Annotated in this window: 36 protein-coding genes and 1 pseudogene (2 of these 37 running past the window's edge); 13 read left to right on the top strand and 24 right to left on the bottom strand. The window is 66.0% G+C overall.

Annotated features, from left to right (window positions below; genetic code table 11):
- On the bottom strand, positions 1 to 407 hold the beginning of the coding sequence (aroG, locus tag NX784_RS12205; protein ID WP_258816930.1) for a 3-deoxy-7-phosphoheptulonate synthase AroG. It extends 655 nt beyond the left edge of the window; the window shows 407 of its 1062 coding nt (coding positions 1-407); the start codon lies at positions 405 to 407; the stop codon falls past the left edge of the window.
- A 436-nt stretch (positions 408 to 843) separates the two neighbouring features.
- Between aroG and NX784_RS12200 the strand changes: the two genes are divergently transcribed.
- Positions 844 to 3705, top strand: coding sequence for a TonB-dependent receptor (locus tag NX784_RS12200; protein WP_258816929.1), 2862 nt, complete (start codon positions 844 to 846; stop codon positions 3703 to 3705).
- A 272-nt stretch (positions 3706 to 3977) separates the two neighbouring features.
- A complete protein-coding gene (locus NX784_RS12195) occupies positions 3978 to 4502 on the top strand; it encodes a hypothetical protein (protein ID WP_258816928.1) in 525 nt (174 codons plus the stop codon).
- A 14-nt stretch (positions 4503 to 4516) separates the two neighbouring features.
- On the opposite strand, the gene NX784_RS12190 is transcribed toward NX784_RS12195, so the two are convergent.
- The 5 genes from NX784_RS12190 to NX784_RS12170 are packed head-to-tail and all read right to left on the bottom strand — an operon-like array spanning position 4517 to position 12113.
- On the bottom strand, positions 4517 to 4711 hold the full coding sequence (locus tag NX784_RS12190; protein WP_258816927.1) for a hypothetical protein: 195 nt from the start codon (positions 4709 to 4711) through the stop codon (positions 4517 to 4519).
- Between the two features lie 41 nt (positions 4712 to 4752).
- The gene (locus tag NX784_RS12185) at positions 4753 to 5553 is read right to left on the bottom strand and encodes a hypothetical protein (protein WP_258816926.1); all 801 of its coding nucleotides are present in this window, start codon (positions 5551 to 5553) and stop codon (positions 4753 to 4755) included.
- Positions 5554 to 5570: 17 nt separating this feature from the next.
- Complete coding sequence (gene tldD / locus NX784_RS12180; protein WP_166863590.1) at positions 5571 to 7031, bottom strand: metalloprotease TldD; 1461 nt, start codon at positions 7029 to 7031, stop codon at positions 5571 to 5573.
- Between the two features lie 43 nt (positions 7032 to 7074).
- Positions 7075 to 7884 carry a carbon-nitrogen hydrolase family protein gene (locus NX784_RS12175; protein ID WP_258816925.1) on the bottom strand — a complete coding sequence of 270 codons (810 nt, stop codon included), beginning with the start codon at positions 7882 to 7884 and terminating at the stop codon, positions 7075 to 7077.
- The gene (locus NX784_RS12170) at positions 7881 to 12113 is read right to left on the bottom strand and encodes a YhdP family protein (RefSeq protein WP_258816923.1); all 4233 of its coding nucleotides are present in this window, start codon (positions 12111 to 12113) and stop codon (positions 7881 to 7883) included. The genes NX784_RS12175 and NX784_RS12170 overlap by 4 nt, the downstream gene beginning before the upstream one ends.
- Before the next feature lie 214 nt (positions 12114 to 12327).
- On the opposite strand from NX784_RS12170, the gene glnE reads away from it, so the two are divergent.
- From glnE to map, 3 genes are all read left to right on the top strand, one after another.
- A complete protein-coding gene (glnE, locus tag NX784_RS12165) occupies positions 12328 to 15072 on the top strand; it encodes a bifunctional [glutamate--ammonia ligase]-adenylyl-L-tyrosine phosphorylase/[glutamate--ammonia-ligase] adenylyltransferase (RefSeq protein ID WP_258816922.1) in 2745 nt (914 codons plus the stop codon).
- Positions 15073 to 15613: 541 nt separating this feature from the next.
- Positions 15614 to 18526 (top strand): TonB-dependent receptor domain-containing protein, encoded by a 2913-nt coding sequence (locus NX784_RS12160; protein WP_258816921.1) that lies wholly within the window; start codon positions 15614 to 15616, stop codon positions 18524 to 18526.
- A gap of 166 nt (positions 18527 to 18692) precedes the next feature.
- A complete protein-coding gene (map, locus tag NX784_RS12155) occupies positions 18693 to 19460 on the top strand; it encodes a type I methionyl aminopeptidase (protein ID WP_258816920.1) in 768 nt (255 codons plus the stop codon).
- A 13-nt stretch (positions 19461 to 19473) separates the two neighbouring features.
- On the opposite strand, the gene NX784_RS12150 is transcribed toward map, so the two are convergent.
- From NX784_RS12150 to tkt, 3 genes and pseudogenes are all read right to left on the bottom strand, one after another.
- The gene (locus NX784_RS12150) at positions 19474 to 20961 is read right to left on the bottom strand and encodes a tryptophan halogenase family protein (protein WP_258816919.1); all 1488 of its coding nucleotides are present in this window, start codon (positions 20959 to 20961) and stop codon (positions 19474 to 19476) included.
- 141 nt (positions 20962 to 21102) lie between these two features.
- Positions 21103 to 22113 (bottom strand): type I glyceraldehyde-3-phosphate dehydrogenase, encoded by a 1011-nt coding sequence (gene gap, locus NX784_RS12145; protein WP_258816918.1) that lies wholly within the window; start codon positions 22111 to 22113, stop codon positions 21103 to 21105.
- A 94-nt stretch (positions 22114 to 22207) separates the two neighbouring features.
- A pseudogene (tkt, locus tag NX784_RS12140) lies at positions 22208 to 24238 on the bottom strand (transketolase); the annotation flags it as partial.
- A gap of 89 nt (positions 24239 to 24327) precedes the next feature.
- On the opposite strand from tkt, the gene NX784_RS12135 reads away from it, so the two are divergent.
- Positions 24328 to 25056 (top strand): 16S rRNA (uracil(1498)-N(3))-methyltransferase, encoded by a 729-nt coding sequence (locus NX784_RS12135; protein ID WP_258816917.1) that lies wholly within the window; start codon positions 24328 to 24330, stop codon positions 25054 to 25056.
- A gap of 566 nt (positions 25057 to 25622) precedes the next feature.
- A complete protein-coding gene (locus NX784_RS12130) occupies positions 25623 to 28712 on the top strand; it encodes a TonB-dependent receptor (protein ID WP_258816916.1) in 3090 nt (1029 codons plus the stop codon).
- A 335-nt stretch (positions 28713 to 29047) separates the two neighbouring features.
- On the opposite strand, the gene NX784_RS12125 is transcribed toward NX784_RS12130, so the two are convergent.
- The gene (locus NX784_RS12125) at positions 29048 to 31825 is read right to left on the bottom strand and encodes a TonB-dependent receptor (protein WP_258816915.1); all 2778 of its coding nucleotides are present in this window, start codon (positions 31823 to 31825) and stop codon (positions 29048 to 29050) included.
- Positions 31826 to 32627: 802 nt separating this feature from the next.
- Here NX784_RS12125 and NX784_RS12120 point away from each other — a divergent pair.
- Positions 32628 to 34244: an NAD(P)/FAD-dependent oxidoreductase gene (locus NX784_RS12120; protein ID WP_258816914.1), complete on the top strand. Its 1617-nt coding sequence runs from the start codon at positions 32628 to 32630 to the stop codon at positions 34242 to 34244.
- A gap of 120 nt (positions 34245 to 34364) precedes the next feature.
- Here the strand turns inward: NX784_RS12120 and NX784_RS12115 are convergent, their stop codons facing one another.
- The 6 genes from NX784_RS12115 to glnA all read right to left on the bottom strand — a co-directional run bounded on the left by NX784_RS12115 (position 34365) and on the right by glnA (position 43220).
- A complete protein-coding gene (locus NX784_RS12115; protein ID WP_258816913.1) occupies positions 34365 to 37142 on the bottom strand; it encodes a TonB-dependent receptor in 2778 nt (925 codons plus the stop codon).
- A gap of 227 nt (positions 37143 to 37369) precedes the next feature.
- The gene (gene corA, locus NX784_RS12110; RefSeq protein WP_258816912.1) at positions 37370 to 38338 is read right to left on the bottom strand and encodes a magnesium/cobalt transporter CorA; all 969 of its coding nucleotides are present in this window, start codon (positions 38336 to 38338) and stop codon (positions 37370 to 37372) included.
- A gap of 103 nt (positions 38339 to 38441) precedes the next feature.
- Positions 38442 to 39977, bottom strand: a complete 1536-nt coding sequence (ntrC, locus tag NX784_RS12105; protein ID WP_258816911.1) for a nitrogen regulation protein NR(I) — start codon at positions 39975 to 39977, stop codon at positions 38442 to 38444.
- 62 nt (positions 39978 to 40039) lie between these two features.
- On the bottom strand, positions 40040 to 41125 hold the full coding sequence (gene glnL / locus NX784_RS12100) for a nitrogen regulation protein NR(II) (RefSeq protein ID WP_258816910.1): 1086 nt from the start codon (positions 41123 to 41125) through the stop codon (positions 40040 to 40042).
- A gap of 15 nt (positions 41126 to 41140) precedes the next feature.
- On the bottom strand, positions 41141 to 41644 hold the full coding sequence (locus NX784_RS12095; protein ID WP_258816909.1) for a DUF4124 domain-containing protein: 504 nt from the start codon (positions 41642 to 41644) through the stop codon (positions 41141 to 41143).
- Positions 41645 to 41804: 160 nt separating this feature from the next.
- A complete protein-coding gene (glnA, locus tag NX784_RS12090; RefSeq protein ID WP_258816908.1) occupies positions 41805 to 43220 on the bottom strand; it encodes a type I glutamate--ammonia ligase in 1416 nt (471 codons plus the stop codon).
- Between the two features lie 318 nt (positions 43221 to 43538).
- Here glnA and NX784_RS12085 point away from each other — a divergent pair, with 318 nt between their 5' ends.
- Together NX784_RS12085 and NX784_RS12080 are read left to right on the top strand one after the other, a co-directional pair.
- Positions 43539 to 43997, top strand: a complete 459-nt coding sequence (locus NX784_RS12085; RefSeq protein WP_258816907.1) for a rhodanese-like domain-containing protein — start codon at positions 43539 to 43541, stop codon at positions 43995 to 43997.
- A gap of 105 nt (positions 43998 to 44102) precedes the next feature.
- On the top strand, positions 44103 to 45194 hold the full coding sequence (locus tag NX784_RS12080; RefSeq protein ID WP_258816906.1) for an NHL domain-containing protein: 1092 nt from the start codon (positions 44103 to 44105) through the stop codon (positions 45192 to 45194).
- A 12-nt stretch (positions 45195 to 45206) separates the two neighbouring features.
- Here the strand turns inward: NX784_RS12080 and NX784_RS12075 are convergent, their stop codons facing one another.
- From NX784_RS12075 to NX784_RS12045, 7 genes are all read right to left on the bottom strand, one after another.
- Positions 45207 to 46568 (bottom strand): TAXI family TRAP transporter solute-binding subunit, encoded by a 1362-nt coding sequence (locus tag NX784_RS12075; protein ID WP_258816905.1) that lies wholly within the window; start codon positions 46566 to 46568, stop codon positions 45207 to 45209.
- A 31-nt stretch (positions 46569 to 46599) separates the two neighbouring features.
- Entirely contained in the window at positions 46600 to 50313 is a 3714-nt protein-coding gene (locus NX784_RS12070) for a transglycosylase domain-containing protein (protein WP_370662929.1), read from the bottom strand.
- 306 nt (positions 50314 to 50619) lie between these two features.
- Positions 50620 to 51420, bottom strand: coding sequence for a competence/damage-inducible protein A (locus tag NX784_RS12065; RefSeq protein WP_258816904.1), 801 nt, complete (start codon positions 51418 to 51420; stop codon positions 50620 to 50622).
- Between the two features lie 64 nt (positions 51421 to 51484).
- Positions 51485 to 52288, bottom strand: a complete 804-nt coding sequence (locus NX784_RS12060) for an EI24 domain-containing protein (protein ID WP_258816903.1) — start codon at positions 52286 to 52288, stop codon at positions 51485 to 51487.
- Positions 52285 to 53280, bottom strand: a complete 996-nt coding sequence (locus NX784_RS12055) for a sterol desaturase family protein (protein WP_258816902.1) — start codon at positions 53278 to 53280, stop codon at positions 52285 to 52287. Before NX784_RS12055 ends, NX784_RS12060 begins: the two co-directional genes overlap by 4 nt.
- Positions 53281 to 53299: 19 nt before the next feature.
- Complete coding sequence (locus tag NX784_RS12050) at positions 53300 to 54085, bottom strand: polysaccharide deacetylase family protein (RefSeq protein WP_258816901.1); 786 nt, start codon at positions 54083 to 54085, stop codon at positions 53300 to 53302.
- Positions 54085 to 55056 carry a YVTN family beta-propeller repeat protein gene (locus NX784_RS12045; protein ID WP_258816900.1) on the bottom strand — a complete coding sequence of 324 codons (972 nt, stop codon included), beginning with the start codon at positions 55054 to 55056 and terminating at the stop codon, positions 54085 to 54087. Before NX784_RS12045 ends, NX784_RS12050 begins: the two co-directional genes overlap by 1 nt.
- Before the next feature lie 185 nt (positions 55057 to 55241).
- On the opposite strand from NX784_RS12045, the gene NX784_RS12040 reads away from it, so the two are divergent.
- Both NX784_RS12040 and NX784_RS12035 read left to right on the top strand, forming a co-directional pair.
- Positions 55242 to 55598, top strand: a complete 357-nt coding sequence (locus NX784_RS12040; RefSeq protein ID WP_258816899.1) for an FKBP-type peptidyl-prolyl cis-trans isomerase — start codon at positions 55242 to 55244, stop codon at positions 55596 to 55598.
- 169 nt (positions 55599 to 55767) lie between these two features.
- Positions 55768 to 56025, top strand: a complete 258-nt coding sequence (locus NX784_RS12035; RefSeq protein ID WP_258816898.1) for an acyl-CoA-binding protein — start codon at positions 55768 to 55770, stop codon at positions 56023 to 56025.
- On the opposite strand, the gene NX784_RS12030 is transcribed toward NX784_RS12035, so the two are convergent.
- Complete coding sequence (locus tag NX784_RS12030; protein ID WP_258816897.1) at positions 56026 to 56307, bottom strand: polyhydroxyalkanoic acid system family protein; 282 nt, start codon at positions 56305 to 56307, stop codon at positions 56026 to 56028.
- 138 nt (positions 56308 to 56445) lie between these two features.
- On the opposite strand from NX784_RS12030, the gene NX784_RS12025 reads away from it, so the two are divergent.
- Positions 56446 to 57671 carry the 5' portion of a gluzincin family metallopeptidase gene (locus NX784_RS12025; RefSeq protein ID WP_258816896.1) on the top strand. It continues 355 nt past the right edge of the window, so the window shows 1226 of its 1581 coding nt (coding positions 1-1226); its start codon is at positions 56446 to 56448; its stop codon lies off the right edge, out of view.

The following is a 57671-nucleotide window of genomic DNA, read 5'->3' as shown; positions in this document are numbered from 1 at the left end:
CCCAGTTCGTTGATGTCGCGCAGCAGCTCGCGCGCCATGCGCAGGCCGTCGTTGATGCGGAAGCTGTTGTCCATGTACGGGTCGTTGATCAGACCCTTCCAGCCGACCGTCGTGCGCGGCTTCTCGAAGTAGACGCGCATGACGATTTCCAGCTCGCCGACGAAGCGGTGGCGCTGCTCGACGAGGCGGCGGGCATATTCCATCGCGGCTTTGGGATCGTGGATCGAGCACGGGCCGATCACGACCATCACGCGGTCGTCCTGGCCGTGCAGGATGCGATGCAGCGCCACGCGCGCCTGCGACGCAGTCTGTTCCGCCTCCGGGGTCACGGGGAATTCGCGGATCAGGTGCGAGGGCGGCGTCAGTTCCTTCATTTCGCGGATGCGTAAGTCGTCGGTGCGAGGCATTGCTGTTCTCCGTTCTTGATCTGGTTAAATTCTGGGGCGTAAAAAAAAAGACCGCCTGCTCGGCGGTCTTCTGGATTCTTGTGTCGGACTCTGTTCTGTTACTGCGTGAACCTGCCGCTACTCCACCGCCGTTGGGCTGGAATGGCTAAACCAAAAATGAAAGGTAAAGAAAACGGCGTTGCGCATGTGAAGTTCCGATAGGGTCGATTGACTATAACAACATTGCATCGACGTTGGCAAGACTTTATTTGTGCTGTGATCTGTCGGTTACGGTTGCCTATACAGGCGATCGGTTGCGTCAAGCCGACACGTTATGCCCTCGTCCCGCACACACTTGAGAGATATCAGTCGTCTATGCGATTGGGATGCAAAAGTCGCAGCGAGTCCCGGCCATGCACACCGGGTCGACCATCCCTCAACGCAATGGAGTCTGGACATGACTGAAACCTCGATATCCCGATCGATCCGACGCCTGTTCGCGGGCGGGGGCGCCGTCGGCATGGCGATCCTGGCGGCGCCGGTATTGGCCCAGGAAGCGGCGCCGAAGCCCATACCGCGCGTCGAGATCACCGGCTCGAACATCCGCCGCTCCGAGGCCGAAACGGCCTCCTCCGTCATCACCGTCAACCGGGCCGACATCGAACGCTCCGGCAAGGCCACCGTGGCCGAGCTGCTGCAGACGCTGGCCGTCGACAACCAGGGCTCCGTGCCGACGACGTTCGGCAACGGCTTCGCCGCCGGCGCGTCCGGCATTTCGCTGCGCGGGCTGGGCGCGGCGTCCACCCTGGTGCTGATGAACGGGCGGCGCATGGCGCCGTACGGCCTCGCCGACGACGGCCAGAAGCAGTTCACCGACCTGAACGTGATCCCGACGGATGCCGTCGAGCGCGTCGAGATCCTGAAGGATGGCGCCTCCGCCATCTACGGCTCCGATGCCATCGCGGGTGTCGTCAACATCATCCTGCGCCGCGACTTCCAGGGCAACACGGTGCGCGTACAGCGCAGCGCCGGCCGCAACTGGATCGGCAACCGCACCAACGTCGCGTTCACCAAGGGCATCGGCAGCCTCGACGCCGACCGCTACAACGTCCTGTTCAGCCTCGAGTACAAGAAATTCGACGAGATCTGGTACCGCGACCGCACCGACCGCGACTGGATCGGCCGCAACGACCTGCGCCCGTGGGGCTATTCGGCCGACCAGGCGCTGGGCGGCACGGGCGCGATCCTGCCCGGCACCGGCACGGCCGGCAGCGCCATCAACGGCAACGTGCGCAACCCGGCCGACCCGACCAATTACTACAACCGCGGGAACCTCGCCGCGCCCGGCTTCACCCGCCTGTTCCCCGGCGCGGCGTGCTCGAACTTCACGAACCACCCGCAGGGCGACCCCGGCGGCGGCTGCCTGATCGACGCGGCCCAGCTCTACAACCAGATCGAGCCGAAGCAGGAAAACGTGAGCGTCTTCCTGCGCGGCACGTGGCAGCTGAGCCCGGTAGTCCAGCTGTACAGCGAGCTCAACTGGTACACGAGCCAGACGGATTCCTCGACGACGCCATCGACCGTCAGTGCGTCCGTCGGCTATCCCGGCGGGCCCGTCAACAATGCCGTCGTCCAGCTGGGCCCGACACACCCCGACAACCCGTATTTCGGCACCGCCGCGCGCGTGCGCTACCTGGCGGCCGACGTGGGCCCGCGCGTGTCGAACATCGATTCCAACTTCATCCGCTGGCTCGGCGGCGCCAAGGGCACGCAGTACGGCTGGGACTGGGACTCGGCCCTGCTCTTCTCGCAGAACCACGTGAGCAACCACGCGACCGGCTACCTGCGGCGCGACGTGGCGTTCGCCCTGCTCAATCCGTCGGCGGACAACGTGGCGGCGGCGATGGTCAACCCGGCCTATGCGGCGCTGCCGCCGGGCACCGTCTGGCGCATCGCCGAGAACGCCAGCCTGAATTCGCCGGCCTTGTACGCCGCCCTGTCGCCGCCCATCACCAACGCCGCCAGGACGAAGGTGGCCCAGATCGACTTCAAGGCCACGCGTGAATTCGGCGGCATGCCCTACCTGGCCGGCAACCTGGGCCTGGCCGTGGGCACGGAATTCCGCCACGAAATGACGCAACTGCAGCCGACGACGGGCACGGAGCGCGGCAACATCATCGGCCTGGGCTATTCCGCGTACAGCGGCGCACGCAACGTGTTCGCCCTCTACGGCGAGGCGCTGGCGCCGTTCGCCTACAACGTCGAAGCGTCGGCCGCCCTGCGCTACGACCACTTCACGGACGTGGGCAAGTCGTGGACACCGAAGTTCGGCCTGAAGTGGACGCCGACCCGCGCATTCGCGCTGCGCGGCACGTTCGCGCGCGGCTTCCGCGCACCGAGTCCGGCCGAGAACGGCGTGGGCGGGCTCGCCGCCTTCTCGACCGCGTCCGACCCCGTCCGGTGCGCGCTGGGCGTCGTCAGCAGCTGCAACCCGGCCTCCATCGCGCTGATCACGTCGCCGAATCCGGCCTTGTCGCCGGAACGGTCGAAGAGCTACACGCTGGGCGCCATCTGGGACCCGCTGCCGCGCACGAGCATCTCCGTCGACTACTGGAAGATCAAGCGCAAGAACGAGATCAACCAGGAACAGGTCGATGCCGCCATCGCCGCCGGCCACGTCGTGCGCGACCCCACGAGCGTGAGCGCGATCCCGGGCGACCCGGGTGCCATCACGGCCGTGCTCACGCGCTACGTCAACTCGGCGCAAAGCACCGTGCGCGGTGTCGACGTCGACGCACGCTACAACCACCGCCTGCCCGACGCGTGGGGCAACGCCACGTTCGACGTCAAGTACACGCACATCTACGAATGGCTGCGCACGGAGCAGGACGGCACGTCGCGCGACTTCGCGGGCACGCACGGCAACTGCGACGTCACCAACTGCACGGGCACGCCGTCCAACCGCGTCAACCTGCGGCTCGGCTGGGACCGCGAGAACTGGCGCGTGTCGGCCAACGTGAACTATCGGGGCAAGCTCGAGGATCGTTTCTTCAAGGGCGATCCGAGCGGCTGCGCCGTGACGTTCGCCAACGGTGCCGACGCGCCGAGCGGCTGCGAACTGGCGTCGTTCACGACGGTCGACCTGGTGGTCCGCTGGAAACCGCAAGAGCGCTGGGAGTTGTTCGGCTCCGTGCAGAACCTGCTCGACAAGATCGCGCCGCTCGATCCGCTGACCTACGGTGCCCAGTCCTACAACCCGCTCGACTACGAGGGTGCGCGCGGTCGCTATTACTCGCTGGGGGCACGCTATTCCTTCTGACATCGCGCACACATGCCTTCGGAACGGCGCACGTTTTTTCGCCACGCGTGCCCAGCCTTCCCGGGAACGGACTTACATTGAGCCCTTCGTCAACCAACCTCGGAATCGCTATGGGCGGCTGTATCTCTAAAACTGGCGGGACGCACGCTCCGGCCACCTATGAGTCCGATGGATACGAAGCGGACGTTGAAAAGCGGAACAATCGGGCCTCGTCGTCACGGACATCCCGTCCTGACGGGGCTCTCGGCGGCCTGGTCCCGCTTGCGAGGCGCGTGTACGAAGGCAGCACGCTCTACCACGGAACAAAGCGCGAGCACGTGCCGTCGATACGCAAAAGCGGCTTCCGGATGGATCGCAAAAGCGACGGCGCGACGGAGGGCGGCGGCGGCAATTTCATGATGCGATTCAGTCGTGGTGGGGTCACCGCATCGAGCGAACACCACTACTTGTCGAGCAGCCGCCAGATGGCGAAAGACTTTGCAATGTACGCCGACCCTGATCAGCCGGCGCTCGTGCGCACGATTGGCGTTGCAAACAACGTTCATCTGGAGCAGGACCCCTATTCCGAGGGGCCTGCGCTGCGCACCCGGGACTCGATTCCCCCCGCGCACGTACTGGGTTCAAAACACAGCCCGGCAGGCGCCAATGCCAAGGTCTTTCGCGCCGAATTGCAGAGGGCCGGACACGATGTATCGACAAAGCAGGCCGGGCAACTGCTGAGAGAGGTGCAATCCGATTCCGAGGACGACACTTACCCTTCGCACGACGAATTCATCATGCGCCATCTGCGTGGCTGAAGGACAGATCCGGACTAGTCTCCAGGCCCTTCGCCCGGCATGGTGTCGGCCATCCACCGCAGCTCTTCCGGCGTCAGCTCTTCCGGTTTCTTGCCCTCGAGGCCGTCGAAGTCGGTAGGCTGCTGCGTGTCTTGCTGACCCTTTTGCTGCGCCGGTGGTTGCCCCTGCGGTGCAGGGGTCTGCGGCGATTGTGCTTGATCGTTGGCCATGTTGCGCTCCTTGCGATGGTAGATCGGTCGGAGCCAGTGTGTCACAAGGGCGTATCCGATGGCGTCCGCGTCGGCGCGAGCCGGTCGAGTTTGATCCAGCCGCTGGCTTCGCGCCCCGTGCGCGGATTGCGGTACGCGACGTCCGCGAAATCGCCATACGTGTGCAGGACGGTCAGCACATCACCCGGAACGATGAACAGCTGCGGCAGCTTGCACTCGTCCAGCGGCGCCGTGTGGAACCAGGCGCGGCCGGTGCCGGTGACGACGCGGCCGGCCTGCCCGGCGGCCACGGGCAGCCAGCGCGACGCGGCCGTGAGCTGGGCCGCGTCGCAGCGCGTGAGCACGTTCGTGAGTTCCTTCATGCGATCCTGCATCCACACGAACTCGTGCACCTCGCCCGTGCCCTCCTGCGCCAGTTGGACGATCAGTTTGTCGCCGGCGCGGCGGGCGCCGAAGCCGGTCAGGCAATCGCCGAACGGCTGCGACATCGTCGCTTCATCGCCGGGCCCGATCTGCAACAGCGTGAAACGGTGCCGGCACTGTGGATCGGGCAACGCCGTATCGACGAGCACGTAGTCCGCATCGTCCTGCACGGACAACTTGACGAGGCTCGCGTTGCCGTCGACCTGCCCCAGCGACGCGCCACGGAAGCGGATGTCGGTTCGGTCGGGGCCGGGCTGCGTCTCGACCGGGCCGAAGCGGGTGACCACGTTCGCGTGCTCGTCGGCCGCGGCGCACGGAGGCAGCATCGACACGGCGCACGCCGCGATGGCGGCCCGCAAGAACAAACGCCCGCGCGGGGCGGGCGTCATGGAGCAGGGCGCGGCGAAGGCGGATGCCATCGCGCGGGCGGCCGTGGTCAGGCCGTGCCGCCGACGGTCACGCCGTCGATGCGCAAGGTGGGCTGGCCCACGCCTACCGGCACGCTCTGGCCTTCCTTGCCGCACACGCCCACGCCCGAGTCCAGGCGCATGTCGTTGCCGATCATCGAGATGCGGTTCATCGTGTCCGGACCGTTGCCGATCAAGGTGGCGCCCTTCACCGGATACGTGACCTTGCCGTTCTCGATCATATAGGCCTCGCTGGCCGAGAACACGAACTTGCCGTTCGTGATGTCGACCTGGCCGCCGCCGAAGTTCACCGCGTACAGGCCGTTCTTGACCGACGCGAGGATCTCGGCCGGGTCCTTGTCGCCCGCGAGCATGTACGTGTTCGTCATGCGCGGCATCGGCAGGTGGGCGAACGATTCGCGGCGGGCATTGCCCGTCACGGGCATCTTCATCAGGCGCGCGTTCATGGTGTCCTGGATATAGCCCTTCAGGATGCCGTCTTCGATCAGCGTCGTGCACTGGGTGGCGTTGCCCTCGTCGTCCATGTTGAGGGAACCGCGGCGGTCCTTCAAGGTGCCGTCGTCGACGACCGTCACACCCTTGGCGGCGACGCGCTGGCCGATCATGCCGGCATAGGCGGACGAACCCTTGCGGTTGAAGTCGCCTTCGAGGCCGTGGCCGACCGCTTCGTGCAGCAGCACGCCGGGCCAGCCCGGGCCGAGCACGATGGTCATCGGACCGGCGGGGGCCGGACGCGCTTCCAGGTTCACGAGCGCCGCCTGCACGGCTTCGTTCGCGTATTGTTCCAGCAGCGCGTCGCTGAAATAGCCGTAGTCGTAGCGGCCGCCGCCGCCCGACGAGCCGATCTCGCGCCGGCCGTTCTGCTCGGCGATGACGGTGACGGACACGCGCACGAGCGGACGGATGTCGGCCGCCAGCACGCCGTCGCTGCGCACGACGAGCACGACGTCATACTCGCCGGCCAGGCCGGCCATCACCTGCACGACGCGCGGGTCCTTGGCGCGCGCGATCTTTTCCACGCGCTCCAGCAAGGCGACTTTCGCCGTCGCGTCGAGCGAGGCCAGCGGATCGTTCGGCAGGTACAGCGCGCGGCCGCCGCTGGGCTGGATGCTCGACGCGACTTTCACGCGTCCCGCGCCCGCACGCGCGATCGTGCGCGTGGCGGCGGCGGCGTCCAGCAGCGCGGCCTGCGAAATCTCGTCGGAATACGAGAACGCGGTCTTGTCGCCCGACACGGCGCGCACGCCGACGCCCTGGTCGATCGAGAAGCTGCCGCTCTTGACGATGCCTTCTTCCAGGCTCCAGCCTTCGCTCTTGGTGAACTGGAAATACAGGTCGGCGTAGTCGACCTTGTGCGTGAACATGGTCCCCAGCGTCGTGATCAGCTTGCCTTCGTCGAGCCCGAATGGCGTCAACAGGACGTCGCGCGCGACGGCGAGGGAAGAGAGATTCGGTTCGAATGGAGTCATTGCGTCGGGTCTTTCAAATGAGGATAGGGCATTGTGCCATACGTCAGAGTTTGCGGTGTTTCAGTGCCGGCAAACTCTCGCGTACGCTCGCGAGGTACGCGGGATCGATCTCGCCGCTGACGACGCCCTCGCCTTCCGGCAACACGTCCTTCACGACGCCCCACGGATCGATGAGCATGCTGTGGCCGAACGTGCGGCGGCCGTTCTCGTGCGTGCCGCCCTGGGCCGAAGCCAGCACGTAGCACTGGTTCTCGATGGCGCGGGCGCGCAGCAGGACTTCCCAGTGCGCCAGGCCCGTCGTGTGCGTGAACGCGGCCGGCACGACGATCAGCGCGCACTCGCCCATCGCGCGGAACAGTTCCGGGAAACGGAGGTCGTAGCAGATCGCCAGCCCGACCTTGCCGAACGGCGCCTCGAAGCTGCCGATCGTTTCGCCCGGCACGATGGTGCGGGCTTCGTCATACGATTCGTCGCCCTTGCTGAAGCCGAACAGGTGGATCTTGTCGTAGCGGCCCACGTGCCGTCCTTGCGGGTCGTAGACGAGCGTCGTGTTCAGCACGCGGCCGGCATCGCCGGACACGAGAGGCAAGGTGCCGCCGATGAGCCAGATGCCGTGTTCGCGGGCCAGCGCCGCGAGCGCATCCTGGATGGGCCCGTCGCCCGGCTGTTCCGCGTGGCCGACCTTGTCCCTGTCCGTCATGCCCATGATGGGCCAGTATTCGGGCAAGGTGACCAGGGTGGCGCCGCGCGCGGCGGCATCGCCGACCAGGCGGCGTGCGGTGGCGATGTTCTCGTCGACATTTGGCGTCGACACCATCTGTACGGCGGCAACCGTGCACTTCGTCGTCTTCATTTGGCTCCCTTCTTGTTGCGGTCCTGGGCCGCCGCCGCCGCCGCGGCGGCCGTCACGGCGGCCGAATTGTCCAGCTTCACGATGTGCGGCGCCTTCCACGGCCCCGTCACCTGCATGTGGTAAGTGAGCGCCTTCATCACGGGCGCGCGCAGGAACAGCTGGGCGAGGAAGCTGCCCAGGCCGATCACGGGGTTCACGGCGAGGCCATACACGAGCGAGCTGGTGCCGAGGTTGAATTCCGGGATCACGACGACGTGCAGGTTCGTGGATTCGTTGGCGATGTCGGCCGTGCCGTCCATCAGCACCGTCGCCGCGACGCCGTGCATCTTGAGGTTGTCGGTGCGTACCACGCCGCGCGTGATCATCGCGTTCGCCGTAATGCCGTCGAATGCGAGGCCTTCCGAGAACACGTCGTGGAAGTCGAGCTTGAGCATGCGCGGCAGCATCTGCAGGCTCAGCACGCCCAGCAGTTTTGCGGCGCCCGGGTCCTGCTTGAGGAATTGGCCATCCTCGACGTTCATCTGGATCTGGCCCGACAAACTCGGGATGTCGAGCGAGTACGGCAGGCCGGCCCAGGAAATGTCGCCGGACAGCGAGCCCTTGCCGTGACGCAGCGTTTCCGGGAAGCCCAGGCGGTCCAGCAAGCGACCGGCATCGCTGATGTCGAGCGTGAAATTCAGCGCCGTGTTGCTCTTGCCGTCGCGTGTGAGCCAGCGGCCGTTCGCCTTCAGCTGGCCGTCCGGGTTCGTCAGCGCCAGGCGTTCGATGCGCCACTCGCGCCCGGCCAGCGCCTGCGCATTGCTGGCCACCAGTTCCAGGCGGCCGAACTGCTTGCCCGACAACTCGAACCGGTCGGCCACGATGTCGAGGCCGGGGATGCTGGCCGTGGCGCTCTTGTTCGATTCCAGCAAATCCTTCACTTCGTTCGCGGACGATTCGGGAATCACGAGCGACGCGAGGCGCGCCGTCACCTTGCCCAGGCCCTGGCCCGTCGGCGACTCGTTCCACGTGACGTAGCCGATCACCTGGCGCGAATCGATGCTGGCCTGCCACGTATTGTTCTGGTGCGTGGCGCCGACGACGACGTCGCGCAGCGCCCGCTCGCCGATGACCAGCTCGCCGGCGCGCGCCCCGATCGTGTCCGGCATGACGTACTGGGCCATGCCGCCGCCGTTCTCCGCCGCCGCGGCCGCCGGGGCCTCGGCCGGCCCGGCGATGTCGCCGGCCACCGCCAGCCAACGGTCGACGTTCAGCGCCTTCATGTTCACGTTGATCATCATGCCGCTGTCGGGTTCCGGCGCCGGCACGTTGACGCCGATGCCGCCCCGCTTGACGATCCACGGGCCGTGCGGCTGGCGCTCGCGCACATATTTCGCAGCGGCGATATTGCCCAGTGTAATGCGGATGTCGTCGCGGCCGACGCCGTCCGCGCCGGTCGGCTGGCCGCTCAGCACGAAGTGCAGCGGCAGCGCGTCGGCCGCCGGCTTGTTCAGCGGCGCCGGCAGCTCGACGCCGAGGCCGGCCAGGTTCGAATCGAGCACGACCTGGCTCTGGCGGTCCTTGACGGTGACGGTGCCGGCGAAACGCGCACCGCCGGACAGCTTCGTGCCCAGCCGCTGCAGCGCCGGCAGCGAACCCGTGCGGCGCATGCCGTCGGCCGTCGCGCTGCCGGCCATGCGGATCTGGATCGAACCGTCGCGCTGCGTGCCGCCGGACAATTGCAGCGGACCGCCCAGGAAGCTCGCGCCCACGCCGTTCAGGTTCACGCCGTGTTCGGAAAATTCGATACGGCCCAGCGCGGCTTCGATCGGCGGCAGTTCCGGGAACAGCACGACGTCGTTGTTCTGCAGTTGCAGCGCGCCCTGCACCTTGGCGTCGTGCAGGCTCGCGAGCGGCAGGTGCAGCTTCAGGCCCAGCTTGGCGGGGCCCGTCGCGCGCGTGTCTTCCGTGAAGCGGCCGATCCAGTCGAGCACGGGGCTCGCGGCCACGTAGTGCAGGAAGTCGGGCAGCGGCGCGGCGGCCGTGCCATCGATGTCGAGCATCATCTCGTGCACGCCCAGCTCGGGGATCACGGCGTGCACGTTGGCCAGCGCGATGCCCTGCGTACGCGCGGTGTCGGCGTGGATGTCCATGCGCGCGCGGTCGAACACGATGGCGCCGTCGATCTCTTCCAGCAGCGGCCACAGCGGGGCCTTGCCGTCGGCCGCCTTGCGGCCGGGCGCGTACTCGAGCTTGCCGTCCTCGATGCGGCCGCTGACGCGGAACTCGCCCCGCGCGCGCTGGGCGGCGTTCTCGGCGCGGAACGGGAAGTGCGCAAGGTCGCCGCGCAGGCGCAGATGGGCGTCGTGCAGAGTGCCGCCCTGCAGCGCGCCCGTCAGCCATTCGCGCAAGCCTTCGGGCGTCGCCAGCGGCAGCCAGCGGCCGACGCTCCCGATCTCGACGTTGTCCACCGTGCCCGTGAAGTCGGCCGTGCCCGGTCCTTTTCCGGGCGTCAAAGGCAGCACGTGGCGGCCCGTCAGCGTGGCCTTCAGCGCGCCCTGCGTGAGGTTCAGGTTGTCGACGTCGATGGCCATCTGGTCGCCGGCGAGGCGCGTCCAGCGCGCGTGCAGCGCCAGCTGGTCGAACGGCATCTCGGGTTCCGCGAACCATGCGGGCAGCGCCAGCACGAGCTTGTCGGAATCGATGTCGACGCTGCCGCCGTGGTCGCTCGCGTCGATGCGTCCGGACAGGCTCTGGAAGCCCGGCAGCGCGGGACGCGCCGGCTGGGCCGGCTGGCCGTCCGCCTCGGGCTGCGCCGCGCGCGCGGCCAGCGGATTCATGCCGAGGTTCGCGACTTCGCCGCGCACGCGGTAGGCGGCGACGTTCGGGAAGCGGCCCTGCCATTCGATGACGGCGTCGTCGATGCGGCCGTGCGGCGCCAGTTCCGTCAGCAGCTGGCGCTGCAGGGGCGCGATGGGCAGTTGCACGGCCAGCGCGGCCAGCGCGCCCACGTCCAGCTGGCGGGCGCGCACTTCGAAGCGCTCGGGCTGCGTGCGGCTGGCCGGATGCCACGATTCCGTCAACGTGGCCGGCGGCAGCACCGTGCCGCCTTCCATGACGACGGCGAAATTTTCCAGGCCGATGGCGTGGCCCAGCGCGCCGAACGTCGGCTTGCCGTCGTCCACGTTGGGTGCGATGGTTTCCGACGCCGACAGGCGGCCCGACACGCGCGCGAGCGCGAGCGGCGGCACGTCGGGTCCGAGGCGGGCGCTGACGCCGGCCAGCGCCAGGTCGGCCGTGAAGCCGGCCAGGCGCGCATGGTCGACGTCGAGCCAGGCCCGCACGGAGCCGCGGCCCTGCTGCAGCGCGAACGGATAATCGACATACGGTTTCCAGGCGGCGAGGTCGGTGTTGCGCAGGTCGGCATAGACCTGCCCCTTCCAGCGCCGCGCGTCGGACGGCTTGGCGCCGAACGCCGGATGCGTGAAGCGGGCGCGCAGGTCGAGGGGCTCGCCGGTACCCCGCGGCGGCGCGGCCTTCAAGGCGAAGCGGTGCGTCGTCCAGCGGTTCTGCAGGACGAGGGTCACGTCCGACAGCGCCAGCGTGGGTGCGCCGCGCAGCTCGTCGGTCCAGGTCAGGCGGCCTTCGCGGATGACGATCTCGTGCTGGCGCAGCAGCCAGTCGGCTCCGCCGCCCTCTTCCTTCTTGTTCGGGTCGATGCGCACGCCGGCCACCGCGATGACGCCGTCGGCGCCGCGCCGCACGTCCAGCTCGGGCCGGTTGATTTCCAGCGCCTCGAAGCGGGGCTCGGCCGCCACGACCGACCACCACGACAACGTGGCCGACACGGACGGCAGCGCCAGCAGCTGGCGCCCGGCGCGGTCGTGCAGGCGCAGGTCGCCGAGGTACAGGTTCGGGTGCAGGCCGCGCCACGACGCGTACACGCGGGCGATGGTCACCTGGTTGCCCAGCGCGCGGCTGGCGGCCCGTTCGATGTCGGGCTTGTAGATGTCGATGTTCGGCAGGACGACGTAGCGCAGCACGAGGAACAGCGCCATGAACGCGAAGTACACGAGCAGCACGGCCTTGATCGTGAAGCCGAGCACGTGGTGCGACGCCAGGTTCGCATAGCGGTAGCAGGCGCGCACGCGGGCCCAGCGCACGGCCAGCGGCACATGCTCGTGTGCCTGCGGGTGCGCCTGCTCGTGCGCGTCGTGTTCGCGCTGCGCCTGCGGTTCCGGGTTGTGCATCAAAATGCTCAAAAGCTCGCCGTCAAATCTGCCTCGGCCGCCCTGCGCTGCCCGCGCCGGCGTACCGGGACCTTGTATGTAATCGTCAATAAGAGAGCGCTTGCAACATCCGCGGCGTCTACCTTACCATCACGCTGACCCAGGGCAGCATGGCGGGCAATTTTACCGCATAGCAAGCGTCCCGGAACGCACAAACTCGTCTGGAATCCGCCCCATGCCCCACGCTTCCCCCTCCCTGGCACACCTGTCGCGCTTTTACCAACGGTGGCTCGGTGCCGATCCTGCCCGCGCCGGGCGCGTCGCTACCCTGGCCGCATTATCGCTGGCCTCACTCGATTTCGGCGCAGCGCTGAAGTCCGAGACCGCGCCGGACGGCTCGCCCCTCCCGACCGTCCGGGCCATGCGCCGGCTGCGCAACCTCCTCATCTGCACCATCATCCGCCGCGACCTCGACGGCCAGGCAGACCTGGACGAGGTCGTCACGGCGATGAGCCGCTTCGCGGATTTCGCCGTCCAGACCCATCTGGCCGAGCTGATGGCCGAGATGACCGCACTGCACGGCGAGCCCATCGGCGCCGACTCGGGCCGGCCCCAGCAGATGATGGTGCTGGCGATGGGCAAGCACGGCGGGGGCGAACTGAACGTCTCCTCCGACATCGACCTTATCTTCGTCTACCCGGAGGATGGCGACACGCGCGCGGGCGCCGGCCAGAAATCGCTGTCGAACCACGAATTCTTCGTCCGCCTGGGCCGCAAGCTGATCGCCGCCCTGTCCGAAGTGACGGAAGACGGTTTCACGTTCCGCGTCGACATGGCGCTGCGGCCGAACGGCAAGTCGGGCCCGCTCGTGGCGAGCCTCAACATGGTCGAGGACTACCTGATCGTGCAAGGGCGCGAGTGGGAACGGTATGCCTGGGTCAAGGCGCGCGCCGTCACCGGCGATCCGGCCGACATCGCCGCGCTCGACGCGATCGTGCGCCCGTTCGTGTTCCGGCGCTACCTCGACTTCGGCGTGATCGATGCCATCCGCACGATGCACGCCCAGATCCGCGCCGAGGTCAACCGCCAGGAGCGCCTGCATCCGGAGCGCAACCAGAACGTCAAGCTGGGCCGCGGCGGCATCCGCGAGATCGAGTTCCTGGCGCAAGTGTTCCAGCTGATCCGCGGCGGCCGCGACCCGGCGCTGCGCGAACGGTCCACGCGCAAGACCTTGCGCCTGCTGGCCGAGCGCGAGCTGCTGGCCGACGACACCGTCGAGCAATTGCTCGAAGCGTATGAATTCCTGCGCAACCTGGAGCACCGGCTGCAATACCTGGAAGACGCGCAGACCCACACGATGCCCGTCGCGCCGGAAGACAGGCTCACCGTCGCCCGGATGATGGGCATGGCCGACGAGGCCGCACTGCTGGCCCGCCTGGATGGCTGGCGCGCGTTCGTCGCCGCCCAGTTCGATGCGATCTTCGCCGACAAGGCCGCGGCCGGCGCCGAGCCCGTCGATCCGGACGCGCTGCTCACCGACCCGGACAACCGCGACACGATCGCCGACCGCCTGGCGAGCCTCGGCTTCGATGATCCGCAGGCAGCCGCGAGCCGCCTCGTCGCGACGTGGCAAGCGCCCCGGCTGCAGACCTTGCCGGAGGCGAGCCGCCAGCGCCTCGTCGCCCTCGTCAACACGGCGCTGATCCAGATCCCGGACGTCGTCGCGCAAGCCGGCCTCGGCAGCCACGCGGCCACGCTGGGCCGCCTGCTCGATTTCTTCGAGGCCATCGCACGGCGCTCCGCCTACCTGTCGCTGCTGACGGAATACCCGCACACGCTGGAGCGGGTGCTGCGGATGATCAACGCGTCCGGCTGGGCCGCGACGTTCCTCACGCAGCACCCGATCCTGCTGGACGAATTGCTGGACGACCGCGGCAACGCGGCCGAGGACCTGCCGGCGCTGGCCGCCAGCCTCGCGGCCCAGCTCGACGCGGCCGCGGGCGACACGGAGCGCCAGCTCGACATCCTGCGCGAAGCCCACCACGCGCAGATGTTCCGGCTGCTGGCGCTGGACCTGGCGGGGGAACTATCGGTGGAGCGCCTGGCCGACCACTTGTCCGCGCTGGCCGACCTGATCGTGTGCGAGGTCGTGCGCCGCGCCTGGCGCACCATCGCGGCGCGCCACCGCGAGGTGCCGCAGTTCGCCGTCATCGCGTACGGCAAGCTGGGCGGCAAGGAACTGGGCTATGTGTCCGACCTGGACGTGATCTTCCTGTTCGACGACGACGACGACATGGCCGCGTCGAACTACGCCAAGCTGGCCCAGCGCTTCATCACGTGGATGACGACGCATACGCCGGCCGGCATCCTGTTCGACATCGACACGGCGCTGCGGCCGGACGGCGCCTCGGGCATGCTCGTGTCCTCGGTGGCCGCGTTCGAACGCTACCAGCAATCGTCCGCCTGGCTGTGGGAACACCAAGCCCTCACGCGCGCCCGCTTCTGCGCGGGCGACGCCGCGATCGGTGCCCGCTTCGAGACGATCCGCGAACAGGTGCTGCGCCAGGACCGGTCGAGCCGCGAGGCCGAGCTGCGCGACGAGGTGGTCAAGATGCGCCAACGCATGCGCAACGCCCACCCACCGCGCGACGAGCGCTTCGACCTGAAACACGACGAAGGCGGCATGATCGACATCGAATTCATCGTGCAATATCTTGTACTGCGCCATGCGTGCGCGTATCCGCAGCTGACGGCCAACGCGGGCAATATCGCGCTGCTGAAACTGTGCGGCACGCTGGGCCTCATCGACGCCGGCCTGGCCGACGACGTCGCCGCCGCGTACCGCGCCTTGCGCCGCCTGCAACACCAGGTGCGGCTGCAAGGCCACGACAACACGCGCGTCGACCGGCACCTGGTCGACGGCCATCCGGACAGGGTCGTCGCGCTGTGGCGGCTCTGCTTCGGCCCCGCGGCCGGCTGACGGCCGCGCCCATTCTCTTTCCCCGTTGACGACGGCATCGCCCGTCGCCGGTCACGCACGCCCATCGCTCGGCCGCGCTGCGAACCAAGGTTCGCTTTTGCGAATTTACAACAGACTGCGAATATCACGACAATCGCGAATTGTGACATCGATTTTACTTTTCAAGACCTTGGAAATACACGCTTGGTGTTGCTCGAGGACCAATTACAAGTTGATCAAAGTCAAATTTTGCGTGAATGAATGCATATTCCATGGAAATTCTTTTATAACACCAACGAAAATTCGATGATTCGATAAGCACAACTGTCAATCATCGCCCACGACCTGCGCACAGAGAGGAGTTCCCAGGGGTGACAAGCCCGGATACACATCGTTACACGTGTTGACACCAAGCCATGTCGAATGATTTTATTGGCGTCTTGGAAAAACGTATGCATCGAGCAAGTGCAACCCGCGTCGACCAAAACCCCGTCGCTCGGCGACGCCAACGGCAGTGCTGCGATCCAGCCTGCCGTTTTTAAACCCTGGGAGTTTTAAAAATATGAGAGAGAAGAATCTGGCCCGTTCGATCCGGATGATCTGCCTTGGCGGTGTCGCCCTTGCTGTGCAAGGCGCCTACGCACAGGAGGACACGCAGCCTGCACCGATGCAGCGCGTCGAGATCACCGGTTCGCGCATCGCCTCGCCGAACGCGGAATCGCCGTCGCCGCTGCAAGTGCTGACCGCAAAGGACATCGCCGCCTCGGGTGCCAACAACCTGCAAGACCTGCTGCTGCAAAACCCGACCCTCGGTACGCCGACCTACAGCCGCACCAACACGGCATTCCTGACGTCCGGCGCCGGCGTGGCCACCGTCGACCTGCGTAACCTGGGCACCTCGCGTACCCTCGTGCTGGTCAACGGCCGCCGCTTCGTGTCCGGCGTGCCTGGCAGCGCCGCGGTCGACCTGAACGCGATCCCGACCGACTTCATCGAACGCGTCGAACTGCTGACCGGTGGCGCTTCGGCAGCCTACGGCTCGGACGCCGTGGCGGGTGTGGTCAACATCATCACCAAGCGCAATTTCGACGGCCTGACGATCGACGCCCAGGGCGGCGAAAGCTCGAAGGGCGACAGCGAGAAGCGCAAGCTGTCGATCACCTACGGCAGCAGCAACGACAACGGCTTCCTGATGGGCCACATCGGCTTCACGCGCGATGGCCAGGTGTGGTCGCGCAACCGCGCCGCATCGGCGGTCGACCAGTCGTCGAAGATGGTCGTCGATACCGGGGATCCTGCCGATGCATTCGTTGCCGAGCGCCCGACTTACTCGAGCTACGCGCCGCAGGGCAGCTTCACTTATAAAGATGCGGATGCCAAAAAGACGCCGCATACCTATACCTACGATGCGAACGGCAATCCGATCCCATTCGTCTCCTCGGTGTCCGGCTTCAACCGTTCGTACTACCGCTCGATCGCGGTGCCGGTCGACCGCTTCGTGCTGGCCCTGAGCGGCGAGCGCAAACTGGACGAGCACAACAGCGCCTTCGTCGAAGGCACCTATGTGTCGGCCCGTTCCGGCAGCACGATCGAGCCGTTCGCACTGAGCTCGTCCGACATCTTCAAGACGAATGGCCAAGTGCCGGGCGGTACGATGGTCAACGGCCAGCTGGTGAAGAACCCGCTGATCCCGCAATACCTGTGGGACCGCATGACCGACACCGACCTCGACGGCATTCCCGACTTCTCGTTCCGCCGCCGCCTGAGCGAAGTCGGCACGCGCAGCAATAGCGTCGACCGTGACACCTTCCGCCTGGCCACCGGCGTGAAGGGCGACTTCCAGCTGTGGAAGAACTGGAACTACGAAGGCTACGTCGCGTACGGCCAGACCAAGGAAGCCCAGCAGTCGACCGGCCAGGTCAACGTCCTGAACTTCCGCAACGCCCTGACCGCCGTGCCCGATGCAAACGGCAAGCCGGTCTGCGCGGACGCCAACGCGCGCGCACAGGGATGCGTGCCGATCAACATCTTCGGGTTCAACTCGATCAGCAAGGAAGCGCTGGCGTACGTGAACGCGCCGGGCTCGCTGACGACCCGCACCACGCAGAAGCTGGCTGGCGGCCATATCGACGGCGAAATCTTCGACCTGCCGGCCGGTCCGCTGGGCATCGCCGCCGGTGTCGAGTTCCGCAAGGAATACTCTGACTCGACGCCTGACGCGCTGACCCAGGCTGGCCTGAACGCCGGCAACGCGACCCCGCCGACGCAGGGCGAGTTCAGCGTGCGCGAAGCCTTCGTCGAAGCGCACATCCCCGTGCTGAAGGATCTGCCGTTCGTCAAGGAACTGAGCCTGCCGATCGCCTTCCGCCATGGCGACTACTCGTCGGTGGGCAGCACGAACAGCTGGAACGCCGGCTTCGAGTGGACCGTCGTGAACGACGTCAAGCTGCGCGGTACCCGTTCGCTGTCGACCCGCGCACCGGACATCAACGAACTGTACCAGGCGCCGAGCCAGGACTTCCCGACCGGTATCACCGACCCGTGCGAAGGCGTGACCGCCACGTCGCAAGGCGTGATCTCCGATCGCTGCCGTGCCGATCCGGGCGTGGCCGCGAACATCGCCGCGAACGGTGCGTTCAAGACGACGTTGGCTGACAAACAAAGTATCAGCGGCTACAACCGCGGCAACCCGAACCTGCATGCGGAAAAAGGCCGTTCGACCACCGTCGGCCTCGTCTGGACGCCGCGTTCGATCGCGATGCTGAAGCGTTTCACCTTCACGGCTGACTACTTCAACATCAAGATCGCCGACGCGATCGTGTCGACTCCGCGCCAGTACGCGCTGAAAACCTGCTACGACGGCACGAACCCGGCCATGTGCCAGTTCATCACCCGCTGGCCGACCGCCAACGGCGGCAGCAGCGCCGGCGCACTGCGCTACATCGACACGGCCGTGTCGAACAGCGGCGGCAGGGCCACGTCGGGCCTCGACCTGACGGCGGCCTGGAACGACCGCGTCGGTCCCGGCACCCTGTCGACCCGCCTCGCGTACACGTACGTGAAGACGGGCTACGACGTCCCGCTGCCGGGCGCGGAGCGCGATCCGTTTGCTGGTGAAATCGGCGCCGCCAAGAACAAGGCGAACCTGAACGTCGGCTACCGCTGGAAAGACCTGAACATCAACGCCACGTTCGACTACATCGGCCGTTCGTCGCTGGACGACCAGTTCCTGGCTGATTTCGACCTGCCGCCGCACTCGCTGCAGGTGGGTTCGCGCACCTACACGAACATGCAGGTGTCGTACCAGCTGATGAAGAAGACCGAGCTGTACTTCGGCCTGGACAACGCGTTCGACGTCAAGGCGCCGCCGATCATCTCCGGCCTGCCGGGCGACGTGACCGGCACCGAGACCGATGGCGGCACCTACGACCCGATCGGCCGTCGCTGGTACGCAGGTATCCGCGTCAAGCTCTGATCGACGCCTCTCCGGCACGCTCGCGTGCCGGATGCGCCAGAACGCCCGCCCCGTGCGGGCGTTTTTTTTCGCCGACGCGTTCCTGCTCACACTGTCCGCCGCTTGGCGGTATCATGCGGCATCGGCCGGCCCGGCAATACGGCGGCGCGGCCCAACGAAAGTGAACATGGCTATCAAACTCAAGACAGACAAAGACATCGCGAAAATGCGCGTAGCCGGCCGGCTGGCGGCCGAAGTGCTCGAAATGATCGGGGAATACGTCGTCCCCGGCGTCTCCACCGAGGAACTCGACCGGCGCTGCAACGAATACATCCGCAAGGTGCAGAAGGCCACGCCGGCCAACGTCGGCTACCACGGCTTCCCGAAGACCCTGTGCACGTCCGTCAACAGCGTCGTCTGCCACGGCATTCCCAAGCCCAGTGAAGTCCTGCAGGACGGCGACATCGTCAACATCGACGTCACCGTGATCAAGGACGGCTGGCACGGCGACACGAGCCGCATGTACTTCGTCGGCACGCCCAGTCCTGAAGCGAAGAAGCTCGTCGAGACGACGTACGACGCCATGATGGCCGGCATCCGCGTCGTGCGCCCGGGCGCGCGCCTGGGCGACGTCGGCCACGCGATCCAGAAGCTGGCGGAAGCCCAGGGCTATTCCGTCGTGCGCGAGTACTGCGGCCACGGCATCGGCAAGGTCTACCACGAAGACCCGCAGGTGCTGCACTACGGCCGCCCGAACACGGGCCTCCTCCTCAAGGAAGGCATGACGTTCACGGTGGAACCCATGATCAACCTGGGCGATGCCGACGTCGAACAGCTCGACGACGGCTGGACCGTCGTCACGCGCGACCGGTCGCTGTCCGCCCAGTGGGAACACATGATCGCCGTGACGAAGAACGGGTTCGAAATCCTCACGCCCTGGCCGCGCAAGGGCTGAGCGGCCGGCGGGCTTATTTGCGCAGGACGCTGCGCAGGTAGTCGTCGTGCGCGGGCATCGTCGCCGCCATCGCGGCGATCTGTTCGCGCCGCTGGCGCAATGCCTGCCGCGCTTCCTCCAGCGGCACCTCGTTGAGCACGGGGTCCAGGAATTCAGGCCAGGTGCCCATGCCGGCATAGATCGCGAGCCAACTGGAAGACTCGAACCCCTCCGCCGTGCTGTACAGGTTCAGCGCGCCGGTCTGGCGCCACGCATGCATCTTGAAGACGAGCGTGTCGGGCAGCTCCTTGGTGACCATGTCGCGCCAGAATTCGCTGTCGCGGCGTCCGGTAAGGCAATAATGCAGGATGATGAAGTCGCGGATGCGCGCATACATCTTCGTCATGCTGCGGTTGTAGGCGTCGACAACGGGCGCGGCGGGCGGCACGCCCGGCTTCAGGGCCTCGAGCATATGGTGCAGGCCACGCTGGATCATCATGATGCTGGTCGATTCGAGCGGCTCCAGGAAGCCGGACGACAACCCCAGCGCGACGACGTTGTGCACCCAGAAACGTTCGCGGTGGCCCGTGGTGAAGCGCAGCAGGCGCGGTTCGGCCAGGGCTGGGCCATCCAGCTGATCGAGCAATTGTTGGCGTGCGCGGTCCTCGTCGATGTAGCGGCTGGAAAAGACGTGACCGTTACCGATGCGGTCGATGAGCGGGATACGCCATGCCCAGCCCGCTTCAAGCGCGGTCGCCCGGGTGTAGGGCGTGATGGCGGCGCCGGTCGGTGCGCTTGACACGGCCCAGGCCCGGTCCACCGGCAGCCAATGGCTGAAATCGACCCAGGGCTCTTCCAGCGTGCGTCCCAGCAGCAGCGACGAGAAACCCGAGCAGTCGATGAACAGGTCGCCGGCCACCGCGCGGCCATCCTCCAGCTTGAGCCGGTCGACGCCGCCGTCGGCGCGGCGCATGACCTCGACGATGCGCCCTTCGGTGCGCCGGACGCCGCGCTTCACGGCGATGGTGCGCAGGAATACGGCATACAGGTTCGCGTCGAAATGGTAGGCGTAGGTGTACAGGTTCCCCTGATCCTTGGGCGGCTTCGCGAAGCGGCCCTGCGTGGCCATCACGGTGGGCAGGCATTGGTCGCCCAGCACGCCCAGCGTGGGGTCGTCGACCCGGCGGTACTGGCCCCACAGGCACGTCGGACCGGCCACGTCGGCGAAATTGCCGAACGTATGGAAATAATGTTCCCCCTGGGCGCGCCAGTCGCGGAACTGGATGCCCAGCTTGAACGTGCCATGGGTGGCGCGCAGGAACTCGGTCTCGTCGACGCCTACCGACGCGTGGAAGTCGCGGATCGATGGGAAGGTCGCCTCCCCGACGCCGACAATGCCGATCTCTTCCGATTCAACCAGCTCGACCGTGCTGCCGGGCTGCGCCGCCTTCACCGCGAGCGCGGTCATCCAGCCGGCAGTTCCGCCACCGACGATCACGATGCGTTTGTAAGCCGTTCCCATGTCTCTCTCCTCGTCCCCATGTCGCCTCGCCTGCTGCTTCAAGCAGTCTATTGCAAAACAGACAGTTTTATATATATTACATACAAAACAAGTCACAAAAAAGCGACAGCAGGCGTCGCGCGCCCGCCATCGCTTCGGGTATTACTTGGCGTTCATCAGCGCCACGGTGGTGTCCAGCATGCGGTTGCTGAAGCCCCACTCGTTGTCATACCACGACGACACCTTCACCAGGCGGCCCGACACTTTGGTCAGCGTGGCGTCGAAGTTCGACGAGGCCGGGTTGTGGTTGAAGTCGACCGAGACCAGCGGCTCCGTGTTGTACGTCAGGATGCCTTTCAGCGCGCCTTCCGATGCGTCCTTCATCAGCTTGTTGATCTCTTCGACGGTCGTGTCGCGCTTGGCGATGAACGACAGGTCAACGATCGACACGTTGATGGTCGGCACGCGGATGGCGTAGCCGTCCAGCTTGCCGTTCAGTTCCGGCAGCACGAGGCCGACGGCGGCAGCGGCGCCGGTCTTGGTCGGGATCATCGACTGCGTGGCCGAACGGGCGCGGCGCAGGTCTTCGTGCATCACGTCGGTCAGCACCTGGTCGTTGGTGTACGCGTGGACGGTGGTCATCAGGCCGTTTTCCAGGCCGATGGCATCGTTCAGCGGCTTGACCAGCGGGGCCAGGCAGTTCGTCGTGCACGATGCGTTCGAGATCACGGTGTCCGTCGACTTCAGCACGTTCTGGTTCACACCGAACACGATCGTGGCGTCGACGTCCTTGCCGCCCGGTGCCGAGATGATGACCTTCTTGGCGCCGCCTTTCAGGTGGGCCGAGGCTTTTTCCTTGGTGGTGAAGAAGCCGGTGCATTCCAGCACGACGTCCACGCCCAGCTCGCCCCACGGGATTTCTGCCGGGTTACGCTGCGCGAACACGCGGATCTTGTCGCCGTTGACGATCATGGTGTCGCCTTCGACCACGACGGTGCCCGGGAACTTGCCGTGCGTGGTGTCGTAGCGGGTCAGATGGGCGTTGTGCTCGGCGTTGCCGAGGTCGTTGATCGCCACGATCTGGATGTCCTGCTTCTTGCCGCCTTCGTAGAAAGCGCGCAGCACGTTGCGGCCGATACGGCCATAGCCGTTGATTGCTACTTTGATCGTCATTTACTCACTCCTGATTAAAAAAATCCTAACACCGAAGCATAGCGTGAAACCCGCACGCCGGACAGTCTCCATGTCCGACGGCGGGTGCAATCCATCAAGCCGCGAGGACCGATTTGACTTTGGCGACGACATTCTCGACCGTGAAGCCGAAGTGCTTGAACAGCACCGGGGCCGGGGCCGATTCGCCGAAGGTATCGATGCCCACCACGGCACCTTCCAGGCCGACGTACTTGTACCAGAAGTCCGTCACACCGGCCTCGACGGCCACGCGCGGGATGCCGCGGCCCAGCACGGCGGCCTTGTAGGCCGCGTCCTGGCGCTCGAACACATCGGTCGACGGCATCGACACCACACGCACCTGGACACCCTGGCCCGCCAGGGTTTCGGCGGCTTTCACCGCCAGTTCCACTTCCGAACCCGTCGCGATCAGCACGGCGGCCGGGTTCTGCACTTCACGCAGCACGTAGCCGCCCTTCGCGACGTTGGCGACCGTGGCCGCGTCGCGCTCCATGAACGGCAGGTTCTGGCGCGAGAAGATCAACGTGGACGGACCGTCCTTGCGCTTGACGGCCTCGCCCCAGGCGACGGTCGATTCCGTCGTGTCGCACGGACGCCAGTTGTCCAGGTTCGGGATCAGGCGCAGGGACGAGACGTGTTCGACCGACTGGTGCGTCGGGCCGTCTTCGCCGAGGCCGATCGAATCGTGCGTGAACACGAACAGCGAACGGATCTTCATCAGCGCGGCCATGCGCAGCGCGTTGCGGCTGTAATCCGAGAACGTCAGGAACGTGGCGCCGAACGGGATGAAGCCGCCGTGCAGGGCGATGCCGTTCATGATGGCCGACATGCCGAACTCGCGCACGCCGTAGTTGACGTGGTTGCCCGGCGTGCCCGAACGCAGCGGGATCGATTCCTTCCAGTTGGTCAGGTTCGAGCCGGTCAGGTCGGCCGAGCCGCCCAGGAATTCCGGCAGCACGGGCGCCAGCGCCTGGATCGCGTTCTGGCTCGCCTTGCGGGTGGCGATCGTTTCCTTCTTGTCGATCGTCGAGGCGATGGCGGCGGCCAGCGTCTCTTCGAATTTGCCCGGCAGGTCGCCCTTCATGCGGCGCTCGAATTCGGCGGCCAGTTCCGGATACTGCGCGCGGTAGCCGGCGAAGACCTCGTTCCACGCACCTTCGGCGGCTGCGCCCTTCTGCTTCTGGTCCCACGCTTCGTAGATCGGGGCCGGAATGTCGAACGGGATGGCGTCCCAGATCAGGTGCTCGCGCACCGCGGCGACTTCCTTCTCGCCCAGCGCGGCGCCGTGCACCTTGTCGCCGCCCTGCAGGTTCGGCGAGCCCTTGCCGATGATGGTCTTGCAGCAGATCAGCGTCGGGCGGTCCGACTGCTTGGCCTTGGCGATGGCCGCGTCGACCGCGGCGACGTCGTGGCCGTCCACGTGCGGAATCACGTTCCAGCCGTACGCTTCGAAGCGCTTCGGCGTGTCGTCCGTGAACCAGCCTTCGACCTTGCCGTCGATGGAGATGCCGTTGTCGTCGTACAGCCAGATCATTTTGTTCAGGCGCAGCGTGCCGGCCAGCGACGCCACTTCGTGCGAGATGCCTTCCATCAGGCAGCCGTCACCGACGAACGCGTACGTGTAGTGATCGACGATGTCGAAGCCCGGACGGTTGAATTCCTTGGCCAGCAGCCACTCGGCGAGGGCCATGCCGACGGCGTTGGCGATGCCCTGGCCCAGCGGGCCCGTCGTCGTTTCCACGCCCGGCGTGATGCCGACTTCCGGGTGGCCCGGGGTCTTGCTGTGCATCTGGCGGAAGTTGCGGATGTCGTCCATCGACAGGTCATAGCCCGACAGGTGCAGCAGAGCGTAGTGCAGCATCGAGCCGTGGCCGTTCGACAGCAGGAAACGGTCGCGGTTCATCCACCCCGGATTGGTCGGATTGTGGCGATAGTGGCCGTCCCACAGCGCGACGGCGATCTCGGCCATGCCCATGGGCATGCCGGGGTGGCCGGAATTCGCCTTCTGGACGGCGTCCATCGCCAGCGCGCGGATCGCGTTGGCCATCAGGGTGGTGGTTTGCAGAGATTTCATGGATGTGAAGGTCTGAGGATTGGAAAGCGGTGGCGGTCAAGCGGGCCTTAACCGGGTATTTTACCAGAGCATGACCGCCTCGCTTTAAAATGCCGGCTCGTTAACGGTTCCGATTGCCATCCATGCCACGTTTTTACTGCCCCCAGCCGCTCTTCCCCGGCAGCGTCGTCGACCTGCCTGACGCCGTCGCCCACCACCTGCACGTCGTGCGCCAGCAGGCCGGCGACGAACTCGTGCTGTTCAATGGCGACGGTGGCCAGGCGCGCGCGCGCCTCGTCGAGATCGGCAAGCGCCGGGCCAGCGCCGAGGTGCTTGCGCTCGACGCCGTCGATGTGGAACTTCCCTTCCGCGTCACGCTGGCCCAGGGGCTGCCCGAGGGCAGCAAGATGGACTGGATCGTCGAGAAGGCCGTCGAGCTGGGCGCTTCGGCAATCGTGCCGCTGGCCGCGCAGCGCTCCGTCGTCCGGCTGTCCGGCGAGCGCGCCGACAAGCGGCTCGCGCATTGGCAGGGCGTCGTCGTCAGCGCGTCCGAGCAGTGCGGGCGCAACCGGCTGGCCGACGTCGCGCCCGTACAGGATCTCCACCGCTGGCTCGGCCAGGACGCGGACGGCGGCACGCGCATCCTGCTCTCCCCGCGCGCGGGCGCGTCGCTCGCGCAGTGGGCGCGCGCGACGCCGGCGCAGGACGTGACGGTGCTCGTCGGCCCGGAAGGCGGCTTCACGGACCAGGAAGAAGAGGCGGCGGTGGCGGCCGGCGCGCTGGCATTGTCGATGGGGCCGCGCGTGCTGCGTACGGAGACGGCGGGGCTTGCGGCGTTGGCGATTCTGGCGGCGGGTTGGGGCGGCATCTGAACCAAAGATGCGCCCCTCAGCGCGATCAGCCTAATTTCCCCCGGGACTTCAGGCCGGGCAGGTCAAGCGCGTTGCGTCGAACCAACGCTGATGCCATATAAAGTTTTGTTTTTTTGGGGACCTCTTGCCTCACAGGAGTGCGCCCCATTCGGCTGTCATCCATTCGTGCGCATTTCTTGCGCGGCGCACCACATATATAGACAACTATCCATCAACAAATTCGGCTGAATCGTCGCCTATCTGTGACGAAACCTTTTCGTTTACTCCTCATTGAGTTTCCATCCGCGTGAGCGCGGATGCTGCGCCACAGCATAAAGCCCAACAACCCTTCTGCACCAAATTGGTGCGTGGCGGCATGGTATTTACGCAAAAATCGTGATTTCTGGAAATTGACATTTTCAACATGAATGTGTTTTTATCTCATGCATACACGTTATCACCGTGCAATTATTTTCTCGGGATCGCGTGTGGGAGAAAAAAACAGTGGTCAGCTTCATTTCTACGACGCAGAACTCTGCGGTTAATGCGCCGCAATAGAACAGCATCAACTTAGAACAGGAAACTACATGCTCAAGAAAACCGTCCTAGTCCACGCACTCGCCCTCGCATTCGGAGGGGCAGCACTGACCATCGGGCTGATCGAGCCCGCGATGGCGCAGTCGAACGCGTCCGCCGTTATCTACGGTTCGGTAGGCAATCCGGCAGGTGCCACGGTCTCGCTCACCAACACCGACACCGGGCTGAAGCGTACGGTCAACGTCGATCCAACGGGTAACTACCGCGCCGCTGCGCTGCCGGCAGGCCACTACCGCGTCGACCTCATGCGCAACGGCGCCGCCGCCGGCACCACCGAGGTGGATGCCATCATCGGCCAGGGCGTTGACGCCTCGTTCGCTGCCGCCGCCAATCGGGTGGAAGTGACGGGCCGCCGCGTGCGCATCGACGTGTCAAGCGCCAGCAACGGCGCCGTCTTCACCGCCAAGGAACTGGCTGCCCTTCCGATCGAGCAGAGCGTGGCCTCGATCATCCAGCTGGCCCCGAACACCACGCGCGCCGACCCGCGCTACGCGGCCGGCGCCTCAATGGGCGGCGGCGGCGCGTCCGAGAACGCGTTCTACATCAACGGTTTCCCCGTCACCAACCCGCTGACCCAGCTGGGCGCATCCGAACTGCCTTTCGGCGCGATCGCCCAGGCCCAGGTGCTGACCGGCGGCTTCGGCGCCGAATTCGGCCGTTCGATCGGCGGCGTGATGAACATCACCACCAAGTCCGGCACCAACCGCTGGGAAGCCGGCGCGACCGCCAGCATCGAGCCGAACTCGCTGCGGTCCAAGGCACGTAACGTCTACTTCACCGGCAATGGCGTGATCGACGACGCCACGGGCAAGCCGTACAACGGCGCGCTGTACGCGAAGAACGATCTGTCCGGCGACACCACGCGCCGCTACGGCGCCTACGTCGGCGGCCCGCTGATCGAGGACAAGCTGTTCATGTTCGTCGCGGCCGAACGCATCGGCGAGACCAAGAGCGGCGTGAACGGCACGTACATGGACGAGTCCAGCGGCTCGAACGTCGACACCGGCTGGCTGGACCAGAAGAACACGACGACCCGCTACCTGGGCAAGTTTGACTGGAACATCACCGACAACCATCGCCTCGAGTGGACGACCATCGGCGACAAGCCGACAGCGGATCTGCGCTACTCCGGCTTCAGCTACGCGGACTTCTCGCGCAACAACGTGGTCAGCTCGGGCGGCCACTACGAGAGCGTTGCGAACGTCACGCCAACCATCGGCGCGAAGACCAACATCCTCAAGTACACCGGCAACCTGACCGATGACCTGACCGTGTCCGCCCTGTTCGGCAAGAACAAGACCAACCACGTCAGCGCCCTCATGGGTTACGACCCGAACGTCCCGGGCGTGGTGATCGCCTCGAATGGCAATCCGCCAGGGATCACCATCAACAACCCGCAGCCGTTTGCCGGCAAGAACATCGAATCGCCGTATTCGTACGACACCGTGACGTCGAAGCGCCTCGACATCGAGTGGAAGCTGGGCAGCCACACGCTGCGCGCCGGTCTCGACGACAACAAGATGTCGTCCTATGGCGCCGGCGACATGACTGCCGGCGGCTCCACCTGGACCTACTACCACACCAGCACCCCGAACGATCCGATCCAGATGACCGGTTACCCGGGCACGGTCAATAACGGCAGCGGTCCGCTGGCCGCCGCAGGTTATTACGTGCGCAAGAACACGTTCACGGACGTGACCGCGGTGTTCTCGAACCAGTCGGCCCAGTACATCGAAGACCGCTGGCAGGTCACCAAGGACCTGCTGGTCACGCCGGGCCTGCGCGTCGAGCAGTACAAGAACCTGAACGGCGACGGCGCCGAGTTCCTGAAGATGAACAACCAGCTCAACCCGCGCCTGTCGGCGGTTTGGGATGCCAACGGCGATGCCAGCCTGAAAGTGTTCGGCTCGCTCGGCCGCTACTCGATCCAGATCCCGACCCACGTCGGTATCCGCGGCGCGTCGCGTTCGACCTACGTCCGCAGCTACTACACGTACACGGGCGTGGGTGCTGACGGCCAGCCGACCGGCCTGACGGCGATCACGCCGCAACCGGTCTCGCCGGACGGCGAATTCGGCCAGGCCAAGCTGCCGCAAACCGTGGCGGCGCAGAACCTGAAGCCGAGCTACCAGGACGAGTTCACTGTGGGCTTCGAGCGCGCCTACTCGCCGAGCCTGAATTTCGGCGGCAAGTTCACGTTCCGCACGCTGCGCCAGACCATCGACGACTGGTGCGACGAGCGTCCGTTCGACGACTACGCGACCGCCCACAACATCGACACGTCGAACTGGAGCGGCTTCTCGTGCGCCTCGATCAACCCGGGACGCACCAATGACTTCCTCGTCGATTACTCGGGTACGGGCAAGAACCTGACGCCGGTCTCGATCACCGCCGCCCAGATGGGCTTCGAAAAGGCCACGCGCAAGTACACCGCGCTGGACCTCTTCCTGGAGCACCCGATGCGCGACGGCTGGTACGGCCGCGTGAACTACACCTGGTCGCGCAGCAAGGGCAACACCGAAGGCCAGACCTTGTCGGCAGTGGCACAGACCGACGTGGCCGCGACCCAGACCTGGGACATGCGCGAGATCATGGAGCACGCGAACGGCGTCCTGCCGAACGACCGCACCCACCAGATCAAGGCATTCGGTTACTGGCAGGTCCTGCCTGAGTGGATCGTGGGCGGCAACTTCCTGGCCGCATCGGGCATGCCGGTCACCTGCCTGGGCGACTATCCGGACGTGAACAACGCGATGGCAGGCCAGTATGGTTCGGCCTTCCACTACTGCTACGGCAAGACGGCAGCGGAGAACGTGCCGGCGCCGCAAGGTACGGGTCCGCACCTGCCTTGGGACATCCGCCTGGATGCGTCGCTCGCGTACAACCCGGCCATGGTCAAGGGCCTGAGCCTGAAGGTGGACGTGTTCAATGTGTTCAACAAGCAGACCGTGCAGCAGGTCGACCAGCAGTACAACAGCGGCAACGACGTGTCGCCGACCTACTTCACCCCGGGTGCGCTCGTGGGTTATACCGCGCCGCGGAGCGTGAAGTTCTCGGTGGAATACAACCACCACTTCTAAGCGCAGGGGCGCAAGCCCTTTCGCGACATGAGGACCGCCCTTCGGGGCGGTCTTTTTTTAGGTTCATCGCGCTTTGCCGGGGAACGGGGCAAGACAGGCAGGATCGGCGCGCGCAGGTCACGGCTCGTGCCCACCTGCGGGTCGGGGGAAGTGTCCGGACGCCGAGGTGGTCTATTGATCTAAGCCGCCAGGCGCCTGAACAAAGATCGGACTTCCTGAAAATCGAGGATGCGTTGCCCGGTACAGTGCGACGAACGTAAAAAACCCGGTCCGCGGCGGACCGCGGACGGGGTTTCATATGACGGCGGCATCGCTGCCGCCGCGCTCACGTCCGATTAGAACGTATAGGACAGACCGGCGCTGAAGAAACGGCCCACGGCGCCTGCCTGGTGCAGCGAGGCGTTGTACGACGTCTGTGCACCCGAGTTGCCGTAGGTTGCGACGTCGGCCGGCGGCTGGCGGTCGAACAGGTTCAGGATCGAACCCTTCAGCGTGAGGTTCGGGCTCAGCTTGTACTGCAGGTTCAGGTTGACCGCGGTGAACGACGCGACATGGCAGTAGTACTCAGGCTGCGGCAGGTTGCGGAAGTAGTTGCGGCCGCCCACGTTGAAGCTGGTGCCACCCTTGCCCGAGCAATCGTTCACGCCCAGCGACGGGTCGATGGTCGAGAAGTCGCTCGTGTAGTTCACGGTCGTGTTCACGTCCAGCGGGCCGCGGCTCCATGCCACCGAGAACTGCGCACGATCCTTCGGGCTGCCGGTTGCGCCGGAGATGGCGGACGGGCCCTGCGTACCGGCCAGCTGATAGCTCACGCCGCCGGCTGCATCGGTGATGTAGCTGAAGGTGTGTGCAGCGCTGAGGTTCACACGCAGGGCGCCGAAGTCGCCCGGCAGGCGCCAGCGGTAGCCGACGTCCGCTTCGATGCCGCTGGTCTTGGTGCCGCCCAGGTTCACGTACGGCGAGGTCGCGTAAATGATCGGGCCGACAGACGGAGTGCCAACACTGTTGGTGCCGTCGCCGTTGGCGATGTCGACAGGGGTGATCGGACCGCGTACGAATGCCGGCACGTAGGTCGGGTCGTTGCCGGCGGCCGACACGATCTGGTTGGTGACCTTGATGTTGTAGTAGTCGAGGGTGGCGTTCAGGCCACGCACCGGCTCCAGGATCATGCCCAGCGTGTACGACGTCGATTTCTCGGGCTGCAGCGACGGGGTGGTCAGCTGGACGTACGGCGGGTTCAGGCCGCAGGCGGTCGGCACGTTGCCCTTGGTGTTTGGATCGCCATTCTTACACAGGACCGGGTCGTCGATACCGTTGAAGGTGAAGAACGAACCTGCATTGCCCACCTCGGCCGGGTTCGGTGCGCGGAAGCCCTTCGCGTACGTACCGCGCAGGCCGAACATATTCGACTGCGTCCACTTGAAGCTCGCCGCCGGCGTGAACTTGTTGAAGTTCTTGTAGTGGTCGTAGCGGCCCGACGCGTGCAGTTCCAGGCTCTTGATCGGGGTCGCCTGCAATTCGGCGAACACCGCCGAGTTCGTCTCGTCGCCGATCACGAACGCCGTGGTCTGCGCCACCTGGCCGTTGGCTGTCAGGCTTGCCGCCGGCGAATTCTGGGTGCGCTTGTGGTAGTGCGCGCCGACTGCCAGCACCAGCGGACCGGCGCCCAGCGGCATCAGTTCGCGCGAACCGAATGCATCCAAGTAGTTCAGCTTCGACTCGAGGGTGTTCGAGAAGTGCGGCGAGACCTGGGCCAGCAGGTCCGGCGAGTTGCCGCCGACCGGGTTCCAGGTACCGTTGAAGATGGCGTTGTACAGGGCTGCACGGTTGATGTAGCCACTGTAGTCGATATCGGTCTTGACCTTGGTGATGCCGCCGGCGATCCTCGTGTCCCAGCCGTAGGCGGTGCCGTGCAGGTCGAGCGCGAAGCGGGTCGTGGTCGCCGTGTTGTCCTGGGTCGCGAACGGATCGGTGCCCGGGATGTAACCATACAGGCGAGCGGGGACGCCGAGCTGGTTGAACGAGGCGGATGCGGGGATCAGGGTGCTCGGCACGCGGCTGTTACCCGAGATCACGACACCATTGTTCAGCGAGTTGTTGCCGCCGAAGGTCGTCGGCGAATAAGCCGACAGGTAGCTGCCGCGGTTGTTGATGCTGTTACGCTGGAACATCGAACCCTTGAACGCCAGTTCCCAGTCCTCGCTCAGCTTCTTCGTCAGGCCGACCATCAGGTTGATGTTCTCGGTCTGCGGCTGGATATTCGTGACGGTGTCACGGATCGCGCAACCGCCGCTCATGTACAGGTTGTAGTTACACTTGCTCGGATCGAGGAACTGGAAGTTTTTCGGGTCGCCGGTACCCAATGCGTTGTACAGGAACGGGCTGTTGGTCGCGGTCAGGCGCGAGTTCAGGGAGTTCGGAACGCCCAGGCGGATGTTGTTCCCGCCGCGCGAGCGCCAGTCGGCGTTGGCCCAGCTGAACTGGTCGCGGTCGGAGACCTTGATCGCGCCCTGGCGGCGCCACTCGGCCGTGACGAAGGCGTTATAGCCATCGTTGTCCAGGTCGCCGATGCCGGTGCTGACCGAAGCGCGATGGGTGCGGCCGCCGCCGTGTTGCGTGTTGCCGGATTCGGCAGCCAGGCGGGTGCCGGTCAGGTTCTTCTTCAGAATGATGTTCACGACGCCGGCGATTGCGTCGGAGCCGTACAGCGACGAGGCTCCGCTTTTCAACACTTCGATGCGCTCGATGGCATCGAAAGGAATCGAGGAAACGTCGACGAAGGAGCGCTGGGCGTCGTCGGACAGCGGATACGGAGCGAGGCGGTGGCCATCGACCAGCACCAGCGTTGCGCCGACCGTCAGGCCGCGCAGCGAAATACCCGAGGCACCGTTCGCGAACGCGCCCGAGAAGCCGGTGCCGAGCGTACCCTGGCCGTTGGCGGCGAGGTCGTTCAGCAGTTCGGCGACGGAAGTCTTACCGCTTTTCTGGATGTCCTGGGCCGTCAGCACTTGGACGGGGGTCGGGGTCTCGGTGTCGGTGCGGCTGATCAGCGAGCCGGTCACGACCACGCGCTGCGGGGCCTGGGCACTGACCGCATCTTGCGTCTGGGCCATTGCCGGTGCGGCAAACAGGGCACCGCTGGCAATTGCACACGAAACCGCAAAGGGCATCGACTTCAATTTAAACGTCATGTACTTCTCCTTCTCGAATCTCTCAAAGTGGTTTCTTACGATCACCACATGCAGAACGGCGCTTACGCGCGGGGGCGGCCAAGCTGCGCCGCCCCCGCGTGCACTGCCGTCGCCTGCAAAGGCTTTTGGCCTGGTGCGTTTAAACTACTGCGGACTGTCACACTAAACTGCCGTGTATTTTCGTTATTCGTCCTGTAGGACGAACCCTCTCAATTGACGTTTCATAGATATAAAACGTTACTGACTAGACGATAAAACCATAGCAAAAGCAAAAGTGTCAATAAAACACAATTAGCGAAATGTGTAGAAACAACAGATTTGGAAAACGAATCTGACAATGCCTTTTACTGGTGCGGTGCAGCACCGCAACGAGTCCGATTTCCATGGGATATGCACCATTACGGCCAGTCAATGGCACTTGCGAAGGAAAGGCAGAAGAATCGCCAGAAATCGTGTTCGACGCACCGCAACATGATTTTTTTTGAACACATGCATATTGGATCGCATGGGTCGATCCGGCGCCCCGAAGCCTGGGTTGCGGCAGTTGTCGATACAACCAACATCGGTTGCTCGGCTACAACACCACTGTTCGCTTCTGCCCGGCCGGCGGCCGCCGCCTTTCCTGCCGGCCGGGGTGGCCGATGCCTTATACTGGCGCCTGTCTCGACCTGCCGCCGCCGGCACGGCGCCGCCTGGTGCCACCGCGCGCGGCCTACCACTCATCATGCTGCGAATTAACGAACTCAAACTGCCCCTGAACCACCCAGACCACGCCCTGCGCGACGCCATCGTCGGCCGGCTTGGTATCGCAAGCGACGACCTGATCGACTTCACGATCTACAAGCGCAGCTACGACGCCCGCAAGAAGAGCGCCATCGTCCTGATCTACGCGCTCGACGTCACCGTGCGCGACGAAGCGGCGGTGCTGGCCCGGCTGGCGCGCGATCCCCACGTGGTCCCCGCGCCCGACACCGGCTACAAGTTCGTCACGACCGCCCGGCCGGCGCCGGACATGCCGCGTCCGGTCGTCGTGGGCATGGGACCGTGCGGGCTGTTCGTCGCGCTGATCCTCGCGCAGATGGGCTTCAAGCCGCTCGTGCTGGAGCGCGGCAAGATCGTGCGCGAACGCACGGTCGACACATTCGGCTTCTGGCGCAAACGCAAGCTGAACACGGAATCGAACGTGCAATTCGGCGAAGGCGGCGCCGGCACCTTCTCCGACGGCAAGCTGTACAGCCAGGTGAAGGACCCGAAACACTATGGCCGCAAGGTGTTGAACGAGTTCGTGAAATCGGGCGCGCCGGAAGAAATCCTGTACGTCAGCAAGCCGCACATCGGCACCTTCCGCCTCGTCAAGATGGTCGAGCAGATGCGCGCCGAGATCCTCGCGCTGGGCGGCGAGATCCGCTTCCAGACGCGCGTGGAAGACGTGCTGATCGAAGGCGAAGGCAATGCGCGCCAGGTCGTCGGCGTCAAGCTGCACACGGGTGAAACGCTGCCCACGCGCCACCTCGTGATGGCAGTCGGCCACAGCGCGCGCGACACGTTCCAGATGCTGTACGACCGCGGCGTGTACGTCGAGGCGAAGCCGTTCTCGATCGGCTTCCGCGTGGAGCACCCGCAGTCGCTGATCGACGTGTGCCGCTTCGGCCCGAACGCCGGCAACGAGATCCTCGGCGCGGCCGACTACAAGATCGTGCACCACGCCTCGAACGGCCGCAGCGTGTACAGCTTCTGCATGTGCCCGGGCGGGACCGTCGTCGCGGCGTCGTCCGAGGAAGGCCGCGTCGTCACGAACGGCATGAGCCAGTACTCGCGCGCGGAACGCAATGCCAACAGCGCGATCGTCGTCGGCATCACGCCGGCCGACTATCCGGGCCACCCGCTCGCGGGCATCGCGTTCCAGCGTGAACTGGAATCGCGCGCGTTCGTCCTCGGCGGCAGCACCTACGATGCGCCGGGCCAGCTGATGGGCGACTTCGTACGCGGCGTACCGTCGAAGGAATTCGGATCCGTGATCCCGTCGTTCAAGCCGGCCGTGCACCTGACCGACCTCGCCCCTTCCCTGCCCGACTACGCCATCACCGCCATGCGCGAAGCCTTCGTCGCGTTCGACAAGCAGATCAAGGGCTATTACAAGGAAGACGCCGTGCTGACGGGCGTCGAGACGCGCACGTCGTCGCCGATCCGCATCAAGCGCCACGACGACAGCCTGCAAAGCCTGAACACGCGCGGCCTGTACCCGGCCGGTGAAGGCGCCGGCTACGCGGGCGGCATCATGTCGGCCGCGATCGACGGCATCCGCGTCGCCGAAGCCGTCGCGCTCTCGATGGTCGGCTGACGCCAGGCACACCGCCAACGAAAAAGGGCCGGGCCCCGTGGATACGGAACCCGGCCCTTCGCATTGGCGCGAGCGGCTGACGACTCTTGGTCCGCGCTCGCGTAATGCCTGGCTTGGAGCTTAGAACTTGTAGTTCGCGCTCACGTAAGCGGTCTGGCCGTGCGGGTCGTACCAGCTCGGATCGTAGCCCGTCTGGAAGTACGAACCGCCCGTGATGACGTCCGTCGGCTTGCGGTTGAACAGGTTCTTCACACCGGCCGTCAAGGTCAGGTTGCGGAAGCCGCCGTAGCTGGCCTGCGCATCCCACGTCGAGAACGCACCCACGCGCTGGGCGACGAACGGACCTTCCGACGGCGTGTCGAAGCGGATGTTGTCGTAGTAGCCCGACTGGAAGTTATTGGTCAGCGACGCGCCCCACTTCTGGAATTTCCAGTCCAGCGTGAGCTGGTCGCGCCAGCGCATGACGACACCAGCGCCCGAGTTCGACACGGCGTTCAGCAGGTTGCCGCTCGCATCGACCGTGCGCGCCACGCTCTGCTGTACGGTGCCGTCCGGCAGCGTGAGGTCGTACTTCGTCGTGTAGGTGCCGTTCAGGCGCAGGTTGAAGTTGCCGTAGGTCGGGCTCTTCAGGATGGCCCAGCGCGCATCGACGTCGATGCCGGCCGTCTTCACGCCGCCAGCGTTGATGTTGGTGCCGACGATCGAAGTGATGTTGTTCAGCGCGTCGCGCGTCACGAGGCCCGTGTACTGCGCATTGCCGGCCGCGGCCTGGCCAACGACGAATGCCGGTGCCAGCGACGTCACGAGGTTGTTGACGTTGATCTTCCAGTAGTCGACGGCGATCGACAGGCCCTTGACCGGATCGACGACGACGCCGAACGCCGCCTGCTCCGACTTCTCCGGCTTCAGGTTCGGGTTACCGCCGTACATCACGTTAAACTGGCCGGCCTGCTTGGTGACCGGGTCGGTGAACGTCCCGCTCGTGCCCAGCGTCTGCTGCGTGTACAGCTCGGGCAGCGACGGCTCGCGGAAGCCCTTGCCGTACGACGCGCGCAGCAGCAGTTGCGAGAACGGCTGGTAACGGAAGCTGACCTTCGGATTCGTCGCGGTGGCGTTCGGATAGCGGTCAGTGCGGACGGCCACGTCGGCTTCCAGGTGCTTGATGATCGGGATGATCGTTTCGGCGAACACGGCCGACGAATTGCGCGATGCCGACAGCGGCAGCACGGCGGAGCCGTAGCCCGACACGTCGCCGCTCTGGTACGCGGTGCTCGGGTTGACGGACAGGTTCTCGTCGACCAGCGACGCGCCCACGGCGAAGCTGACGGCGCCGGCCGGCAGCTGGAACAGCTCGCCCGACACGCGCGCGTTCAGCGCATCGTTGCGCAGCACGGCGTTGATGATCGGGCCGGCGTAGTTCGTGCTGCGAATCTGGGCCGCCAGTGCCGGGTCCTGGTATTGCGTGAACGGATTGAAGGCGTTGTTGTTGCTCAGCAGGTTGATCAGCGCGACCTGGTTCTGGTAGCCGCTCAGCGTACGCTCCGTCACGTCGCTCGAGTTGTGCGTGTAGGCGACGTCGTAGTCATAACCCTTGACGTTGCCGCGGAAGCCGAGCACGAGGTGCGAGCTGGTCGCGGTGTCTTCCGCCTTGCGCTCGCCGCCGTCGAAGGCGCGGTAGCTGACGCTGACCGGCTGGCCGGCGACATCCGGTGCGTTCGCGGCGAGCCATGCCGATGGATAGTACGGGCTGTTCGGTGCGAGGACGATCGACGGGTACACGTTCTGCTGCGCGAACGCCGGGTCGGTCGACAGGAACGCGTTGCTGTACGGCGAAGGCTGCGCCTGCTGCAAGGTCACGTTACGCGACACGAAGCCTTCGGTGAAGAATTCGGCGTTGTCGTTCAGCTTGAAGCGGAAACTGCCGCCCACGTTGGCGCGCTTCACTTGCGGCACGAGGTTCACGTACGGCGAGCTGTTGAAACGGCAGGTGCCGAAATTCGCATCGTAGGCGCTGCCGTTGTTGGCGCAGTTGTTCGGTGCGAGGGGATTGCCCAGGCCCGTGCCGGTCGAGGTCAGCGTGTTCGGGACGACGCCGTTCGCGTTCGGCGTGGTCGTCGGCAGGAACGTGGTCAGGGCGCCGCTCGGGGTCGCGCTGGCGTCGCGGAAGCCGTCGTCGCGCCAGGCGTTCTGCGCATAGCTGCGCTGGCGGCCGAAGATGGCGTCGTCCTTGCTGACGTCGGCCGACACCGTGAAGTTGTAGCGGTCGGCGTCGATGTCGCCCCAGCCCGCGAGGATGCTGGCCTTCTTGGTCTGGCCGCCGCCGTAGCGGCTGACGCTGGCGTAGCCGTTCAGCTCCACGCCCTGGTAGTTGTTGCGGGTGATGAAGTTGATGACGCCGCCGATGGCGTCGGAACCGTACACACCCGACGCGCCGTCCTTCAGCACTTCGACGTGGTCGATCGACGCGAGCGGGATCGAGTTGACGTCGACCGCGGTGCCGTCCGTCGCGTAGTTGCCGAGACGGCGGCCGTTGACCAGCACCAGCGTCTTGCTGGCGCCGAGGCCGCGCAGGCTGGCCGTCGATTCACCGTAGGTCGACAGGCCCGCGCCTTCGGCCTGGTTCGTCGCGCCGACCATCGAGTTCGCGGTCAGCGTCGTGAGCAGTTCGGCGGTATTGGTCGCGCCGCTGCGCTTGATGTCGTCGCGGGTCACCATCTGGACCGGCAGCGAGCCTTCGACGTCGGCCCGCTTGATCGACGAACCCGTCACTTCCACGCGGGCGATCGGCTGTTGCGCGTCCTGCGCCAGCGCGGCCTGCGCGAAGAGGGCCGAGCCCGCCACGAGGCCGCCCGCGAACATCACGCGCACGGCGCGCGAGATAACTGTTTCCTTGAGCATTGAACTTCCAAATGTAAATTAATGAGGCCTATCGAGTGGCCGGCGATTCGATGCCGGCCCAGAACAGACCACGAATAATGATCGCCGGATTATACCTAGGTCAATATTTACGCAGGTAATTACGTCGATATACAACATTACATTTAGAAACAAATGTTCACTTGGCATAGAGTATTCGGCCCGATCAAAAGCCGGATTCGCGACCAATTGTCACATTCCTGGGGAAACTAGAGCCAGCCGGCCTTCTTGAACTTGCGGTACATGTAGAGGCATACCGCGACCATCATGCCGAGGGCCACCGGATAGCCCCACTTCCATTCGAGCTCCGGCATGTACTTGAAATTCATGCCCCACACGCCGGCGAACGCCGTGAACACGGCGAAGATCGCGGCCCATGCCGCCAGGCGCTTGTTGACTTCGCTCTCGTCGATCGAGACCATCGACAGGTTCACCTGGATCGCCGTGCTGATCGTGTCGCGGATCGCGTCCATGCGGCCGGCGATGCGGATCAGGTGGTCGTGCACGTCGCGGAAATAATCCTCGGTGCCCTCCACCAGTCGCGGCACGCGCCCGCCGTGCAGGCGGCCGATGGCTTCCAGCAGCGGGAACACGGCATGGCGCAGCACGAGGCCCCGGCGTTTCAATTGGTACAGCCGCTCGACGTTCTCGCGCTGGGCGCCGTGCGTGAAGATGCGGTCCTCGACGGTCTCGAGTTCCGATTCGAGCATGTCGACAATGGGGAAGTAGCGGTCGACGACGGCGTCCATCAGCGCATACATGACGAACGCGGAGCCCATCTTGAGCAGGTGCGGCTCGCGCTCGGCACGCGCGCGCACGCCGAGGAACCCCTTGGCGGAATCGCGCCGCACGGACAGCACGTAGTTCTTGCCGGCGAAGATCGCCAGTTCGCCGGTGGCGAGGTGGTCGCCGTCGACGAGGTCGACCGTGTGCACGACCGTGAACAGGCAGTCGCCGTATTCCTCGATCTTGGGGCGCTGGTGGCCGCGCGCGGCGTCCTCGACGGCGAGTTCGTGCAGGTCGAACTCTTCCTTCATCTGCGCCATCTCGGCGTCAGTGGCGTCGCGCAGGGCAACCCAGACGAAGCAGCCGGGCTTGTCCAGGTAGTCGCTGATGGCCTCGACGGAGATGTCGCACAGCTTCTTGCCTTCCTGGTAGGCGACACAGTTGATCAGCATGTCATCGGATGTTGTTGCAAAGATGACAGAGCTTACACCATTGACGCGCCCATTCGGGTAGGGTGGACGGCTGTGCCGTCCACGCGTTCAAGCGGCGTATGCGTTATTCGTCTTTCGCCCCGTCGATGCCGAGCTCGGCAATCTTGCGCGTGATGGTATTGCGCCCGATCCCGAGCCGGATCGCCGCGTCGTTCTTGCGACCGTGCGTGTGCTTCAGCGCCGTGCGGATCAGCGCCGATTCGAACTGGCGGCCCAGCACGTCCATCACCTCGACCTGCCCTTCCGACAGCATGCGCGCGGCCTGCAGTTCCAGCAGGCCGATCCAGCCGTCGGTCCCGTTCGGGAGCGCGCCGTTGCCCACGCCGTTGCCGGCGCCGTCCAGGCCATGCAGCGCACCGATGCCGGCCGCCGACGACGCATACGCGCCGCCGCCCACGCCCGTGCTGATGCCGACGGCCAGGCTGTTGGTGCCGGCCGGCACGGGCTGGGCCTGCGTGAGGTCGCGCGGCAAATCCTTCACCTCGACCGTCTGGCCCGGCGCCATCACGGTGATCCAGTTGCACAGGTTTTCCAGCTGGCGCACGTTGCCGGGCAGCTCCAGGCCGGTGAGGAAGCGCAGCGCGTCGTCGCTCATGCGCTTGGTCTCGACGCCCAATTGTCGTGCACTCTGCACCAAGAAGTGGCGCACCAGAATGGGGATGTCCTCGCGCCGCTCGCGCAACGAGGGGAGGCGCAGGCGAATCACGTTCAGGCGGTGGTACAAGTCTTCGCGGAACAGCCCGTCGCGCACGCGCTGCTCCAGGTTCTGGTGCGTGGCCGCGATCACGCGCACGTTGGCCTTCACGGGCTGGTGGCCGCCCACGCGGTAGAAATGGCCGTCGGACAGCACGCGCAGCAGGCGCGTCTGCAGGTCGAACGGCATATCGCCGATCTCGTCCAGGAACAAGGTGCCGTTCTCGGCCTGCTCGAAGCGGCCGCGCCGCATCGCCTGCGCGCCCGTGAAGGCGCCGCGCTCGTGGCCGAACAGCTCCGATTCCAGCAAGTCTTTCGGGATCGCGGCCGTGTTCAGCGCGATGAACGGCTGCTGCGCACGCGGGCTGTGCTTGTGCAGCGCGCGTGCGACGAGTTCCTTGCCGGTGCCCGATTCGCCGGTGATCAGCACCGTCACGTTCGACTGCGACAGGCGGCCGATGGCGCGGAAGACTTCCTGCATGGCGGGCGCCTGGCCCAGGATCTCGGGCGTTTCGGACGGCGCGATGTCGACGCTCGCGTCGCGCAGGCTTTCCTCGAGGGCGCGGCGGATCAGGGCGACGGCCTTGTCGATGTCGAACGGCTTGGCCAGGTATTCGAAGGCGCCGCCCTGGAACGAGGCGACGGCGGAGTCGAGGTCGGAAAACGCGGTGATGACGATGACCGGCAGGCCGGGATGGCGTTCCTTGACGGCGGCCAGCAGGTCCAGGCCCGATTCGCCCGGCATGCGGATGTCCGACACCAGCACTTGCGGCGTATCCGTCTCGAAAGCGGCCAGCGCTTCGCGTCCGCTGGCAAAACTCCGGGTGGCGAGGTTCTCGCGCGCCAGGGCCTTTTCCAGCACCCAGCGGATCGATGCGTCGTCGTCGACAATCCAGATTGGTTTCATGTAGTTCTAGTTCCCGCGAAGGTTCAAGGGGGACCGCAGAGCCGCCCCTCGATGTCGCCTGCTTATGGCAGGGGAATCAGGATGCGGAAATCCGTCAGTCCAGGCCGGCTTTCGCACTCGATCAATCCCATGTGCTGCTGCACGAAAGTCTGCGCCAGCGTCAACCCGAGGCCGCTGCCGCCTTCGCGCCCGGAGACGAGCGGATAGAAGATGCGGTCGCGGATGTCGGGGGCGATGCCCGGTCCGTTGTCGATGATATGCAAGTCTAATGCCAGGCCGTAACGGACCTTCGCCAACGTCATCTGACGGGCCACGCGGGTGCGCAGGACGATCTCGGCATCGCCCGCCGCGATCCGCGACCGCAGGGCCTGCGCCGCGTTGTGGACGATGTTCAGGACGGTCTGGATCAGTTGTTCCTTGTCGCCGCGGAATTCCGGAATCGACGCATCGTAGTCGCGCCGGATCGCGAGGCCCGACGGGAACTCGGCCAGCACGAGGCTGCGCACGCGCTCGCACACCTCGTGGATGTTGACATCGCCCACGATGTGCGGCCGGCGGTGCGGTGCCAGCAGGCGGTCGACGAGGGTCTGCAGGCGGTCGGCTTCCTTGATGATGACCTGCGTGTATTCGCGCAGCGAACTCAGGTGCACGTCCGGCAACTCGAGTTCCAGCAATTGCGCCGCGCCACGGATGCCCCCGAGCGGGTTCTTGATCTCGTGCGCGAGGTTGCGGATGAGTTCCTTGTTGGCGAGGCTCTGGTCGAGCAGCCGCTCTTCGCGGTCCAGCTTCAGTTGCTGCACGTTCTCGCGCAGTTCGACGACGACTTCGGCCTCGCCGGCCGCGCTGACGATGCTGTGCACGTGCAGCGGATCGCGCGCCGGGCGGAACAAGGTGAGGTCCTGGCGCAGGTCGGCGTATTTGTGGGCGATCGCCTGCTCGCACAAGGCGCCCAGCTCTTCCCCGTTGGTGAACAACGCGACCAGCTTCTGGCGCGACAGCGCCTTCGCGGAGATGTCGAGCAGGTGCTCGGCGGCGGGATTGGCGTAGCGCACCAGCCCGCCGGCATCCGCGACCAGAACCGCGGAAGCGAGCATGTCGAGGCCTGCGAAACGGTCGTGCTGGGAAGGCATATCCGGGGTACCGTTCATCGCAGAGGGACGTCCTTATCGTATGTTGGCGAGCTCGCGCTTGAGCGCCTCGATGTTCTTTTCGCTGCGGCCGATGTCGTCGCGCATCTGGGCCACGCGCTCCTGGTATTTCGCGTAATTCTTTTCGTTGCCCTGGCGTTCCGGCTCGCCGTTGTTGAAGACTTGCTTCAACTCCGCCAGCTTCTTTTCCTCGGACCGCAACTCGTCCTGGAGGATCGCGCGCCGGTCGTCGTCGCGCGCGCGCTGCGTGGCGTTGTCCACGCGCGGGAAATTGCTCGGCGCGGCCGCCGCCGGTGCGCGCGCAGTCCCCTGGCGCATCGTCACGGCCGGGGCCGGCGCGCGGGGCGCGGGAATCGCGCCCTGCGTATCGATCGCCTTGCAGTTGGGCTGGCTGGCCGTGTCCGTGTACAGGACCCGGCCATTCTCGACGCATTTATAGACTGTCGTCTGCGCCTGCGCCTGCAGCCCGGCGAGCGCCAGCAACGCCAACGCACCCAGCTTCATCACACTCGTTGTCATTCGCATCAGTTCGACCGCGCGGCATTCCGCGCATGCATGTATACCTGGCCGACTATACCGCAACCGATAAAAAAACGCGGGGTCAGGCGTTGCCTTTCCCCGCGTTTGTTATAACTGCGTCACGACCAATGATGCTTTGGCGCAACGCATTATCAGTCGATTACGACGAGTAGTACATGTCGAATTCAGCCGGGTGCGGGGTCATGCGCAGACGCTGCACTTCGTTCATCTTCAGCTCGATGTAGGCGTCCAGCATGGCATCGCTGAACACGCCGCCGCGGGTCAGGAATTCGCGGTCCTTGTTCAGGGCATCCAGCGCTTCTTCCAGCGACGAGCAGACGGTCGGGATCAGCTTGTCTTCTTCCGGCGGCAGGTGGTACAGGTCCTTCGTTGCCGCTTCGCCCGGGTGGATCTTGTTCTGGATACCGTCCAGGCCGGCCATCAGCAGTGCGGAGAAGCACAGGTAGACGTTGGCCAGCGGGTCCGGGAAGCGCGTCTCGATGCGGCGGCCTTTCGGGTTCGCCACGTGCGGGATACGGATCGATGCCGAACGGTTCTTGGCCGAGTAAGCCAGCTTGACCGGGGCTTCATAGCCCGGCACCAGGCGCTTGTACGAGTTCGTGCCCGGGTTGGTGATGGCGTTCAGGGCCTTGGCGTGCTTGATGATGCCGCCGATGTAGTACAGGGCCGTTTCCGACAGGCCGGCATAGCCGTCGCCGGCGAACAGGTTCTTGCCGTCTTTCCAGATCGACTGGTGGACGTGCATGCCCGAGCCGTTGTCGCCGTTCATCGGCTTCGGCATGAAGGTGGCGGTCTTGCCGTAGCTGTGAGCCACGTTCCAGATCACGTACTTCAGGTTTTGCGTCCAGTCGGCGCGCTCGACCAGCGTCGAGAACTTGGTGCCCAGTTCCATCTGGCCCGCACCCGCCACTTCGTGGTGGTGCACTTCGACCGGGATGCCCAGCGATTCGAGGATCAGCGAGATTTCCGAACGCATGTCCTGGAAGCTGTCGACCGGCGGGACCGGGAAGTAGCCGCCCTTGACGGACGGACGGTGGCCGCTGTTGCCGCCTTCAAATTCTTTTTCGGTGGACCAGGAAGCTTCTTCCGAATCGATCTTGACGAAGCAGCCCGACATGTCGACTTTCCAGCGGACGGAATCGAAAATGAAGAATTCCGGTTCCGGGCCGAAGTAGGCGGTGTCGCCGATGCCCGACGACTTCAGGTACGCTTCGGCGCGCTTGGCGATCGAACGCGGGTCGCGGTCGTAGCCCTTGCCGTCCGACGGTTCGATCACGTCGCACTGCATGAACACGGTGGTCTCTTCAAAGAACGGGTCGATGTTCGCGGTGTTCGGATCAGGGATCAGCAGCATGTCCGATGCTTCGATGCCTTTCCAGCCGGCGATCGACGAGCCGTCGAATGCGTGGCCGGATTCGAATTTGTCTTCGTCAAAGTGCGAGATGGGAACGGTCACGTGCTGTTCCTTGCCGCGGGTATCGGCGAAGCGCAAATCAACGAACTTGACTTCGTTGTCCTTCAGCATCTGCATTACATCTGCGGCGGTCCTTGCCATTCGTATCTCCTAAGTCAAAAAGGGGTGTCGACGCCAACCGGGCGTGCGACAGGCGCGTTTCCTTCTAAGCAGAAATTATGCCAGCTTTTTTCCATGAGCAAATAAATAATGGATACTTTGAGGTCACTCAATTTGCCCCTTAAAATCAATGACACGGTATGTGTGCACGGATTTGATGCAATCTCAAGCATACGCACCAAACAGGTGCAATTTGTTGAGTATGCACCAACTTGATGCAATTTGCACCAAAAGAGCGAGCCGCCTCCTGAGACGGTCCGCTGCGGTGCACCGCCACCCAGCCTACATGGAGAAGATGACATGAGCACGACCGACGAGATTCTCGCCAACGCCCGGGCGCGCACGCCCGGCCAGCCGTACGCGGGTGCCGTCACGCCCCAGGAAGCGTTCGCGCTGCTGCAATCCGACGCGCGCGTGAAGCTGGTCGACGTGCGCACGAATGCGGAGCGCGACTGGGTCGGCCGCCCCGCCGTCGCGGACGCCCAGCACGGCGCCGTCCAATGGTCGCTGTACCCCGGTGGTGCACCGAACCCCGATTTCGCGACACAGTTGCAGAACGTCGCCGCCCCGGACGACGTCATCCTGTTCCTGTGCCGCTCCGGCGTGCGCTCGCGCCACGCCGCGCGCACCGCGACGGAGCTGGGCTACAAGAACGCCTTCGACATCCTGGAAGGCTTCGAAGGCGACCGCGACGCGGAAGGTCACCGCAAGACGGTGGCCGGCTGGTGCAAGGCCGGCCTGCCCTGGGTCGGCGCCTGAGCCGTCCCGCTCTCCGGAGTGTGACAATCGCTGAGATTGTGCGCGGTGCGCGCGTGCTAGCATGCGGGCTCCCATCGTTACCGTAGCACCGACCCGGAGAGCCGCATGATCATCCAGCCCGTCCCGCGCCGCCTGCAGGCTCGTCTGAATGCACGCCTGCTGTGCGCCGGCATCGCCGCCCTGCTGTGTGCGTGCGGCCCCGGCGGACCGAAGCGGGAGACGGGCGACACCGGTGGCGGCGGTGGCGGCCCCAGCCCCGGCATCACCGTGCTGGCCGGCGACGCGGCCACCGCCGGCAGCGTCGACAACAAGGGCGCATCCGCCCGTTTCAATACGCCGCGCGGCGTCGCCGTCGACACGAACGGCAATGTGTACGTGGCCGACCAGGCGAATTTCGCGATCCGCAAGATCACGCCTGACGGCACCGTGTCCACGTTCGCGGGCCAGCGCGGCACGAGCGGCACGCGCGACGCCAACGGCAATAGCGCGCGCTTCAGCATGCCCACCGCGATCACGATCGACGGCAGCGGCAATCTTTACGTCACGGACGCAACCTCGATCCGCAAGATCACGCCGGACGCCAACGTCAGCACCGTCATCACGTTCCCCGTGGGCGACTTCGGTGGCGACACCCGGCTGTACCCCGGCGGGATCGCCGCGGACGGCGCCGGCAACCTGATCGTCACGTCCGGCGTCGACACGCGCCGCGTCCCGCTGTCGAACCCGGGGCGCTGGGCGCGCCTGGAACAGGGCGCCGTCGAGATGCTGCCGGGCGCGGTCGACGTGATCACGCGCGGCGTCGCCGTCCGCGACGACAACACCGCGTACGTGGCCGACCTGCAGCGCACGATCAGCCGCGCCACGTCCGGCGCGACGAGCCTGTCGCGCTTCGCCGGCACGCCGGGCCAGGTGGGCAACGACGACGGCAACGCCAACACGGCGCGCTTCCAGCAACTGGCGGCACTGGCCGCCGACAAGGACGGCAATCTGTACGCGGCGGACGCCGTCAGCAACGTCGTCCGCAAGATCACGACGAATGCGACGGTGACGACGCCGGCCGGCACGATCGGCGCCACCACGTTGCGAACGGGCCGGCTGCCCGGCAGCTTCGCCACCTTGCGCGGCATCGCCGTCGCGGCCGACGGCACGCTGTACGCGGCGTCGGGCAACGCCGTCGTGAAGATCGTCCTGCCCTGATCCGCCCGGCCGTCAGGCCTGGTCGGCGGCCGGTCCCAAGGTCGCGCGCACGCGCTGGCGCACGAAGTTGATGTGGCTGCGCAGGCCATACAGCGCGTCCGCGTAGGCGAGCGGGATCGAGATGTGGTTGACGCGCAGCTCGATGTCGTCGAGGCGGCGCAGCAGCTCGGCACGCGCCTCGTCGCGGTGCTCGTCCGCGGCGTTTTCCAGCGCCTGCTCGACGGCACGCAACTGGCCATACCAGCGGTACACGCGCGAGCGGATGCGCCACACGTACAACGGCGGCACGATCTTCGACAGCGGGATGATTAGCGCGGCCAGCGCCACGACGACGACCCACAGCCGCTCGAACAGGTTCGCCAGCCAGAACGACAGGTAGCGCTGCAGGAACGGCGGGCCGTCCCGGTAGTATTTCGCCGCCTCGCGCGCCACCGGGATCTCCGTGTAGCGCGGCGACGGGAACTGGCCCTGCTGCTGGAACCAGCCGGTGCCGCCGTGGATCTCCGTTGCCGCCTTCACGAACAGGTCGATGAGCGCCGGATGCAGGTCGTCACGCGCGACCAGAGTGGCCGTGGGCGCGATCAAGTGAAAGTCCTGCGACGGGATGTCGCGCCCGAGGTCGACGATCCCGCGCGGCAGCACGACGTGCGTGAGGAACGGCAGCCGGCGCGTGTACGCCTCCGCCTGGTGGAAGTTGAACAGCCGGATGCCCGGCGTCTGCAGCAGCATCTGGATCAGCGGGGCTTCCGGCGCGGAGCTGAACACGAGACCATCGATGTGCCCCGCCAGCAATTCCATCGTGGCAGGTGTATTTTCCAGCGCGGAGATCGTCAGCTGGCCCGGCTCCAGGCCGTTCACGGCGAGGACCTGGCGGAACAGCTTCGGCACGCCCGTCCCTTCCGGCCCGAGGTTGATGCGCAGGCCGCGCAACTGCGTGAGGCTGCGCACGTCCAGCTTGCGACCGCGCGCGTCGCGCTCGCGCAGGAACAGCCAGACGGGTTCCGTGAACAGGCTGCCGAGCGACACGAGGCCGCGGCGTTCCGCCTGCGCCTCGCTCGTCGAGCCGCTCTGCACGAACGCGATGTCGGCCTTGCCGTCGACGAGGCGCTGCAGATTGTCCGCCGAACCGGGCGAACGCTGCAGCTCGACCTTGATGCCGTCGCGCGCGAGGCTCGCCGTGTACTTGCGGCCGAATTCCTCGTAGGCGCTGTTCTCCTGCCCCGTCGCGAGGACGACGTGGCGCGACGGTGCGGGGTCGACGACGATGTACGCGACGATGCACGCGGCCAGCACGAGCACGGCCGTGGGCGCGACCGCCACGAGGAGGTCGCGCAAGGAGACGAGGCTGAATTTACGGAGCGGGAGCCGCCTCATGCGGCTCCGCTTTCATCGGGCCGGCCCGCCCTCACTGCAACACTTCTTCGACGGCGGGCGGCTTCGCATGCTGGGCCTTCGCCGGCGCCTCCGCGTCGGTGTCGGCTTTCACGGCCGGCTTGTGCGGTGCCGGCTTCGCCTTCGCCTGGGCGTCGGCGTCCGGCTTGCGGGCAGCGGTTTTCGGCTGCCCTTCCCCGTCGGCCTTGCGGGCGACGGGCGGCTTGGCGGCGGCATGCTCGTCGGCCGCCGGTTTGTGCGGCGCAGCGCGTGCGGCCTCGCCGGCTGCCTTCGGATGCGTGTCGCCGGCAGGTTTCGCGGCGGGTTTCTCGGCAGCTTTTGCGGCCGGCTTTGCGGCCGATTCGGTGGCGGCCTTCGCCGGTTTCACGGCCGGTTCTGCAGCGGCCTTCGCGGCCGGCTTCTCGGACGGCGTTGCGGCGGCCTTGGCGCCGGGCACCTTGGCATCGGCCGGTACTGCATCCGCCGGCGCAGCATCGGCCGGCGCGGCCTGCTCCGTATCGCGGGCGACGGCGTCCGTCGGCCCGGCCGGTGCCGGCGCCGCACGTTCAACGTGCAGGCCGGGGATCGTCACGGTGTCCTGGTGCGCGATCATGGGCATCAGGCTCGGCGCCAGCTTCACGAGCAACTGCACGGGCAACGCGCTCGTGAAGTCGTAGTGGGCCGAGTCCGGACCGTGGACGTACGCCGTCATGCTGCCGAAGAAGCGCTCGCCGATGTTGAACACGAACGTGGCCGAACGGTTCACGTAGCGCGATTCGATCAGGCGGTGGCCCGCGCCGAACACGTCGAAGCGCTGGTCGCCGGTACCCGTCTTGCCGCCCAGCGCGATCACGCTGCCGTCGTCCTTGACGAACGCCGTCTTGGCGCGCTTGGCCGTACCGTCCTGCACGACGCCGCGGATGGCATTCACGACGGCACGGGCCACGTCGGCGTTCAGCACGCGCTCGCTCTTCTCCGCGTCGCCGCGCTTGACGAGCGTCTCGTACGGCGTGTCCTTCGCGAAGTGCAGCGAATCGATGCGCTGCGTGGGCTTGCGCACGCCGCCGTTGACGAGGATGCCCATCAGCTCGGCCAGTGCGATCGGACGGTCGGCGGACGCGCCCAGCGTGGTCGCGTACGACGGCACGAGCGAATCGAACGGATAGCCCATCTTCTTCCACTGCGCGTGGATCTTGAGGAAGGCCTCGACCTCGATCAGGCCGGCGATGCGCTTGTCCTGCGCGTGCTTGCGGTGCGTCTTGAACAGCCACGAATAGACTTCCTGGCGTTCCTTCGTCGACGCGCCGACGACCTCGTCCCAGCCCGCTTTCGGATGGGTGCGCAGATAGCCGACGAGCCACAGCTCGAGCGGGTGCACGGACGCGACATAACCGCGGTCGGCAAGCGACATGTTGGCGACCGAGTACTGGTCGTACATCTTGGCGATGTGCTCGTCGTCGACTTCGGCCTCGGCCGGCAGGTAGGTGTGGACGAATTTGGCGAACTCGGCCGGCGACGCATCCGGGTAGATCGTGCGGTGCACGGCAGCGATCTTCGACGCCTTGACGCGCACGCCCTGCATCAGCGCCGTCTGGACCTCGTCCCAGTTCTTGCCGCGGTACTTGTTCCAGAAGCGGGCCAGGAAGTCCTTGCCTTCGCGGTCGGCGAAGCGCGACAGGTATTCGGCGCGGCGCGGATCGTCGGCGTCGGCCAGCAACTGCGCGGACGAGCCGGGCAGCTGGAACATGTAGTAGCGCACGACGTCGCGCATCAGGCGCACGAACACGAGGTTCGTCGAGTGCTGCAGCGCTTCCTGCACGGTGAGGATGCGGCTGTCGTCCAGCTTGCTGAAGTTGCCGAAGATGTGCACGCCGCCGCCCGTGAAGAACGCTTCGCCCGGATTACCCGAGTACTTGCGCTCCATCGCCGCGCCCAGCATCGGCACGAGGCCGCGGTCGGCGCCTTCCGGCAGGGCCTGGAAGTACTCGACGGCCCATTGCGACAGGCGGTCTTTCGGATCGATGCGGACCTTCGCCAGTTCCGCCTTGCTCATCGGCTCGTAGCGCTGGTGCAGCTGGTCGACGATGTCGAGATAAGTGGTGAGCGTACGCAGCTTCGCCGTCGAGCCGAGGTCGAGCTTGGCGCCCTCGTTGATGTCGAGCGGCTGGTCGTAGTTGTCGGTCTGGACGCGCAGGTAGTTCACCTTGTCGCCCCGCTCCATCAACGTGAAGCTGTACACGACTTTCGACGGGTCACCGTTGCCCAGCATGCCCTTGCCCGTCAGGCCCGCTTCCGCCGCGGCCGCGTTGTCCGTCAGCTTGCGCAAGGTGGCCGTGACGGCCTTCTGCGCGTCGGCGTTCAGCGTGGTCACGACGGACAGGTCGAGGCGGTCGAGGTTGTACAGGCGCGAGTCGCCCAGCAGGGTCGCCAGGTGGTTGCGCACGGCGTTGGCGGCCTTGCGCGTGACGAACGTGTTCGCGGGCGGCGGCGCGACACCCGACGCGAGCGCCGGGTGCAGGACGGTGGCGATCGCGGCATCGCGCAACTGCGGCGAGATGACGCCGGCTTGCGCCAGCACGCGCAGGTGCGAATTCGTGAGGATTTCCAGGTCCTTCTCGCCGGCGCCCAGGTAGTACGCGGGGCGGCGCTGCGCGATCATCAGCGACAGCGCTTCCTTGTACACGAGCGCGTATTCAGGCGTGACCTGATTGCCCTTGAGGATGCGGTTGACGTCGGCGAAATCGCGGCCGTACCAGACCCACATGCCGTCGCCAATGCCGTTCACTTCGCCGTAGCCGAGCTTGGCCGACAGCGGCACGGTGTTCAGGTATTCGAGCACGATGCGGCGACGCGTCTTGCTGGTGTCTTCGCCGTCCAGGTAGGAACGCAAGGTGGCCGACGCCATCTGGCGCAGCTTGTCGGACAGCGACGCCGTGCGGCCTTCCGGCGAATGGCGGTACTTTTCGATCTGCGTGGCGAGCGTGCTGCCGCCGGCCACGCGGCCGCCGCCGCCCAGGCCCACGGAATGCACGGTCTTGTCGAACACGGCTTTCGAGAAGCGGTCCCATTCGACGGCCGGGTTGCGTCTCGGATAGGTCGTGTCGAGCAGCTCGCGGTTCTCGATGAACAGCAGGCTCTTCACGAGCAGCGACGGCGCCGCGTCGAACTGGTCGTACAGGCGCTCGGGGAAGCGCGCGGAGAACAGCGGCTCGCCGCTGTAGTCGAGGATGTCGAGGCCGGCGCGCGTCTTTTCGCGGTACGTGGCGAACAGGCCCATGTCGGCCAGCTTCAGCATCTTCGGCGACATGCGCGCCTGTTCGACGACGACGTAGTCGCGCGTCTTCAGCTTGGCCAGGTAGTTCGGCAGGTTCGAGTAGCCGAGGCGCTCGTCGTACGGGCTCGCCTGCGGGAAGCGGATCGCGTCGCTGGGGCCCTTCTCGACGCGGTAGGTGAGCTTCTTCGTCAGGCCGGCGAAGAAGCGCGCCTCGAGCGCCGACGTGCGGCTCTCGTACACGCCGACGGCGGACGCGCCGGCGACGAGGATCAACATCAGCACGAGCAAGCCGCGCTTGGTCTTGCGCCAGCGCTTCTTGGGCTTCGCGGGCTGCGGATCGGGCGTGGCGGCGTCGTCGGGCGCACCGGGGTCGCGACTGGGCTCGAGACTGGGCTCGAGGCGCGTCGGCGCGGTACGAACGGAGACGTCTTGCATGGCGGCCATGACGGGCACGCCGGCGAGAGAGGGTTGCACGGGCGCGGCACCACCAAAGAAACGGTGCAATGCGCGGGCGATGATGCGGGGCCGTCGTTGACGGCGAATACTATCCATGATGGCTCAACCGGTTTGAAACACGCCTGCAAATCCCGTCAACCTGCTCGCCATCTTGCTGCCGGTCGGTTCGAGTGATCCAGGTCGTAAAAGTTCACAAAGCTACGGCGACCTCACTCCGGATCGCCCCTGCTCACAGACACCATTCCACCACATCAATGTGACACGCAGGAACCGGTCACGCAGATTTTTGGCGTCGCCCCCGTATTTTCGCAAAAAAACAACGGCTCAGTTTGCCCGACTGTCCACGGGCCGCAACGCCTGTGTTTCCACTTCCATACGTTCCAGTTCCGCGCACATGTCGGCCCATGCCGCGGCGACCTGTCCGGGCTCGCCTTTCACCCCCAGTTCGATGTGGCGCCGCGTGTGCGCATCGCCCACGCTGGGCAGGCTGAACACGCGCACGCCGGGATGGCGCGCTTCCAGCGCTTCCATCAGCGGCGTGAGCGCGGCCTCGGCCTGCCCGTACACCAGCAACGCCTGTTCCGCCTGCGGTTCGCGGTGGAAGCGGTCGGCATACAGCGTGTCGAGCACCCACGCGATCATCGGCCACGCCATCACGGGAAAGCCGGGCACGAAATGGTGGCGCTCGACCGTGAAGCCGGGGATGCGGTTGTACGGATTCGGGATCAGTTGCGCGCCCGCGGGAAATTCCGCCATCCTGAGGCGCTGCAGGTTCTCGGGCGCGTTCAGGTCGGCGTCGGGCCCGGCCGTCTCGCGGATGCGCGTCTCGACCAGCAGGCGCCCCTCCGGATGCAGTTCGAGCGGCACGCCCAGCGCCGCGGCCGCGCACTGGCGCGTGTGATCGTCGGGCGTGGCGCCGATGCCGCCGCAGGAAAACACGATGTCGGGGCCGGCGAACGTCCGCCGAAGCAGCGCCGTGATGCGCCCGGGTTCGTCGCCGACGATCTCGGCCCAGGACAGGCGCAGGCCGCGCTCGCGCAGCAGGTCGATCACCTTGGGCAGGTGCTGGTCACGCCGCTTTCCGGACAGGATCTCGTCGCCGATGATGATGAGGCCGATGGACATGCACACCTCCTTCGGCTCCAGTGTGCCACACTGCGCCGGAGGCTGCCGCGCCGTACGGTTGCGTTCAGGAGTTGGCGCGCAGGTCGGCCAGCGCCTGCAGGCAGAAGTACTGGAACCACAGGCCCGTGAAAATGAAAATCACGAGGTACAGCCAGATCGACAGCACGGCCAGGAAGGGAAACAGCACCACCGAGAACAGCGCGCCGCCGATCCATGCCACGCCCGGCACAGCGCCGAGCAGGCCGGACACGGTGCCGATCAGCAGCAGCGAGCGCCGGTGCGCGTGCACGATCGTGCGGCGCTCCTCGAGGCTCGCGTGGATGGCGAGCGCGTCGTACGTCATCACGCGCGCCGTCAGCCAGCCCCACAGCACGGCCTGCACGACGAGCGCCAGCGGCGCCAGTGCGTACAGCGGCAACGTCACGAGCCACAGCAGCGCGAACACGACGATGGCGGACAGGTTGATACCGAGGCTGCCCAGGAAGCTGCCGCCCTCCTTGCGCTCGAGCGTCGGGAATTGCACGCGGCTGACGTGGCGCGCGATGGCCGGCATGGCGCCCACGCCGATGAACAGCAGCGACGTGATGATCATCAGCGGCAGCAGCACGAGCATCGCGACGAGCGGGATCACGAGCGTCTTCAGGAAGCCGAGGCCCAGGGTGGCGAGGATGCTGCCGCTCGTCTCGAACAGGCCGTCGTCGGCGAACAGCGCGTGCAACCAGTCGAGCAGCGGCTGCATGCCCGCGTACAACAGGCCGCCCCACAGGGCCAGCGACAGCAGCAGCGGCACGACGGACAGCAGCAGCATCCGCGCCGAGAACTGCGAGCGCAGCGCGCGGCCGTAGGCGATGGCGACGGGGCGGATCATGCGGCGCCGCGCCGGCGGCCGGCTTCCACGAGGCGCGCGAGGCCGAGCCATTGCTGGCGCCAGAACCCGCGGCCGTAGTCGCGTCCCGGGCGGATCGTGCCGTCCGGATTGGTGCGCGGGAACTGGTCGCGCACGCCCGTGCCGGGCCAGCCGGCGGCGAAGTTGGCGGTGCCGAAGAGCTGGTCCCACACGGGCAGCAGCACGCCGAAATTGCAGCCACCCAGTTCGCTGCCGCGCGATTCGTGGCCGATGCCGACGGCGTGGTGCGTGCGGTGGAAGCGCGGCGACACGAGCAGGCGTTCGCCCAGGCGGCCGAAGTGGATGCGCACGTTCGCGTGCTGCAGGCTTTGCAGCGCGCGCGACACGGAGACGAGCAGCACGTACTGGCTCGGCGCCACGCCGATCGCGAGCGCCAGCACGGCCATGTAGACGTCGCGCAGCAAGTCGTCCAGCAGGTGGTTGCGGTCGTCGCTCCACAGGTTCATGTTCGGCTGGCTGTGGTGCAGGCTGTGCAGCGCCCACCACCAGCGGAATTTATGCTGGCCGCGGTGGAGCCAGTAATCGAAGAAGTCCAGCACGACGAGGTACAGCAGGAAGCTCGCGAGCGGATGGAAACCCGTCATCAGGCTCTCGAGGTTGAACGGGTGCACGCCCTCCATGCGCAGCGCGGCGGCGATGCGGTCCATGACGGGGTCCAAGGTGAAGAACACGGCCATGCTGAAGAAGCCGAGGCGGTGGATCAGCGTGTAGACGAAATCGTTCAGGCGCGCGCGGCGGTCCGTCATCGCCTGCGCGGGGATGACGGCTTCCAGCGGCCGCAGCACGAGGTACAGCGCGGCCACCTCGCACGCGCCCGCGAGGAACCATTCGACGCCGTCGAACGCGTCTTCGACGTATTCGCCGAGGCCCATCGCGAACAGCGCGGGTTCCACCGCGTGCTCGAACAACCATCCCTGCAGGACGGCGAACCAATCGAGGAAGTGCTGGATCATGTTTTTGCGAGTGACGGAATCAGTGCGCGCGGTAGTCCGGGTGCGCCTTCAGTGTAGCGAAACAGAAGCCTTTATGCTCGAGCCCCGTGATCAGCGGCTCCAGGTTCGCCGGCATCCACGGGTCCTTGCGCGACCATATCCCCATGTGGGCCATGAAGATGTCGCCGTCCTTCAGCTTGTCCAGCGCACGCTTCAGCAGCAGCGCGTTGGGGAATGTGTCGCTGGACGTCTCGTCGCCCGAGAACCCGGCCGGCGCCCAGCCCACGTGCCGGTAGCCGCAGGCCCGCGCGGCGGCCAGGATGTTGGGCGAGCTGTGGCCGCCGGGCGTGCGGAAGATCGGGTCGAGATGGCGGCCCGTCAGTTGCTGGAAACGCGTATCGACGCGGCGCAGCTCGTCGCAATACTGCTGCTGCGTCCACGTCAGGCGCTGGCCAGCGTGCGCGCCGAACTGCGGCTTGACGACGATGCGGCCGTCCGCCTCGTCGCGTTGGAAATACACGTGGTCGAACGTGTGCGTGCCGAACGCATGGCCTTCCGCGACGCGCGCCTTCCAGAAATCGGCCCAGGACGGATCGAGCGACCAGTCGCCGCGCACCGTCTTCTCGTTGGCGAGGAAGAACGTCGCCTGGATGTGGTGGCGGCGCAGCGTGTCGGCGATCAGCTCGGCCTGCGACTGGCTGCCCGTGTCGAACGTCAGGTAGATCGTGCCGCGGCACGCCGGTGCATCGGCAGCCTGTGCTCCGACCTGAGCAATCGACGTAGCCGCCAGCAACACGATGGCGGCGGCATGCGACGCGCGCACCATCAGAGCCGCGGCGCCGCGTTGGCGAAGAAGACGCCGTGCGGCGAGCGGCCCACGGGAATCAGCTTGACCACCTTGCGGCTGGCGACGTCGATGACGGCCACCTTCTTGATCCAGCGCAGGGTCACCCACAGGGTCTTGCCGTCGTTCGTCAATTCCATGCAGTCCGGACCGCCCGGCACGGGGATCATCCCGACGTTCTCCAGCGTGACCTGGTCGATGACGGAAATCGAGTTCTGCGTGCGGTTCGACACGAACACGTGGCGGCGGTCGCCGGTGGCGCGGAAGTTGTGGGCGCCGTCGCCCGTCTTGATGCGCTTGACGGTCTTCTGCGCGCGCCAGTCGATCACCTCGACGTAGTCGCTCCCCATGATCCCGACCAGCAGGTATTTGTCGTCCGGCGTCATCGTGATGCCGGCCGGGAGCTTGCCGACCGGTAGCGTCCACCTGACGGTCTGCGTTTTCAGGTCGATGGCGCTGACCTGGTCGCTGCCCTGCTGCGTGACGAACGCCGTCGTGCTGGCCGCGTCGAACGCGATGTGGCTCGGCATGCGCGCGAGCGGGAGGCGCTTGCTGAGCGTGAGGTTGCCGCCGTCGTATTTGTAGACGTCGACGCGGTCCAGGCGCAGCGCGGCCGACACGAACCACTTCTGGTCCGGCGAGAAGCCGATCTGGTACGGGTCGAGCACGTCCGTCAGGCGGCGCTGCACCTTGCCCGTGACCGGGTCGAGGAAGATCAGCTCGTTGCCGGCGGAACTGGCGACGATCACGGACTTGTTGTCCGGCGTGGCCATCAGGTGGTGCGGCTCCTTGCCGACGGCGAACGTGCCGTTGTCGGCACCCGTCGCCTGGTCGAGCAGCTGGACGGTGGCGTCTTTCGAATTGAGCACGACGACGACGTTCGCCTGGGCCGCGTGGATGGCCGAAAACAAGACGAAACCGGTGATGAGTGACTTGCGGAAGCGACGCAGCATGGAACGGGCGGAAGTCCGAGAAAGGAAAGCTTTATTCTACGAGGAAACATGAACAGCCCGTAGCGTCTGGCGCCAGAATCGCACACGAGCGGCGCGCCGCCGCAACACAGTGGACAGGACGTCAATGGCAGATTGTCAGGCCATGCACTACAATCGCCTTTCACTCTGAACAACAAGGGAAAACCATGTCCATCACCACCACGAATTCCGGCCTGCAATATGAAGACACCGTCGTCGGCAGCGGCGCCGAAGCGAAGGCCGGCAACTACGTGACCGTGCACTACACCGGCTGGCTGCAAAACGACGACGGCAGCCAGGGCGTCAAGTTCGATTCCAGCAAGGACCGCAACGATCCGTTCCAGTTCCCGCTGGGCGCGGGCCACGTGATCCGCGGCTGGGACGAAGGCGTGCAGGGCATGAAGGTGGGCGGTGCGCGCCGCCTGATCATCCCTGCGAGCCTGGGCTATGGCGCACGCGGCGCCGGCGGCGTGATTCCGCCGAACGCGACCCTGATCTTCGACGTCGAACTGCTGGACGTTTGATCTGTTGGCGCCGCAGCCGGTAGGGTGGACGGCTGTGCCGTCCACCCTACCGAGCGCCACCTCTAAAATCCCGTCCAATCCCCCGTGATTCGGCGCACGATGCGCTAAGATGCGCGAAGTATTGCCTTCCATACACGGCAAGAACACGCATCCGTCGAAAGGAATCACCATGAGTTTGCAAGACCAATTCGCCCAGGCCCAGCTCGATTCGAAGAACCTGCCCGAGCGCCCGGACAACATGACCCTGCTGAAGATCTACGCCCTGTTCAAGCAGGGTTCGAGCGGCGACGTCACGGGCGAGCGTCCCGGCTTCACCGACATGGTCGGCCGCGCCAAGTACGACGCATGGGCCGCGCTGAAAGGCACCTCGCAGGACGAGGCGATGCAGCAGTACGTCGACCTGATCGAAGAATTGAAGGACGCCTGATCAGGCAACCGTAAACGTCTTGCGCATGCTTTCCGCCACCTTCTGCTCGATGGTGGATGCGAAAGCGCTCATCAGGAAGCCCAGCTGGATGCGCAAGGCGGCCTGGCGCTCGCCGAGGGTGAGCGCCCCCTCCACGCCGCTGCGTGCGAACCGCAGCACGTCCCCTTCCCACTTGCACTGCAATCCATATTCGCGGGCCAGCTTGTCGGCGACCTTTTGCGCGGCGGCGCGCGCGTCGGTCTGGCTCAGGCTGTGCGGCTGGGTGATGCTGATGTCCGGCATTCGGCTTTCCTTACTGATTCAAATCAAACAAGCCCGCCATGATGCCAGTTGGCGGGCGCAAAGGTCAATTGATGAGTCTCAATGCCCACACCGGGCGGGGCGCGACCATTCCTCGTACCCACCAAGGAGGAAGCGACCATGGACTCATCCGCCCCCACCCGGCACCCGCAGCCGCCCGTCGGTTTCGTGCCGACGCCCAGCGCCCCGTACCGCCAGCACCGCAAGGCCGCGCAACTGCTCGACCAGCCAGGCCGGCCGCGGCTGCAGGCCGGCCCCGGCAGCGCGTCGCCGTCCGAGACGGGCGTGCCGGCCGAGCCCTACGCGTCGGGCGCGCGCGTGCTGATGTGGAAGCAGGACCCGTCGGTGGACGAGATCGGCACGCGCAAGGCCTTCCTGCCCGGCGTCGTGCTGGCGGGGCCGCGCGACGCGCGCATCGTGCTGGCGTCAAGCGAGCCCGGCATGCCGCCGGTCGAACCGAATGCCTTCGGCGACTTCGTGACGATGCCGGACACCCCGCAGTTCGACGCCGTCCACACGTTCGCCGTCGTGCGCCAGACGCTGACCATGTACCAGCGCGCGCTGTCCACGGCCGGCAATCCGATGCCCCTGCCCTGGCACTGGAACAGCGCCACGGACACGACGCCGCTGCAAGTCTGGCCATACGGCCTGCCGAACGTGATGAACGCCTATTACAGCCGCAACCAGGCCTGCCTGAAATTCGGCGACTTCGTGCCCAATGGCGCGACGGCGCGCGTGTACACGTGCCGCTCGTTCGACATCGTCTCGCACGAGACGGGCCACGCCGTGCTGGACGGCCTCAAGCCGCAATGGCTGCATGCCGGCAATCCGCCGCAGACGGGGGGCCTGCACGAATCGTTCGGCGACCTGACGGCGATCTTCCTTGCGCTGTCGCAGCTCGACCAGTGCGAGGCCGTCGTCGCCCAGACGAAGGCCCATTTGCACGACAAGACGTTCCTGGCCGACATCGCGGAGCAGTTCGGCCTCGCCCTCGGCAGCACGACGGGCCTGCGCAATGCCGACAACGACCTCACCTTGTCGCAGGCGGGCACCGAGGTGCACGCGATCTCGCAGGTGTTCACTGGCGCCGTCTACGACATCCTCGCCGACGTGTTCGCCCTCGAGCGCGATCCGGCCCTGGAAGATTGCGCCAGCGTGCTGCACCGCGTGGCCGGCTGGCTGCGCGGGCTCGTGCTGCGTGCCCTGATCGCCGCGCCGGACGCGGCCGCGAGTTTCGCCGACGTGGCCAACGAGATGCTGCGCATCGCAGGCGACGACGGCAAGCCGCAAGCAGTCGTCAACGCCATCCGCGACCGCTTCGCCCAGCGCGAGGTGTTCGCCGTCCC

It is taken from the genome of Massilia pinisoli, assembly GCF_024753285.1.
In the GTDB taxonomy this organism is placed as follows: Bacteria; Pseudomonadota; Gammaproteobacteria; order Burkholderiales; family Burkholderiaceae_D; genus Telluria; species Telluria pinisoli.
This window is presented reverse-complemented; position numbering and strand designations above follow the sequence as displayed.

Bases quoted from the DNA above. Each gene is read 5' to 3' on its own strand.
- NX784_RS12200 (WP_258816929.1), top strand. From the start codon at position 844: ATGACTGAAACCTCGATATCCCGATCGATCCGACGCCTGTTCGCGGGC.
- NX784_RS12190 (WP_258816927.1), bottom strand. From the start codon at position 4,711: ATGGCCAACGATCAAGCACAATCGCCGCAGACCCCTGCACCGCAGGGG.
- NX784_RS12185 (WP_258816926.1), bottom strand. From the start codon at position 5,553: ATGGCATCCGCCTTCGCCGCGCCCTGCTCCATGACGCCCGCCCCGCGC.
- tldD (WP_166863590.1), bottom strand. From the start codon at position 7,031: ATGACTCCATTCGAACCGAATCTCTCTTCCCTCGCCGTCGCGCGCGAC.
- NX784_RS12175 (WP_258816925.1), bottom strand. From the start codon at position 7,884: ATGAAGACGACGAAGTGCACGGTTGCCGCCGTACAGATGGTGTCGACG.
- NX784_RS12170 (WP_258816923.1), bottom strand. From the start codon at position 12,113: ATGCACAACCCGGAACCGCAGGCGCAGCGCGAACACGACGCGCACGAG.
- glnE (WP_258816922.1), top strand. From the start codon at position 12,328: ATGCCCCACGCTTCCCCCTCCCTGGCACACCTGTCGCGCTTTTACCAA.
- NX784_RS12160 (WP_258816921.1), top strand. From the start codon at position 15,614: ATGAGAGAGAAGAATCTGGCCCGTTCGATCCGGATGATCTGCCTTGGC.
- map (WP_258816920.1), top strand. From the start codon at position 18,693: ATGGCTATCAAACTCAAGACAGACAAAGACATCGCGAAAATGCGCGTA.
- NX784_RS12150 (WP_258816919.1), bottom strand. From the start codon at position 20,961: ATGGGAACGGCTTACAAACGCATCGTGATCGTCGGTGGCGGAACTGCC.
- gap (WP_258816918.1), bottom strand. From the start codon at position 22,113: ATGACGATCAAAGTAGCAATCAACGGCTATGGCCGTATCGGCCGCAAC.
- NX784_RS12135 (WP_258816917.1), top strand. From the start codon at position 24,328: ATGCCACGTTTTTACTGCCCCCAGCCGCTCTTCCCCGGCAGCGTCGTC.
- NX784_RS12130 (WP_258816916.1), top strand. From the start codon at position 25,623: ATGCTCAAGAAAACCGTCCTAGTCCACGCACTCGCCCTCGCATTCGGA.
- NX784_RS12125 (WP_258816915.1), bottom strand. From the start codon at position 31,825: ATGGCCCAGACGCAAGATGCGGTCAGTGCCCAGGCCCCGCAGCGCGTG.
- NX784_RS12120 (WP_258816914.1), top strand. From the start codon at position 32,628: ATGCTGCGAATTAACGAACTCAAACTGCCCCTGAACCACCCAGACCAC.
- NX784_RS12115 (WP_258816913.1), bottom strand. From the start codon at position 37,142: ATGCTCAAGGAAACAGTTATCTCGCGCGCCGTGCGCGTGATGTTCGCG.
- corA (WP_258816912.1), bottom strand. From the start codon at position 38,338: ATGCTGATCAACTGTGTCGCCTACCAGGAAGGCAAGAAGCTGTGCGAC.
- ntrC (WP_258816911.1), bottom strand. From the start codon at position 39,977: ATGAAACCAATCTGGATTGTCGACGACGACGCATCGATCCGCTGGGTG.
- glnL (WP_258816910.1), bottom strand. From the start codon at position 41,125: ATGAACGGTACCCCGGATATGCCTTCCCAGCACGACCGTTTCGCAGGC.
- NX784_RS12095 (WP_258816909.1), bottom strand. From the start codon at position 41,644: ATGACAACGAGTGTGATGAAGCTGGGTGCGTTGGCGTTGCTGGCGCTC.
- glnA (WP_258816908.1), bottom strand. From the start codon at position 43,220: ATGGCAAGGACCGCCGCAGATGTAATGCAGATGCTGAAGGACAACGAA.
- NX784_RS12085 (WP_258816907.1), top strand. From the start codon at position 43,539: ATGAGCACGACCGACGAGATTCTCGCCAACGCCCGGGCGCGCACGCCC.
- NX784_RS12080 (WP_258816906.1), top strand. From the start codon at position 44,103: ATGATCATCCAGCCCGTCCCGCGCCGCCTGCAGGCTCGTCTGAATGCA.
- NX784_RS12075 (WP_258816905.1), bottom strand. From the start codon at position 46,568: ATGAGGCGGCTCCCGCTCCGTAAATTCAGCCTCGTCTCCTTGCGCGAC.
- NX784_RS12065 (WP_258816904.1), bottom strand. From the start codon at position 51,420: ATGTCCATCGGCCTCATCATCATCGGCGACGAGATCCTGTCCGGAAAG.
- NX784_RS12060 (WP_258816903.1), bottom strand. From the start codon at position 52,288: ATGATCCGCCCCGTCGCCATCGCCTACGGCCGCGCGCTGCGCTCGCAG.
- NX784_RS12055 (WP_258816902.1), bottom strand. From the start codon at position 53,280: ATGATCCAGCACTTCCTCGATTGGTTCGCCGTCCTGCAGGGATGGTTG.
- NX784_RS12050 (WP_258816901.1), bottom strand. From the start codon at position 54,085: ATGGTGCGCGCGTCGCATGCCGCCGCCATCGTGTTGCTGGCGGCTACG.
- NX784_RS12045 (WP_258816900.1), bottom strand. From the start codon at position 55,056: ATGCTGCGTCGCTTCCGCAAGTCACTCATCACCGGTTTCGTCTTGTTT.
- NX784_RS12040 (WP_258816899.1), top strand. From the start codon at position 55,242: ATGTCCATCACCACCACGAATTCCGGCCTGCAATATGAAGACACCGTC.
- NX784_RS12035 (WP_258816898.1), top strand. From the start codon at position 55,768: ATGAGTTTGCAAGACCAATTCGCCCAGGCCCAGCTCGATTCGAAGAAC.
- NX784_RS12030 (WP_258816897.1), bottom strand. From the start codon at position 56,307: ATGCCGGACATCAGCATCACCCAGCCGCACAGCCTGAGCCAGACCGAC.